This window comes from Ruegeria sp. E5 (assembly GCF_056534105.1).
Genome location: NZ_JBQFPA010000006.1, coordinates 56279 through 113230 on the forward strand (window position 1 = coordinate 56279; position 56952 = coordinate 113230).

Annotated in this window: 55 protein-coding genes, 1 tRNA gene, 1 pseudogene and 1 riboswitch (2 of these 58 only partly in view); of the genes and pseudogenes, 27 read left to right on the plus strand and 30 right to left on the minus strand. The window is 57.7% G+C overall.

Annotated features, from left to right (window positions below; translation table 11 throughout):
- Together ACR0BI_RS19590 and ACR0BI_RS19595 are read right to left on the minus strand one after the other, a co-directional pair.
- A protein-coding gene (locus ACR0BI_RS19590) for an FAD binding domain-containing protein (protein WP_480563089.1) crosses the window boundary here: on the minus strand, positions 1-355 show its 5' end (the start). It extends 512 nt beyond the left edge of the window; only the first 355 of its 867 coding nucleotides appear in the window; the start codon lies at positions 353-355; its stop codon lies off the left edge, out of view.
- Between the two features lie 129 nt (positions 356-484).
- Complete coding sequence (locus ACR0BI_RS19595) at positions 485-3697, minus strand: reductive dehalogenase (protein WP_480563091.1); 3213 nt, start codon at positions 3695-3697, stop codon at positions 485-487.
- Between the two features lie 77 nt (positions 3698-3774).
- Here ACR0BI_RS19595 and ACR0BI_RS19600 point away from each other — a divergent pair, with 77 nt between their 5' ends.
- Positions 3775-4677: a LysR family transcriptional regulator gene (locus ACR0BI_RS19600; protein WP_170566722.1), complete on the plus strand. Its 903-nt coding sequence runs from the start codon at positions 3775-3777 to the stop codon at positions 4675-4677.
- Here the strand turns inward: ACR0BI_RS19600 and ACR0BI_RS19605 are convergent.
- Positions 4668-5519, minus strand: coding sequence for a LysR substrate-binding domain-containing protein (locus tag ACR0BI_RS19605; RefSeq protein ID WP_480563092.1), 852 nt, complete (start codon positions 5517-5519; stop codon positions 4668-4670). The genes ACR0BI_RS19600 and ACR0BI_RS19605 overlap by 10 nt on opposite strands.
- A gap of 103 nt (positions 5520-5622) precedes the next feature.
- On the opposite strand from ACR0BI_RS19605, the gene ACR0BI_RS19610 reads away from it, so the two are divergent.
- A complete protein-coding gene (locus tag ACR0BI_RS19610) occupies positions 5623-6324 on the plus strand; it encodes an SDR family oxidoreductase (protein ID WP_480504100.1) in 702 nt (233 codons plus the stop codon).
- Positions 6325-6326: 2 nt separating this feature from the next.
- On the opposite strand, the gene ACR0BI_RS19615 is transcribed toward ACR0BI_RS19610, so the two are convergent.
- Genes ACR0BI_RS19615 through ACR0BI_RS19625 form a run of 3 tightly spaced genes read right to left on the minus strand, consistent with a single transcriptional unit; the run spans position 6327 to position 10863 of the window.
- Positions 6327-7598, minus strand: coding sequence for an NAD(P)/FAD-dependent oxidoreductase (locus tag ACR0BI_RS19615; protein WP_170566720.1), 1272 nt, complete (start codon positions 7596-7598; stop codon positions 6327-6329).
- Between the two features lie 41 nt (positions 7599-7639).
- Positions 7640-8674 carry an ACP S-malonyltransferase gene (locus ACR0BI_RS19620; RefSeq protein ID WP_480563093.1) on the minus strand — a complete coding sequence of 345 codons (1035 nt, stop codon included), beginning with the start codon at positions 8672-8674 and terminating at the stop codon, positions 7640-7642.
- Positions 8671-10863, minus strand: a complete 2193-nt coding sequence (locus ACR0BI_RS19625) for a dehydrogenase E1 component subunit alpha/beta (RefSeq protein ID WP_480563094.1) — start codon at positions 10861-10863, stop codon at positions 8671-8673. Before ACR0BI_RS19625 ends, ACR0BI_RS19620 begins: the two co-directional genes overlap by 4 nt.
- Positions 10864-11080: 217 nt before the next feature.
- Here ACR0BI_RS19625 and ACR0BI_RS19630 point away from each other — a divergent pair, with 217 nt between their 5' ends.
- The gene (locus ACR0BI_RS19630) at positions 11081-11980 is read left to right on the plus strand and encodes a LysR substrate-binding domain-containing protein (RefSeq protein WP_170664150.1); all 900 of its coding nucleotides are present in this window, start codon (positions 11081-11083) and stop codon (positions 11978-11980) included.
- A 7-nt stretch (positions 11981-11987) separates the two neighbouring features.
- Here the strand turns inward: ACR0BI_RS19630 and ACR0BI_RS19635 are convergent, their stop codons facing one another.
- A complete protein-coding gene (locus ACR0BI_RS19635) occupies positions 11988-12740 on the minus strand; it encodes a nuclear transport factor 2 family protein (protein WP_170737047.1) in 753 nt (250 codons plus the stop codon).
- Positions 12741-12956: 216 nt separating this feature from the next.
- Positions 12957-14114, minus strand: a complete 1158-nt coding sequence (locus ACR0BI_RS19640) for an acyl-CoA dehydrogenase family protein (protein ID WP_480562924.1) — start codon at positions 14112-14114, stop codon at positions 12957-12959.
- Between the two features lie 219 nt (positions 14115-14333).
- Between ACR0BI_RS19640 and ACR0BI_RS19645 the strand changes: the two genes are divergently transcribed.
- The 3 genes from ACR0BI_RS19645 to ACR0BI_RS19655 all read left to right on the plus strand — a co-directional run bounded on the left by ACR0BI_RS19645 (position 14334) and on the right by ACR0BI_RS19655 (position 19189).
- On the plus strand, positions 14334-14975 hold the full coding sequence (locus ACR0BI_RS19645) for a pyridoxamine 5'-phosphate oxidase family protein (protein WP_480562923.1): 642 nt from the start codon (positions 14334-14336) through the stop codon (positions 14973-14975).
- Positions 14976-15089: 114 nt separating this feature from the next.
- Positions 15090-16016 (plus strand): NAD(P)-dependent oxidoreductase, encoded by a 927-nt coding sequence (locus ACR0BI_RS19650; RefSeq protein WP_480459897.1) that lies wholly within the window; start codon positions 15090-15092, stop codon positions 16014-16016.
- Between the two features lie 107 nt (positions 16017-16123).
- On the plus strand, positions 16124-19189 hold the full coding sequence (locus ACR0BI_RS19655; protein WP_480562922.1) for an aminotransferase class III-fold pyridoxal phosphate-dependent enzyme: 3066 nt from the start codon (positions 16124-16126) through the stop codon (positions 19187-19189).
- A 46-nt stretch (positions 19190-19235) separates the two neighbouring features.
- On the opposite strand, the gene ACR0BI_RS19660 is transcribed toward ACR0BI_RS19655, so the two are convergent.
- Entirely contained in the window at positions 19236-19712 is a 477-nt protein-coding gene (locus ACR0BI_RS19660) for a hypothetical protein (RefSeq protein WP_170408198.1), read from the minus strand.
- Positions 19709-19876, minus strand: coding sequence for a hemin uptake protein HemP (gene hemP, locus ACR0BI_RS19665; protein ID WP_170408197.1), 168 nt, complete (start codon positions 19874-19876; stop codon positions 19709-19711). Before hemP ends, ACR0BI_RS19660 begins: the two co-directional genes overlap by 4 nt.
- A 225-nt stretch (positions 19877-20101) precedes the next feature.
- Here hemP and gph point away from each other — a divergent pair, with 225 nt between their 5' ends.
- The gene (gph, locus tag ACR0BI_RS19670; RefSeq protein ID WP_170408196.1) at positions 20102-20764 is read left to right on the plus strand and encodes a phosphoglycolate phosphatase; all 663 of its coding nucleotides are present in this window, start codon (positions 20102-20104) and stop codon (positions 20762-20764) included.
- 213 nt (positions 20765-20977) lie between these two features.
- Here the strand turns inward: gph and ACR0BI_RS19675 are convergent, their stop codons facing one another.
- From ACR0BI_RS19675 to ACR0BI_RS19685, 3 genes are all read right to left on the minus strand, one after another.
- Complete coding sequence (locus ACR0BI_RS19675) at positions 20978-22150, minus strand: acetate/propionate family kinase (protein WP_170408190.1); 1173 nt, start codon at positions 22148-22150, stop codon at positions 20978-20980.
- Positions 22150-23535: a bifunctional enoyl-CoA hydratase/phosphate acetyltransferase gene (locus ACR0BI_RS19680; RefSeq protein ID WP_480562921.1), complete on the minus strand. Its 1386-nt coding sequence runs from the start codon at positions 23533-23535 to the stop codon at positions 22150-22152. Before ACR0BI_RS19680 ends, ACR0BI_RS19675 begins: the two co-directional genes overlap by 1 nt.
- Positions 23536-23610: 75 nt before the next feature.
- Entirely contained in the window at positions 23611-24879 is a 1269-nt protein-coding gene (locus ACR0BI_RS19685; protein WP_480562920.1) for a cytochrome-c peroxidase, read from the minus strand.
- Between the two features lie 15 nt (positions 24880-24894).
- Here ACR0BI_RS19685 and ACR0BI_RS19690 point away from each other — a divergent pair, with 15 nt between their 5' ends.
- Positions 24895-25365 carry a tetratricopeptide repeat protein gene (locus tag ACR0BI_RS19690; protein WP_480562919.1) on the plus strand — a complete coding sequence of 157 codons (471 nt, stop codon included), beginning with the start codon at positions 24895-24897 and terminating at the stop codon, positions 25363-25365.
- A gap of 30 nt (positions 25366-25395) precedes the next feature.
- Here the strand turns inward: ACR0BI_RS19690 and ACR0BI_RS19695 are convergent, their stop codons facing one another.
- The 6 genes from ACR0BI_RS19695 to ACR0BI_RS19720 are packed head-to-tail and all read right to left on the minus strand — an operon-like array spanning position 25396 to position 30973.
- On the minus strand, positions 25396-26457 hold the full coding sequence (locus tag ACR0BI_RS19695; RefSeq protein WP_170408182.1) for a TRAP transporter substrate-binding protein: 1062 nt from the start codon (positions 26455-26457) through the stop codon (positions 25396-25398).
- A gap of 25 nt (positions 26458-26482) precedes the next feature.
- Entirely contained in the window at positions 26483-27772 is a 1290-nt protein-coding gene (locus ACR0BI_RS19700; RefSeq protein WP_170398321.1) for a TRAP transporter large permease, read from the minus strand.
- Positions 27773-28360 (minus strand): TRAP transporter small permease subunit, encoded by a 588-nt coding sequence (locus tag ACR0BI_RS19705; protein WP_170637027.1) that lies wholly within the window; start codon positions 28358-28360, stop codon positions 27773-27775.
- A gap of 53 nt (positions 28361-28413) precedes the next feature.
- Positions 28414-28929 (minus strand): flavin reductase family protein, encoded by a 516-nt coding sequence (locus ACR0BI_RS19710; RefSeq protein WP_170408253.1) that lies wholly within the window; start codon positions 28927-28929, stop codon positions 28414-28416.
- A complete protein-coding gene (locus ACR0BI_RS19715) occupies positions 28929-29819 on the minus strand; it encodes an aldo/keto reductase (protein WP_170648364.1) in 891 nt (296 codons plus the stop codon). The genes ACR0BI_RS19710 and ACR0BI_RS19715 overlap by 1 nt, the downstream gene beginning before the upstream one ends.
- Positions 29819-30973: an LLM class flavin-dependent oxidoreductase gene (locus ACR0BI_RS19720; protein WP_170513705.1), complete on the minus strand. Its 1155-nt coding sequence runs from the start codon at positions 30971-30973 to the stop codon at positions 29819-29821. The genes ACR0BI_RS19715 and ACR0BI_RS19720 overlap by 1 nt, the downstream gene beginning before the upstream one ends.
- 105 nt (positions 30974-31078) lie before the next feature.
- Between ACR0BI_RS19720 and ACR0BI_RS19725 the strand changes: the two genes are divergently transcribed.
- Together ACR0BI_RS19725 and ACR0BI_RS19730 are read left to right on the plus strand one after the other, a co-directional pair.
- Entirely contained in the window at positions 31079-31789 is a 711-nt protein-coding gene (locus tag ACR0BI_RS19725; protein WP_170398311.1) for a GntR family transcriptional regulator, read from the plus strand.
- Positions 31790-31801: 12 nt separating this feature from the next.
- Entirely contained in the window at positions 31802-32902 is a 1101-nt protein-coding gene (locus tag ACR0BI_RS19730) for a Gfo/Idh/MocA family protein (protein WP_223117378.1), read from the plus strand.
- 9 nt (positions 32903-32911) lie between these two features.
- On the opposite strand, the gene ACR0BI_RS19735 is transcribed toward ACR0BI_RS19730, so the two are convergent.
- From ACR0BI_RS19735 to ACR0BI_RS19745, 3 genes and pseudogenes are all read right to left on the minus strand, one after another.
- On the minus strand, positions 32912-34768 hold the full coding sequence (locus ACR0BI_RS19735; protein ID WP_170398548.1) for an SLC13 family permease: 1857 nt from the start codon (positions 34766-34768) through the stop codon (positions 32912-32914).
- 131 nt (positions 34769-34899) lie between these two features.
- Positions 34900-35367: pseudogene (locus tag ACR0BI_RS19740) on the minus strand (CmcI family methyltransferase); the annotation flags it as partial.
- A 460-nt stretch (positions 35368-35827) separates the two neighbouring features.
- Positions 35828-35903, minus strand: a tRNA-Lys gene (locus ACR0BI_RS19745).
- Positions 35904-36121: 218 nt separating this feature from the next.
- Between ACR0BI_RS19745 and dapF the strand changes: the two genes are divergently transcribed.
- Together dapF and mtaB are read left to right on the plus strand one after the other, a co-directional pair.
- Entirely contained in the window at positions 36122-36955 is an 834-nt protein-coding gene (gene dapF / locus ACR0BI_RS19750) for a diaminopimelate epimerase (RefSeq protein WP_170398305.1), read from the plus strand.
- Positions 36952-38208 (plus strand): tRNA (N(6)-L-threonylcarbamoyladenosine(37)-C(2))-methylthiotransferase MtaB, encoded by a 1257-nt coding sequence (gene mtaB, locus ACR0BI_RS19755; protein ID WP_170514474.1) that lies wholly within the window; start codon positions 36952-36954, stop codon positions 38206-38208. Before dapF ends, mtaB begins: the two co-directional genes overlap by 4 nt.
- A 143-nt stretch (positions 38209-38351) precedes the next feature.
- On the opposite strand, the gene ACR0BI_RS19760 is transcribed toward mtaB, so the two are convergent.
- Genes ACR0BI_RS19760 through petA form a run of 3 tightly spaced genes read right to left on the minus strand, consistent with a single transcriptional unit; the run spans position 38352 to position 41085 of the window.
- Complete coding sequence (locus tag ACR0BI_RS19760) at positions 38352-39137, minus strand: cytochrome c1 (protein ID WP_170514470.1); 786 nt, start codon at positions 39135-39137, stop codon at positions 38352-38354.
- Positions 39138-39154: 17 nt separating this feature from the next.
- Positions 39155-40486: a cytochrome b gene (petB, locus tag ACR0BI_RS19765; protein WP_170514468.1), complete on the minus strand. Its 1332-nt coding sequence runs from the start codon at positions 40484-40486 to the stop codon at positions 39155-39157.
- A gap of 14 nt (positions 40487-40500) precedes the next feature.
- Complete coding sequence (gene petA, locus ACR0BI_RS19770) at positions 40501-41085, minus strand: ubiquinol-cytochrome c reductase iron-sulfur subunit (RefSeq protein ID WP_170398293.1); 585 nt, start codon at positions 41083-41085, stop codon at positions 40501-40503.
- A 485-nt stretch (positions 41086-41570) separates the two neighbouring features.
- Between petA and ACR0BI_RS19775 the strand changes: the two genes are divergently transcribed.
- Complete coding sequence (locus ACR0BI_RS19775) at positions 41571-42017, plus strand: c-type cytochrome (protein WP_170425585.1); 447 nt, start codon at positions 41571-41573, stop codon at positions 42015-42017.
- 22 nt (positions 42018-42039) lie between these two features.
- On the opposite strand, the gene ACR0BI_RS19780 is transcribed toward ACR0BI_RS19775, so the two are convergent.
- Positions 42040-42654: an FMN-binding negative transcriptional regulator gene (locus ACR0BI_RS19780; protein WP_480562918.1), complete on the minus strand. Its 615-nt coding sequence runs from the start codon at positions 42652-42654 to the stop codon at positions 42040-42042.
- A 55-nt stretch (positions 42655-42709) separates the two neighbouring features.
- Positions 42710-42856: riboswitch (FMN riboswitch) on the plus strand.
- Between the two features lie 72 nt (positions 42857-42928).
- Here ACR0BI_RS19780 and ACR0BI_RS19785 point away from each other — a divergent pair.
- The 5 genes from ACR0BI_RS19785 to cobO all read left to right on the plus strand — a co-directional run bounded on the left by ACR0BI_RS19785 (position 42929) and on the right by cobO (position 46875).
- Positions 42929-43369, plus strand: a complete 441-nt coding sequence (locus tag ACR0BI_RS19785) for a 6,7-dimethyl-8-ribityllumazine synthase (RefSeq protein ID WP_170425579.1) — start codon at positions 42929-42931, stop codon at positions 43367-43369.
- Positions 43370-43480: 111 nt separating this feature from the next.
- Complete coding sequence (aroC, locus tag ACR0BI_RS19790) at positions 43481-44581, plus strand: chorismate synthase (RefSeq protein WP_223117374.1); 1101 nt, start codon at positions 43481-43483, stop codon at positions 44579-44581.
- Positions 44565-45227: an HD domain-containing protein gene (locus tag ACR0BI_RS19795; protein ID WP_480562917.1), complete on the plus strand. Its 663-nt coding sequence runs from the start codon at positions 44565-44567 to the stop codon at positions 45225-45227. Before aroC ends, ACR0BI_RS19795 begins: the two co-directional genes overlap by 17 nt.
- A 54-nt stretch (positions 45228-45281) precedes the next feature.
- Positions 45282-46217 (plus strand): DMT family transporter, encoded by a 936-nt coding sequence (locus ACR0BI_RS19800; RefSeq protein ID WP_170398226.1) that lies wholly within the window; start codon positions 45282-45284, stop codon positions 46215-46217.
- A gap of 58 nt (positions 46218-46275) precedes the next feature.
- A complete protein-coding gene (gene cobO, locus ACR0BI_RS19805; RefSeq protein ID WP_170398223.1) occupies positions 46276-46875 on the plus strand; it encodes a cob(I)yrinic acid a,c-diamide adenosyltransferase in 600 nt (199 codons plus the stop codon).
- Here the strand turns inward: cobO and ACR0BI_RS19810 are convergent.
- The 4 genes from ACR0BI_RS19810 to ACR0BI_RS19825 all read right to left on the minus strand — a co-directional run bounded on the left by ACR0BI_RS19810 (position 46872) and on the right by ACR0BI_RS19825 (position 49760).
- Positions 46872-47081, minus strand: a complete 210-nt coding sequence (locus ACR0BI_RS19810; protein WP_170398221.1) for a hypothetical protein — start codon at positions 47079-47081, stop codon at positions 46872-46874. The two genes, cobO and ACR0BI_RS19810, sit on opposite strands and share 4 nt — an antisense overlap.
- Before the next feature lie 268 nt (positions 47082-47349).
- The gene (locus tag ACR0BI_RS19815; RefSeq protein ID WP_170398218.1) at positions 47350-47715 is read right to left on the minus strand and encodes an SPW repeat domain-containing protein; all 366 of its coding nucleotides are present in this window, start codon (positions 47713-47715) and stop codon (positions 47350-47352) included.
- 111 nt (positions 47716-47826) lie between these two features.
- Positions 47827-48777 (minus strand): AraC family transcriptional regulator, encoded by a 951-nt coding sequence (locus ACR0BI_RS19820; RefSeq protein ID WP_170408132.1) that lies wholly within the window; start codon positions 48775-48777, stop codon positions 47827-47829.
- A gap of 116 nt (positions 48778-48893) precedes the next feature.
- The gene (locus ACR0BI_RS19825) at positions 48894-49760 is read right to left on the minus strand and encodes a branched-chain amino acid aminotransferase (RefSeq protein WP_170398212.1); all 867 of its coding nucleotides are present in this window, start codon (positions 49758-49760) and stop codon (positions 48894-48896) included.
- A 158-nt stretch (positions 49761-49918) separates the two neighbouring features.
- Here ACR0BI_RS19825 and ACR0BI_RS19830 point away from each other — a divergent pair, with 158 nt between their 5' ends.
- From ACR0BI_RS19830 to napA, 9 genes are all read left to right on the plus strand, one after another.
- A complete protein-coding gene (locus ACR0BI_RS19830) occupies positions 49919-50431 on the plus strand; it encodes a MarR family winged helix-turn-helix transcriptional regulator (protein WP_170398209.1) in 513 nt (170 codons plus the stop codon).
- Positions 50428-51129, plus strand: a complete 702-nt coding sequence (locus ACR0BI_RS19835; RefSeq protein WP_170513633.1) for a response regulator — start codon at positions 50428-50430, stop codon at positions 51127-51129. The genes ACR0BI_RS19830 and ACR0BI_RS19835 overlap by 4 nt, the downstream gene beginning before the upstream one ends.
- Before the next feature lie 69 nt (positions 51130-51198).
- Positions 51199-52125, plus strand: a complete 927-nt coding sequence (locus tag ACR0BI_RS19840) for a histone deacetylase family protein (RefSeq protein WP_170466531.1) — start codon at positions 51199-51201, stop codon at positions 52123-52125.
- Positions 52122-52364 carry an exodeoxyribonuclease VII small subunit gene (locus ACR0BI_RS19845; protein ID WP_170613140.1) on the plus strand — a complete coding sequence of 81 codons (243 nt, stop codon included), beginning with the start codon at positions 52122-52124 and terminating at the stop codon, positions 52362-52364. Before ACR0BI_RS19840 ends, ACR0BI_RS19845 begins: the two co-directional genes overlap by 4 nt.
- The gene (locus tag ACR0BI_RS19850) at positions 52365-53231 is read left to right on the plus strand and encodes a polyprenyl synthetase family protein (RefSeq protein ID WP_170625405.1); all 867 of its coding nucleotides are present in this window, start codon (positions 52365-52367) and stop codon (positions 53229-53231) included.
- 14 nt (positions 53232-53245) lie between these two features.
- Positions 53246-55174: a 1-deoxy-D-xylulose-5-phosphate synthase gene (dxs, locus tag ACR0BI_RS19855; RefSeq protein ID WP_480562916.1), complete on the plus strand. Its 1929-nt coding sequence runs from the start codon at positions 53246-53248 to the stop codon at positions 55172-55174.
- A 140-nt stretch (positions 55175-55314) separates the two neighbouring features.
- On the plus strand, positions 55315-55824 hold the full coding sequence (gene napF, locus ACR0BI_RS19860) for a ferredoxin-type protein NapF (RefSeq protein WP_170466521.1): 510 nt from the start codon (positions 55315-55317) through the stop codon (positions 55822-55824).
- The gene (locus ACR0BI_RS19865) at positions 55821-56093 is read left to right on the plus strand and encodes a chaperone NapD (protein WP_170425561.1); all 273 of its coding nucleotides are present in this window, start codon (positions 55821-55823) and stop codon (positions 56091-56093) included. The genes napF and ACR0BI_RS19865 overlap by 4 nt, the downstream gene beginning before the upstream one ends.
- A 17-nt stretch (positions 56094-56110) precedes the next feature.
- Positions 56111-56952: the beginning of a nitrate reductase catalytic subunit NapA gene (gene napA, locus ACR0BI_RS19870; RefSeq protein WP_480562915.1), read on the plus strand. 1651 nt of this gene lie beyond the right edge of the window; 842 of the gene's 2493 nt are visible here — the first part of the coding sequence; its start codon is at positions 56111-56113; its stop codon lies off the right edge, out of view.

Here is a 56952-nt window from a genome sequence, read left to right on the forward strand (position 1 = left end):
CCGCCGGAGAGCCATTGCACAGATTCCCGGTCAGCGTCGCACGCCCCTGTACCTGAGTCGATCCAATCAGATCCATCGCCTCGACCACACCCGGCCAATCGCGGCCCAACGCGGCGTGCTCGCTCATCTCGGCGCCGGTCGCGGCGACGCCCAGCGTCCAGCTGCCATCGGCATTGCGGGTAATTTCGCTAACGCCATCGATCTTCTTGATGTCGATCAGCGTATCGGGCGTCACCAATTCCGAGCGCAACTGCACCAGCACATCGGTGCCGCCTGCCAGAAACCGAGTGATGCCCGTTGCATTTGCGGCCAGAGCCGACGCCTCGGCAAAGCTGGCGGGGCTGTGATAATCCATGAAAGTACCTCGCACCTGTTGATCAGGATAGACTGGGGTTCGCCGGGGACGTTAGTGCAGCAAGTCGGCGGCGTCCATGGCTGGAACGACCAATTTTTGGGATTCAAAATGTCGTTTTATCGAGAGCAATCACAGATCGATCTCGATCACCCCGTCTGCCCGGGCCGCCCGGCTTTGGCACAGTATGATCGCACCTTCGCGTTGTTTGTTGGACAAAACGAAATCGCGGTGTTCGATCTCACCTGAAATCACGTCACATTTGCAGACCCCGCAGATCCCATCAGCGCATTTCACATCCACGTGAAAGCCCGCCTCATTAAGTACCTGCGCCGCATCTTTGTCAGCGGGTACAGTCAACTCCCGACCCGATTTCGCCAATTTCAGAGTGAACGGATGGTTCTCATATTCGGGCTGTTCCGGCACCGAGAAATATTCGAGATGCCGTGCACCTTCCGGAAACCCCTGCCGTTCGGCTGCGTGAATGACGCCATCCATATAGCGGTCGGGGCCGCAGGTATAAACGTGCCATCCGTCCTGATATCCTTCCAGAACAGCCTCCAGATCGGCCCGCGTGCCCTCGTCCGAGAAATGATAATGCACGCGATCGGCCCATGGCATAGCCGCCAGATCGTCCAGATATCCGGCACCTGCTCGTGTACTGGCGGAATAGTGTAACTCGAACGGTTTGCCCATCGCATGTAGTCGGTGGGCAAAAGCAATCATCGGCGTGATGCCAATACCACCGCCCATCAGGAAGGTTTTGGTTGCAGTCTCGTCCAGCTCAAAATGGTTTATCGGCTTTGAGATGAAGACCTTGCGCCCTTCGTTGAAGATGCGATGCAACAAGGCCGAGCCGCCGCGCCCTTCATCCTCGCGCAGCACGCCGATCTGATATGTGGTGCGGTCGGAGGGATCGCCCGACATCGAGTACTGCCGCAGGAATTCGGGCGAAACCAGCACATCCAGATGCGCGCCCGCCGTCCATTTCGGCAAGGGCGCACCGTCGAGGGTTGAGAATTCGTACTTGGTGACATCCGAGGTCATCTTGTCGACCTTGGTTAGTTCCACCCGCATCACCGGGGCGTCCCCTGCGACCTGATAACGGTGGATCACAGACATATCGCCTGCCGTTTGGCGCGCTTTGTAGTCTTCAGCTGTGACCATCGCCTCATAGGCGGCAATTCCGGCTTCCCGGTCCATGTTGAAGGGATAGGGCCATGGGTGCGGAGCGAGCGGAGCGGGGTAGACAGCAAGCGTCTGATCCTCGTACTTCAAATCGAGGTCTTTTTGTAGGTCCCGCCGGTTCAATGGGTGCTGCGACGGGCGATAGGCTCCGTCGGCTTCCAGTTCGATATCCCACCACCATTTCTTGGTGTCATTCAGACCACCATTACCGACGGCGTCATCCAGTTTGGCCAAGGCGGGCGCAGCCGAAGGGAGATTCATCGCGGCCCAGCGGAACGGGCGTTCTTTAAATATCCCTTCCAGATTCCATGGGCAGGTCTTCATGCATCGTCCGCACATCGCCCCCCCGGGCGTGGTGATACGGTAAGTGGCGCATTTCTGGCTGTCGGATTTCCAGATTTCATAGCCGTTGAACATCAGCTTTGGCCCGGCAGTGATTGCGCCCGAAGGGCATTCCCGAGCGCATTTGTTGCAGCTTTCGCAAAACGTCTGAAGGCCGAAATCGATGGGCTTGTCATGCGTCATCGGCATGTCGGTTGTCACGACACCGGATTTCAGGCGCGGGCCAAGATAGGGGTTCAGGATCACCTCACCGATCCGACTGACCTCGCCCAACCCCGACAACAGCAGCAGCGGCGGTTGCAGCACCTCGCCATCCATCACCGTATGCGCCTTGGCCTTGTAGCCGAGATTTCGGATTTGCTGCGCGATCACGCCCCCCAGCAGTGAAAACCGCAGATAGGCGCGCATGGATTGGGCCACGCTGATCCAGTCATCCCCGCTGGCGCCTTCCATCGTCTCATAGCCCTGGTCGATGATCATGCTGATCGCCTGATCATGGGGCGGAACGATTTCTTCTCCAGTGGCGTCATGGGAATACCAGCTCCACTCGGGGCACCGGCTGAGCCCGACCGCATCGACCCCAAGGAAATAGGTTGCAGCCTTGATATTCGCGGCATTTCTTTCGGTATCTGTGGGCTGTACAGCCTCGGCGCTGTCACCGTCCTGCAGCAAAACAAATGCGCCCAGCGCGCGGCGTTGGGCGAAGCTGGGGGCGGATTTGCGCACGTAATGCCCGCCCTTTGTCGCATCCTGCAGCGATTTTCCCATGTCGCCGAACTGAGCCCGCGCAAACATGTCTGCGCGTTTGGGCACCCGGGCTACGTTTTGCTCGTCGATATAGGTGGTCGGTGTGTCGACTCGTTTGAGGTTTTCAAAAGGATGTGCCCCGTCCACATAGCGCCGCTTGGCATAGGCATCCCGGTTCACAGCGTTCTTGGCGAAGCCTGCACCCAGCCACCATGCAGGTCCTTGCGTGCGGAACCACGGTTGTTCGGCCAGCGGTCGCAAGGGTCGGTCATGCGCGATCTCCATTTCGGTGGTCACAGCGGCCAATCCGAACCGCTTACCCAACCAAGGCACCACAACCGCACCATCCTCAACCGAGGCCAGACCCGCAGCAACTGCCAGCTTGCCCAGATCAACCTCAGAGGACATCGCCGTATGCGCCCGCGCATCGAAACCCAGGAGGCGGATGTAGTTGGCAATGACCACAGCATTCTCGGTGGCAAGCAAACAGGCGCGGTGATCCTGCGCATCCATGATCCAATCGGACCCGGGCTCCGCGGGGTCCGGATCGCGGTTGAACTCATACAGAAACACGAGCGTATGGCGATGGCGGTCCATCGGGCGTGGCGCGGCCTCCATGCTTTCTTTTAGATCCGCCATAATCACATCGATGCCCGAGGCCAGCGTTTTGGTTTGCCGTGTCCTAAGCGCATGAGCCAGCCGGTCGATATCCGGGTTGCGGCGAGGCTCAGCCAACATCGCCTCCGCGGGTAGCGGCCCGCAGCCCATCATCGACGCATCGTTGAAATAGCCAAACGCTTTCAGATGGTTGGCACGATCTGCTGGGTTGGCAGGGATTTCTGAAGCGACGGGGTTCACAAATCCATCCCGGATTGCGTCCATCATCGCCTGAAACTCGCCCATCGCATTCACGATGCTTTCGGGCTGCTCGGGCCTGCGAAAGCTAAGCGCACACATCGGTTCGACCTGCGCCAGATCAGGCATCCGATCCAGCCGCGCCAGCCGTTCCAGCGGGAACGGACCCATGTGAACAGGTCTGTTCTTGTCCGAGAAAAAGCGGATCCCCATCGCGTGCCTCCAGTTAGCTGCCCTTTCCCCTACCCCGGCATGGACACCAAATCCATTCATGAATAATCATAAATGGTATGAGCAGAATTGATTTCACAGATCTGGACGGCAAGGTCCTACGGGTGTTCCTGACGATACTCGAAGAAAGCTCGGTGTCGAAAGCTGCCGACCGGTTAGGGGTGACGCAATCGGCCATCAGCCATACGCTGGGCAAGTTGCGGCAAGTGCTGGGCGATCCACTATTTGTCCGATCCGGACAGGGGCTGACCCCGACCGAACGCGCTTTGTCGTTGAAAGAGCCGGTGCAACAGGTGCTGGACAACATGCGCGCCCTGACCGAAGGTCGCCCGTTTGATCCGCTGTCCGAACAGATGGACATTCAGATCGCCACCAACGACATGCCGCGTGAGTTGATCTTTCCCGAACTTCTGCGGGCGACGCGCGCCGAAGGCGTCAGGTTGCGGCTGGAGTTCATCCCGTCGGGTGTTCCCGACCCGGACTTGCTGCGCAGCGACCGGTGTCAATTGATGCTCACCCCGCTGCCACCGGACGGGCCGGATATCTTTCAGAAGCGGCTGATCACCAGCCCATTGTTGGTATTCTATGATGCCGCTCACCGTGATCCGCCTGAGGATTGGCGGTCCTATTGCAATAGCGATCATGTCGAGGTGCGATTTGCCGACGGGCGCAACGCCCGTGCCGTGATGCGTGGTGTGGATCAAAGCCAGATCAGACCGCCCGTCGTAACCCTGCCGCATTTCAACGCAATCCCGCCTTTCGTGAAAGGCAGCGACCTGATCTCGATCGACACGGCGCTGATGAAACGCGGGCCGCTTGCCACGCTGGACAGCGCACCACTGCCGTTCAAATGCGAAGCAGTGTCAATCTATATGGTCTGGCACCAACGCACGGCCAACGACCCGGCACATCGTTGGTTACGCGACCGGATCGACGCGATTGCGGCTTCGCTTCAGACCTGAGAAAGCAACCAGTCGCGCATTTGTTTCACCAGCTCCGGTTGGCGCGGTTTCTGCGGGGTGACAATGAAAAAGCTCAGTTCATCAACCAGCACCTCAGAGAGCGGCTGCACCAACCGACCCGAAGCCAGTTCCGCAGACACAAGTGGCGCATTGGCCAGCGCAAAGCCTTGCCCCGAGACAGCGGCGTCTATCGCCAGACTTGTCTGGCTGAAACTCATCATCCGCGGCTTCCCCTCGACCCCGGCGCGTTCAAGAAACAACGGCCACAGCCCATGGGAATCACTGAGCAAAACGTGTTGCATCAGGTCGTCTGGACCTGAAATTTGCGATGCGAGATCCGGACTGCCCACGACAACGAATTCGGTCGAGAACAAAGGTGTTGCTTGCAGATCTCGAGCAACCGGTGAACGGCTTTGGCGTACCGCGATATCAATTCCATCAGACTGGAAATCCGCCAACCGCTCGCGCGCGTCAACCTGCACCGAGATATCGGGATGGCGGGTCACAAAATCACTCAGACGCGGCACCAGCCATTTTGAGGCAAAGCTGGGCGTGATCGAGATCGTGATCTGCCGCTGATCAGCCAGCTCATCGACAGCCTCTTCAATCAGCCGAAACGCCCGACGCAGCGGCGCGTGGAACCGACGCCCCGCTTCGGTCAAGCGCAACCCACGTGGTAGTCGTTCAAAGAGTGCAGTGCCCAGCCGCGCCTCCAACCCCCGCACCTGCTGCGCAACGGCCCCTTGGGTTACGCCGATTTCTTCCGCAGCCAAGCGAAAGTTCAAGTGGCGTGCCGAGGCCTCAAAGGCGCGCATCGCATTGAGAGGTGGAAGAGCGGGCATAACTAGACTGTAGATTTTCTACAGCCTATGCGCAATAGAACTGATTGGTCAAAGTGAACGCTGCCAGCCATCTTTATACCAAACATCGCAAAGGAGCGTGAAGATGGAAAAAGTAGCTTTGATCACGGCAGGCGGCAGCGGTATGGGCGCGGATTCCGCGCGCAGATTGGCGGCGGATGGTTTCAAAGTCGGCATCCTGTCCTCGTCAGGCAAGGGTGAGGCGCTGGCGCATGAGTTGGGTGGCGTGGGCATCACGGGCTCGAACCAGTCGAATGATGACCTGCAGAAACTGGTCGATGCTGCAATGTCCCATTGGGGGCGGATCGATGTGCTGGTGAACTCAGCCGGGCACGGACCCCGCGCAGCGGTGCTGGAGCTGACCGATGAGGACTGGCACACCGGAATGGATGTCTATTTCATGAATGCCGTCCGACCGACCCGACTGGTGACCCCGATCATGCAAACGCAGGGCGGTGGATCGATCATCAACATCTCAACCTTTGCTGCGTTTGAACCGGACCCGGTTTTTCCTACCTCGGGCGTATTCCGCGCCGGGCTGGCGGCGTTTACCAAGCTGTTCTCGGACAAATACGCCGCCGACAACATCCGCATGAACAACGTCTTGCCCGGGTTCATCGACAGCCTTCCGGAAAAAGAAGAGTTCCGCACACGCATCCCGATGGGCCGCTACGGGCGCAGCTATGATGAGATCGCCTCGGTCGTGGCTATGCTCGCCTCCGAAGGCGGAGGCTACATAACCGGGCAGAACATCCGCGTCGATGGCGGCATCACCCGGTCTGTCTGAATTCAGAACCGCGCCTTAACAAAATGCGTCAGCGCCGCGCCGGTTTCGAAGAAAGCGCGGCGTAGGCCAGTCCAGTTTTCGCTATACTCAGCCACTGACGGAACCGGCAGCAAGGACGGATCGTCCTTGAGCAGACTTTTGGCCATCAAACGCCCGAACACGGTGCCCGGCCCGATCCCACGCCCCGAGAACCCATGCGCGGCTAACGCATTTGGACCGATCAGAGTGATTTTGGGAATATGATCCGAAGTCATGGCAATCCGCCCATGCCAGCCCTCAATCAACGGCTGATCCGCCAATTGCGGATAAAGTGCAGCCATTTTGCGCTTGATCCAGGATTTGTGTGCAAATCCTCCGGCGCTGTTTAGGTCGCCCATACCGCCAATGATAAACCGTCCTGCCTGGTCCAAACGGAAGGATGTCATGATCAGGCCGGTATCCCAGCATCCCTCTGCTTTAGGCAATATGCTGGCCCGCAGGTTATGGGACAGCGGCGCGGTGGCGTATTGGAAGTAGTAGACCGGCACATAGTCTGGTGCCGTATCAGCAATGCCCTGATGATAAGCGTTGGTCGCCTGAATAACCGATCTTGCGCGTACGGTTCCACCATCCCCCTGCAGCACCCAAACCCCGGCTTCCTGCCGCAAAGATCGAATCGGGCTTTGCGTATATATCTGCGCTCCCGCATTCTGTGCGGCGCGGGCCAGTCCCACCGCATAGCCCAGCGGCTGAATTGTACCCGCGCGGGGGTCAAACAATGCGCCGTGGACTGCCGGGCTGCCCGTCCGCTGGCGCGACGCATCAGGATCGAGCAATTCGACCGGCGCACCAGAAGCGCTCAGCTGTGCGTGGCGTGTACGCAAATCACCAAAGCCCGAGGCCGAATGAGCACAATGCAACGTGCCTTGCCGCTCAGGCTCGCAGTCAATCCCGTGCGCTTCAATCAACTCGAACACGTCTGACGGCGCGTTAGCCAGCAGATCGATCAACCGATCCCCCGCCATTTGCCCCAGATGCGACCGAATTTGATCGGGTGGCAGCCAAAGCCCTGCGTTGACGAGACCGACATTCCGCCCCGATCCACCATGGCCGATCTGATGCGCTTCGAGCAGGCACACCGAAGCCCCCGCTTTTGCTGCGGTCAAGGCCGCAGAACACCCGGTGTAACCACCGCCGATCACGGCAAGATCAACGCTTACGTCATCAGACAGCTTTTGCGTGTCGATACGCTCGCGACAGGTCTGCCGCCATAACGATTGATCATAGTCGCGCATGCCCGGGCCTCGCCAAAGTTTCGCCGATCATCAGGCTGGTCTCAGTTGGTTGCAAGGGCGCGCTGGTCAGCCCGCCCCATGGCGATGAGGAATGGATCCGCCTCCTGATGCGACTGGAATGACGCCTTGTCGGTCATGCCCCGCCAGCGCCCCAGTGTTAGTGACTGCGCCACCGCGCCGCTCAGCGTTGCACCTGGGCCGGTGACGATGAACAGATCGGGCGCGAACTCGCGTGCGGCCGTCTGGATCGCATGGGTGAAGTCATAGGTCTCGGTCACCTGATGGCCCAGCGTGTAGTCCCACAACTCACTCGTGTCAGTTGCGCCGGGCCACCAGATTTTGCCACGCCCGTCAATCATCGGGAACTTGGGCTGAGCAAAAAGATCAGAACTCAATTGCGCCCGACCTTCCGCCGCCACCGGGGCCTGCAGCGCCGTATGAAAGGCGGCGTGATTGGCCAGCCGCAATGGGAACCGATCCTGCACGGTGGGGTGTGCCGCCTCAAACGCCGTCAGACCCGCCTCATTGCCTGCCAATACCAGCATCCCGCCCAGATCGATGGAAAGCGCCAGAGTGTGATCGTGCAACGCATTGATCCTCGCCACCTCATCCAGCAATGCGGCTTTGCGGGCAGGATCATTCGCCCATGTCTCATCGACGAATGGGTAAACCAGTTGACCGCCGATCAGGTGCTTCTGCATCAGCGTGCCCATCGTATTGACCACGCGAAACCCGTTCCCAGGGGTCAATGCCCCTGCGGTGGCCAGCGCAATATACCAGCCCATCGAGTTACCAGTGACGGCGACGACTTCAATATCGTTGGCCAATGCCTGCGCATCGGCCAACGCGGCAGCATAGATCAGGGGTGAGGCCACATCGCCGCGCGAGTACTTCCCGACGCTAAAGCGATCAGCCCCATCCAAGGCAGTAATCGCATCCTGTCCGGTTCCGGCGCGAATGGCGTCGAAGCTGCGGAACAAGTCCATACGATCCGAATGATGTTGGTGCAGATAGCCCAGCTCAGGCTTGTTATAAGTGCCCCGGCCCGGGCAGATCACAGCGGCGGTGCGGGTCATGAGGCTGCTCCTGTCAAAGCCAGCGCTGCGGCAACGATACCGTCTTTCGAAGGAAGAGGTGCGGCATAGGCGGGGCCAGTTGCAATAAAGCAATCCTCGGCCACAACGCGGGCAGTTCGGGTAGAAGAACTTTGTTCGGCGAAGAAAGTCATCAGCGCTTCGGACTGACTGCCGGTCTTGCGGCATTCGTCGACGATCAAAACATGCGCGCATGTTTTGGTGGCTTCGCGCAAAGCCTCAACCGGCAGAGGAGCTAGCCAACGCATATCGATAATCCGGGTTTTCAGACCCGCCGCCTCAATTTCGGGCAGGGCCTGTTGCGACAGGTAATGCCCGTTGCCATAGGTCACGATGGCGAGATCGGTGCCGTCCCCCTGTACTCCCACATCGCCCAGCGCAATTTTCTGATCCCGCGCAGGATAGATGGTCATCCACCCGCCATCCTGCGCCGCATGCAGATCGCGCATCGGGTAGAGTGCGATCGGTTCAAGAAACACCACGACCCGCTGCTCTTCGCGCGCCAACCGCACGCATTCGCGCAGCATCAGTGCTGCATCGGCCCCGGTCGACGGGCAGGCGATGATGACACCAGGGATATCCCGCAAGACGGCCAGAGAGTTGTCGTTATGGAAATGTCCGCCAAAGCCCTTCTGATATCCGAGCCCAGCAATCCTCAGCACCATCGGGTTGGTGAACTGCCCGTTCGAGAAGAACGGCAGGGTTGCCGCCTCCCCCCTGATCTGATCCTCGGCATTGTGCAGATATGCCAGAAACTGGATCTCGGGGATCGGGATGAAACCGTTATGGCCCATACCGATCGCGAGACCCAGAATGGACTGTTCATCCAGCAGCGTATCAATCACGCGGTCCGGACCAAAGCGTTGCTGCAGCTTTTGTGTGACGCCATAGACGCCACCTTTGCGGCCCACATCTTCGCCCATGCAAACGATCTCGGCATGTTCCAACATCAGATCGGTCAGCGCCCAGTTGATCAGGCGGCTGAGCGGCTGCGGCTCATCCATCGCGCGCATATCTGCGCCAAAGGTCTTCGCACGCGCCTCAGCGCTCGGGCCGTTGGTCGCTTTACAAGGGCGCTTAGGCGGGATCAGGCTTGCCATCACTTCGGCCGCATTGGCCAGATGGGGACGGCTGGCAGCCTCTGTAGCCACACGATCCGTTCGGGTGCAGGTATCGCTGTAGATTTTTAACGCCTGATCCGGCGACAATGCACCCGCCTGATCCAGCAGTCGTACGGTGTGCAAAAGCGGATCATTGGCCTCATCCGCCTCAACCTCAGTTTTCGGCAGATAGGTCGTGGGCACATCCGCCCCGGCATGGCCATAAAGCCGCACGGTTCTGAGATGCAGGAAGGCCGGTTTCCTGCGCTTGCGGACATAATCTGCAGCCTCTTTCGCGACCGCATGGGTTTCATAAATGTCCAACCCATTGGCCTGAAAATACTTGATCCCCGGACGATGCTCCATCGACGCCTGAATCCAGCCCTTGGGCGTTTTGACCGAAATCCCGATCCCGTTGTCTTCACACACGAACAGCAGCGGCAGCGGCGTCGATTGCACACTGGTCCAGCCTGCCGTGTTGATCGCCCCCTGCGCGGTTGAGTGATTGGCCGAGGCATCCCCAAATGAACACATCGCAATCCCGTCTTCCGGCAACACGCGATGTTCGGGCGCATGTCGCCGGGCTGCCCCCAGCGCATAAGCCGCACCAACGGCTTTGGGCAAATGGCTGGCGATGGTCGAGGTCTGCGGCGGGATCATCAGCGCCCTTGATCCCAACACCTTGTGCCGCCCGCCCGAGGTCGGGTCCTCACTCGAGCACGCAAAGCTGAGCAGCATATCCCACGCGATCTGCTGACCGGGCACCTGTTCGGCACGCGCGATCTGAAACGCAGCATCCCGGTAATGCAGAAAGGCAATATCGCTTGGGCGCAATGCGTGCGCGACGGCGGCCATCCCTTCGTGGCCAGATGAGCCGATGGTGTAGAACCCCTGCCCCGCCTTCTGCATCGCCCGGCTGGTCCGATCCAGCGCGCGACTGAGAACTTGCGACCGGAAAAGCGAAACGGCTTCAGCATCGCCCAGACCGACGCGCGGCGGGGCTCCGTCGGGAAAATCACGATTTGCGACACGGGTCAGGAAATTCTCATGTACGATCTTTGCGCGGTCCATGTCTCTCGCTTTTGTCTTGTTGGTGTCATCGGCCTTGGGGAACCTCTGCGCGGGCGCGACCCGCTTGCTGATTTGTCCCGCGCTCCGACGTGAATTTCAAGATCGCGGATGGCGCGGCACCCTCTCGGCCACAAAGGTGATGTGGCGCACCAGTCATCGCTCTGGCGGCAGGAAAAAACCAGTGCTATTGCGTTCAATAGGTATGAGGAATTGTCATATGATTGCACCCCGCCGTTTCTTGCCTTCAATCTCGTCCTTGCTTGCGCTTGAAGCCGTAGACCGGCTGGGCAGCGCATCTGCTGCTGCGGCTGAGCTGTCCTTGACACAAAGCGCAATCAGTCGGCAGTTGAAGACGATGGAGGATCAGCTGGGCGTGCAATTGATCGAGCGTAGCCAGATGCGACTGCACCTGACGCCAGCAGCCAAAGACTATGTGCAAACCGCAAGGTCTGCTGTTCAGGATCTGGCGCAGGCCGCACTGAAACTCAAAGCCAATCCGGCGGGCGGGTCACTTGACCTGTCGATCCTTCCCGCGTTCGGCATGCACTGGCTGGCACCCCGCCTGCAGGATTTTGCGCGACGTCATCCCGAGGTTACTGTCAATCTGGGGACCCGCCTCAAACCGTTTGATTTTACGACTGAGCCATTTGATGCCGCGATCCATTTCGGTCAGCAGGATTGGGCGGGCGTTCAGTATCTGCCGATCATGCGGGAAGAAGTCCTGCCCGTCTGCGCCCCTGCCCTTACCGCCGTCAATTTCAATAGCTTGGATGCTCTCCGCGCCGCGCCACTGCTGCATCTGGAGTCGCGTCCGGATGCCTGGGAGCGCTGGTTTGAGATACAGGGCCAGCCCGTCACCGGCCTACGGGGAATGCTGTTCGATCAGTTTTCGACCATGATTCAGGCCACGATTCATGGGTTGGGCGTGGCTCTGTTGCCGTCATATCTGGTGCAGGATGATTTGCGCACCGGGCGGCTTGTCCAGGCATGGGACGGGCCGCGCGTGAGCCTTGGCAGCTATTATCTGGTCTGGCCGAATGACCGCTCGATGCCCGAGCCTCTACGGTCTTTCCAAGCCTGGATCAGTGAACAGATTGGGGCAGACGCCCACGCCTAACGCGGCCTTAGAACTTGCCGTTGTCATTTTTCCATTCGCTGCGTGGTGCAATGGACTCAACCGTATCCCAGTGTTCGACGATCTTGCCATCTGCAACGCGGTACAGATCATAAAATGCGCTGTGAGTGCCCTGATATTCACCTTCGCACACGGTCAGTACAAAATCCCCTTCCGCCAATACCCGATGCAGATGCTGATAGTTTAGGGCGTTCCTATCGGCCAATGCGGTCCTCAAGGCAGTCAAGTCATCCGAGAGCTGCGGGCTGTGTTCTACGTAAGCGGAAGTATTGATACAGGCCTCTATCTGGTCGAGATCCCCGGCAATCAACGCGGTTTCGACGAAGGCGCGAACAAAGGCCCGGTTTTCCTCGGTTTGCTCGACATCCCGAACTTCGGTCGGACCATCCACCATACTGTGATCCGAGCCGTTTGGCCCCATCCGTTTCTGGATATTGTCCCAATGCTCTACCGCTTGCCCGTCTTCGAACCGGAACACTTCGAAGCCGATATTCCGCCGTGAGAAATCATATTCCGTATGCGCGAAGACAAAATCGCCGTCTTCAAAGGCGCGTACGATATTCACGCGCGGTGAGGTCTGGGACAGCCGTTTGAACAGGGATGCAAGCCCTTCGCTGCCTTCATGGGTTTGCGGATTGTGCTGGATGTATCGTGCTTCATTTACCACCGAAACCGGACCCGGATCGCCCGTTTCGATGCTTTTGAGCAGGGCAGATATGCGATCTTTGTTGGACTTCTCCATACCGGGTTCCCTTCAGCTCTGACTACTCCGTGATCACAATGGCAGGCGACGTGTCAGGCATCAACGCCAGCAACAGCCAAACCCAGCGCGGCCTTCGGCCTTGCGTCCTGCGGACGGCAGGGGGCCAGGCAGGCGCGGGCTGCGTCCGCGCCTGCCTGGCCCAACGGGAGGAGACGTTCCGTAAGGAATGTGGACGACGGGCGGGAGTGTTTTGGTTCAGACGTCCAGCGAACGGGCGATGAGCTCTTTCATGACTTCATTCGTCCCGCCATAGATCATTTGGACCCGCGCATCCGCATAGAGCCGCGCGATTGGGTATTCCATCATGAACCCATAGCCGCCGAACAGTTGCAGGCATTCGTGCATCACTTCGTTCTGCACCTCAGAGCCCCAGTATTTCACCATCGAGGCCGTCGCAGCATCCAATTCACCGGCCTCCAGTTTACCAATGCAGTCATTGACGAAACTGCGCAGCACCTCGGCCTTGGTTTTACACTCGGCCAACTTGAAACGGGTGTTCTGGAAATCCATCACCCGCTGTCCGAACGCCTTGCGCTCCTGCACGTATTCCACCGTCTGCGATATGGCGAAATCGATCGCGCCCAGCGCCATGATCCCGATGGTCAGCCGCTCCCACGGCAACTGCTTCATTAGTTGATAGAACCCCTGCCCCTCTTCCGGGCCCAGCAGGTTGGTCATTGGCACCTTTACGTCTTCAAAGAACAGCTCAGCCGTATCGTTGCCCTTCATTCCCAGTTTCTTGAGGTTCCGCCCCCTCCGGAATCCATCAGCCCCGTCGGTTTCGACCACAATCAGAGAGACACCCTTCGCCCCTAACGACTTGTCAGTTTTGGCAGCCACGATAACCAGATCAGCCGATTGCCCGTTGGTAATAAATATCTTGGACCCGTTGAGCCGATAAGAATTGCCATCCTTCTCAGCGGTCGTCTTCACCGCTTGCACATCCGATCCCGTGCCCGGTTCGGTCATGGCCAGCGCGCCGATCATCTCACCCGAGGCCAGTTTCGGCAGCCACTTCTGTTTCTGATCCTCACTGCCATAAGCGGTGATGTAGTGGGTCACGATAGACTGGATGCCATATCCCCATCCTGCGTCCCCGCGCGCAGTCTGCTCATACAAAGTAACGGAATCGAAACCCATCCCGCCGCCGACGCCACCATATTCCTCAGCAATCGAACCGGCCATCAGACCCGTCTCTCCCGCCTGCAACCAAAAGGTACGATCAACCGCCCCGTTCTCGGCCCATTTCTCGGTATTGGGTACCAAGGCATCATCCATGAACCGGCCCGCAATTTCAGCAAACATTCGGTGTTCGTCAGTAACCCAGGCGGCGGTGCTGGTAAAAAGCGACATCAAATAGCTCTCCAGATCAGGTGTTTGCCCAAAACTAGCCGGGTGTGTGATTCCTTCCAATCCATGTGACGTGGCGTCCAGGACAGATACTACGCAACGTCCTTGGCACCGTTGCCGAATTTGGGGCCAAACGTTCACATCTGTGTTCCCACGCCTGACAGAGCAGGCCATCATCGACCATATTGCGCATACGCCCCGGACGACCCAGGAGACAGCATAATGCCCCGCGCCTTTTCTGAACTGACCTTCACACCTGCCGTTCGCGCCCATCAAGAACGCATGGGATCCGCCGTGACCTATGCGAAATTCCTGAGCCGAGGACCAAAACAGGGCCATCAAATCGGACCGACCGAACAGGCGTTCATTCGCGCCCGCGATGGGTTCTATCAGGCCACCGTCTCCGAAACCGGCTGGCCTTATGTGCAGTTTCGCGGTGGGCCGATAGGGTTTCTGAAAGTGCTGGACCCGCACACCATCGGCTATGCGGACCTGTCTGGTAACAAACAATATATCTCGCGCGGCAACCTGGATGGAAACGACCATGTGGCGTTGATCTTGATGGATTACGCGAACCAGCGCCGTCTCAAGATTCTTGGGCGGATGACATTCAAGGAAGGTGCCGCGGCAGCAACTGATCTTTACACCAAAGGCTCCGAGACCGAGGCAGAACGGGCCGCGATCATCAAAGTTGAAGCGCTTGACTGGAATTGCCCCCGCCACATCACGCCGCGCTTTACCGAGGCCGAGCTTCGGCCACATCTGAATGATCTGGGTCAGCAACTGGCTGTTCTGCAATCAGAAAACCAGCGTTTACAGAGGGAATTGGCTGAGCTCAAAGCTGCGGCCGTTTTTCGAAGATGAAATCCGCGCCGGTTCAGATGTGAAACGAATGGCGCGCGATCGCTATGGATCTGAGCGGCAAATTGTGACGCAGGGTTGCCCTTTGGTCCAAGCTTTGCTTTGTCCTTTCTAAACATCACGACCTGCCGTCCGCTTGAGGCAGGAGCGGATAACAGAGAGGATCATCACATGGCAAAAGTTGCGTTCCTTGGCCTAGGCGTCATGGGCTACCCGATGGCCGGGCATCTTCAGGCTGCCGGCCACGAAGTCACCGTCTACAACCGCACCGCATCCAAGGCCGAGGCTTGGGTCGCCCAGCATGGCGGCGCGATGGCCCTGACACCGCGGCAAGCCGCGGAAGGGGCAGAGTTCGTGATGGCCTGCGTTGGCAATGACGACGATCTGCGTATGGTTTGCACAGGTGAAGATGGCGCCTTTCACGGAATGGCCAAGGGTGCGGTATTTGTTGATCACACCACCGTCTCGGCCAAGGTCACGCGCGAGTTGTACGAGGCTGGCAAGACACAGGGGGTTGCTTTTGTGGACGCCCCGATCTCGGGCGGTCAGGCGGGAGCCGAAAATGGTGTGCTATCGATCATGTGCGGCGGTGACATGGACGCTTATCGTGCTGCTGAGCCGGTGATGCAGGTCTATTCCAAAATCTGCCGCCGCATTGGAGACAGCGGCGCGGGTCAAATGACCAAAATGTGCAACCAGATCGCGATTGCAGGGCTGGTGCAGGGCCTGAGCGAAGCATTACATTTTGCCGAAAAGGCTGGGCTGGATGGTCGGGCTGTGGTCGAGGTGATTAGCCAAGGCGCGGCAGGCAGCTGGCAGATGGCGAACCGGTATGAGACCATGCTGGATGACCATTTTGAGCATGGCTTTGCAGTCGACTGGATGCGCAAGGATCTGGGAATCTGTCTGGATACCGCCAATGAGACCGGGGCTTCACTACCAGTGACGGCGCTGGTCGACCAGTTCTACAAAGACGTGCAGAAACTTGGCGGGGGCCGGTGGGATACGTCCTCGTTGTTCAAACGGTTGCGAGCACTGGACTGAGCAAAGGGGGGGGGGCTGTCTGCCCCATCGCGCCAGGGCGCGACTCCGCCCGAAGATATTTTTGGCCAGATGAAGAGGATCACCGTGGCAGTTGCAAGAGATAGCGCATGAGCGACTTGAACACTTTCTGGGCTGGTCGCCTGCGTGAACACTGGGGTTTGGACGCCCGTCTGACGCGTCTGGATGGGGAGTACGACCTCAACTTTCTGGTCAAAGCCACCAACGGGCAGGATTATGTGCTCAAGGTGATGCGCGCGGGGTGCGATGCGGCATTGGTCGATCTGCAGGTCAAGGCGCTGGGACATCTCAGCGCAGCAGCGCCCGGATTGCCCTTTCCTGCCGTTTATCCCGATTTGAACGGGATGATGTTGCCTGAGATTGCCGACGCGCATGGGCAACCGCGACAGGTCTGGCTGCAGGAACGACTGCCGGGGGCATGCTATGCAAGCAGCGCGCCCAAGACCGAAGACCTGATACTAAAACTGGGCCGTATTCTGGGCGCAACCGACCGGGCGCTGGAGGGGTTCACCCACGAGGGCTTGCATCGCGCGGATTTCAAATGGGATTTGACGCGGGCGAGTTGGATCGTCGACCAACTAGAGGCCATCTCTGATCCGGCAAGACGCGCGCGCGTTCAACAAATCGCTGAGGATTTTGAGGCAATCTCTGATCAACTGGGTGCATTGCCAAAGCAGGCGATTCACAATGATGCCAATGATTACAATATCCTTGTCGAAGGCAATCTGGGCGAACGACGCAGCATCTCGGGTCTGATCGATCTTGGCGACATGTGCGCGGCGCCGCGCGTTTGCGATCTGGCTATTGCCGGGGCCTATGTCGTTCTGGACCACCCTAAACCCGAGCGCGCATTGGCTGCGCTGGTACGCGGGTATCACGCCGCCAATCGGTTACGCCCGGATGAGATCGACCTGATCTGGCCTTTGTTGCAAGCACGGTTGGCGGTGTCCGTGGTGAATTCGACGCTGATGGCGATTGAGAACCCGGATGATCCGTATGTCACGATCAGCCAGGCCCCAGCGTGGCGATTGATTGAAAATGAGGCAATCAATGGCGCACTCATGCCCGCCCGATTGCGCGCAGCGTGTGGCTTGCCGGTTGTGAACGGAGCCGAGCGCATTCACGCCTACCTGTCCGGCCATCGCGGACAATTCGCGCAGATGTTCGGGCAGAATCTGAGCGACGCACCGATGGGCTCACTGTCGGTGGAAAACTCAACCTGGCCTCAAAACCCGTTCCACATGCCGCTGGACGAGGCGGCGCGGGTTGGTGAGGAGTTTGGGGATGGTCCCTGGCTTGGGTATTACAGCGAGCCACGCCTGATCTATGCTGAGCCGGGGTTTCGCAAGGGACCGTGGAAAGCGTCGGATCGGCGCACAGTGCATCTGGCCGTGGATGTGTTTGCACCCGCCGGAACAGTGCTGCATGCACCTCTCAGCGGTCGGGTCGAAGCGGTTGAAAACAGGGACGCGCATCTCGACTATGGCGGGGTTGTGATCCTGCACCACGAAACGCCCGAAGGGGATGCATTCTACACGCTTTATGGCCATCTGGACCCTGAGGTGAGTGAGCGTTTGAAACCAGGTGACCCGGTGGCTCAGGGTGCAGCTTTTGCCCGTCTGGGCGATGCCAGTCAGAATGGCGGATGGGCCCCGCATGTGCATTTCCAACTGGCGCTGACGACCGACGGTATGCAGGCCGACTGGCCGGGCGTAGCGGATCCTGATGAGCTCGAGCTTTGGCACGCGGTCTGCCCCAACCCTGCAGCACTGTTGAACTTGCCTGATGAAAAGGTTTTCTATCGACCAACCGACAAGCAGGCGATCCTACAGGACAGGCGCGAACACTTCGGCGGCAATCTCAGCCTGACATACGACGACCCGGTCATGCTGGTGCGTGGCTGGAGGCATCACCTGTTCGATGAATGGGGGCGACCCTATCTGGATGCCTACAACAACGTTCCGCATGTAGGCCATGCGCATCCGCGTATTCAGGCGGTTGCAGCGGATCAGCTGAAGCGCATGAATTCGAACACACGCTATCTGCACCCGGCGCAAACCGCTTTTGCCGACAAGGTATTGTCGAAACTGCCGGATCACCTTGAAGTCTGTTTCTTCGTCAACTCAGGGACAGAGGCCAACGAATTGGCTCTGCGTCTGGCGCGCGCGCACACCGGGGCAAAAGGGATCGTGACGCCCGATCACGGCTATCACGGCAACACAAACGCTGCGGTGGCGATCTCGGCCTACAAATTCAACAAACCTGGCGGTATTGGGCAGGCAGATTGGGTGGAACTGATTGAGGTCGCGGATGACTACCGCGGCTCGTTCCGGCGTGATGACCCCGAGCGCGCACGGAAGTTTGCTGACCTGATTGATCCGGCGATTTCGGCATTACAGGCAAAAGGGCAAGGCCTAGCTGGGTTCATCGCTGAAACATTCCCCTCGGTCGGGGGACAGATCATTCCACCAAAAGGCTATCTGTCTGCGGTCTATGAAAAAATCCGCGCCGCCGGAGGGGTCTGCATTGCCGATGAAGTTCAGACCGGCCTCGGGCGCCTGGGCGACTATTACTTCGGCTTTGAACATCAGGGCGCGCTGCCTGATATAGTGGTAATGGGGAAGCCCATCGGCAACGGCCACCCGCTGGGTGTGCTGGTCACTACCAAAGAGATCGCCGAAAGCTTCGACAACGGGATCGAGTTTTTCTCGACCTTCGGCGGCTCAACCCTGTCCTGCAGAATCGGGAAAGAGGTGTTGGACATCGTCGATGATGAAGGCTTGCAAGAGAACGCCCGTGTGATGGGGGCTCACCTGCTGGATGGCCTCAAACAGATCGAAGCTGACTTTGGCTGTGTCGGCGATGTGCGCGGTATCGGCCTCTTCTTGGGTGTGGAACTGATTAACCCGGATGGCTCGGAAAGCGGTGAGATTTGCAGCTACGTCAAGAATCGGATGCGCGATCATCGCATTCTGATCGGTAGCGAGGGACCCAAGGACAATATCCTGAAAATCCGGCCACCGCTAACCATCGAAGCAGAGGACGTCGACATGATTCTTTGGACGCTGCGGGAGGTTCTTGGCGAAGTGGGTGACTACAGCCCTGCCCCCATGTGCGATCACGATCATCATCATGCGGGCTGCGGCTGCTGCTAAGAAACACAAAACCCCAGCGAAATTGCTGGGGTTTTGTCGCCGTCGATCAGTGGAGCACTGAATGTGGGGGGTGGTGCCCGGTCGTCGGCAAAGGGATCGAAACGGTCATCCGGCGTAACGCCAAGCCCAGTTCCTCGGACAACGAGGCCAGTGCCGGGGCGAAATCGGGCCGTACGATCAGCGAGGCCATCATCATTGCATCTTCACGCGCCCCTTCAGAGGCGGCACCGATCATCTGGGCAAAACAATTCTCATCTGCGCCCAGACATGCACATCCCAGCCCATGACGCACCAGCGGACGGCGACCGTGATGTGCACAAAGTGAACACAGCCGGTCCAGCGTCAGCATCGTGGCGCGTCCCTGATCTGCACCCAGCGCGATGTCAAAATCGCTTGCGGCATTTGCCCGGCCTTCGACCCCATCACCCCAAAGCCGCAGATACATGACGGCTCCGGCCTCAATGGGGTTCAGGTCAGCCAGACGGCCAACAGCCGCCCCGCCACGCGAAGAAGGTGCGCTCATTTTGTCAGGATCAGTTTGCCTGCGCGGGTGATACGCAGTGTATAAAGCTGATCGCCCAGCTCGATATGGGCCAAATTGCCGCCATTGGTGAGGTCTTCCGCCTTGTGGGCCGGAAGCATCGAAACAGCGTAGCTAAGGGTCGAGGAAGGGGTTTGCGCGTTCATTGGGGCATCTCCAGAGCATCTGTGGCACTTGGCCTTGTCTGTCTTCGTTTCGCTTGATCTGGCTGACCCTGTTTTGGGCTGGCTATCTGTTCGTGTGATTAATCTGATAAAAATAGTAAGGTTTGTCAAGCTGCTGTTTTTTCAATCGCTCCCACGGGTCTCTATTGCGCCGTCGCACAGCACGACCTAGGCATTGGACATCAACAAACAAAGGCGGATTCGCAGATGGCAGCAGTTGTCGTATTTGATCTGGATGGCACCCTGATAGACAGCCTTGCCGACCTTGCAGCTGCGGTAAACCGAATGCTGCACGATCAGGGGCACCCCGCCTTGCCTCAGGATACGATCCGGGGATTCGTCGGGAACGGACTACCCAAGCTGGTCGAGCGCGCGATGACGCATTGCGGGCTGGAGCCAACGCTTCACAAGGACCTGACACAGCTTACCCTGAAGCACTACAATGCAGGCGCCTGCGATCAGACCGTAGTTTATCCCGGCGTGATCCAGGCGCTGGATGAGCTTCGCGATATGGGCTGTGCGCTTGGGGTCTGCACCAACAAACCCGAAGCCCCTGCCCGGCATGTGCTGGGCGAACTTGGCCTGCTACCCTATTTCAACACGGTCTTTGGTGGAGACACGCTGGATATACGCAAACCCGATCCAGAGCACTTGCACGCCTGTTTCAAGACCCTTCAAGCCGCAGGCCCACTGATCTTCGTTGGCGACAGTGAGGTTGATGCCGAAACTGCGCAACGGGCTCAGGTCCCGTTTTTGCTGTTTGAACAGGGATATCGAAAGTCGCCGGTTTCGGACATGCCGCACACGCTCAGCTATGATAACAGTACCGCACTGCCTGCACTTGTTCGGAAAATCCTGACGCAGGCATAGACCCCAAAAAAGGTCGAGGGGCCGGCCAAGGGGGTAAGAAGCCAGCCCCTCATCGGGGGAAATTAGTGAAAGTGGATTGGGCGCACTGGCCCGGTAGTTAATGAAAAGTTAACGCACCTGCGCGGATCGCGAAATTGGGGGATTCCCGTAGTGCTGCGATTTTTTTCCCAATCCCCCAATTTATTTAGCGCGCAGAAGCCTAAAAACTGGGATTTATACGGCTTTCTCAGCCGCGGCACGCGCGATAACCAGTTCCTCGTTCGTCGGAATGACCATCAGTTTAACACGTGACAGGTCGGTCGAGATGACGCGCAGATTGTCCGCGTTTGCATCGTGGTCCAGTTCAAGACCCAACCACCCCATGTCAGTGCAGATACGATCGCGGATATAGGTCGAGTTCTCACCGATCCCGCCGGTAAACACGACGGCGTCCAGACCTCCCAACACAGCGGCCAAAGCGCCCAGCTCACGGCGTATCCGGAACGTGTAGTAGTTGATGGCATTGCGTGCACCCGGCGTATTCGACGCCTCAAGCGTACGCATATCATTGGTCATCCCGGAAAGGCCAAGCAGCCCGGATTTACGGTACAGAAGGTCCGAGATCTCATCCGCATTCATGCCTTGCTGATCCATCAGATACAGCACAACGCCCGGATCCAGCTGGCCACAACGCGTTCCCATCGGCAAACCATCCATGGCCGAGAACCCCATGCTTGAACCGACCGACCGACCTCCGATCATGGCGCACATTGAGGCACCGTTGCCAAGATGCGCCACAACCACCCGTCCACCATGTATCAGCGGAGCAGTCTTGGCCAGATGGTCCGAGATGTAATCATAGCTCAGACCGTGGAAGCCATAGCGGCGAACGCCCATATCGTAATACTCGGTCGGCAATGCGAAGGTGTCATTGACCCAAGGGTGGTGGCGGTGAAAAGCGGTATCGAAACAGGCAACCTGCTTGGCATTGGGGAACCTGTCCATCGCAGTACGTGCGCCCTGCAGATTGTAAGGTTGGTGCAGAGGCGCAAAAGGCTCGAGTTTTTCCAGCATCTGCAAGCTTTCGGGGGTCAGCAGAATGGGCCTGTCATTATCCGGGCCGCCATGCACGATGCGGTGTCCAACCGCGGTCACGCCCGCCGACGGGAACTGCCGTTCCAGCAAATCCAAAATATAGTCCAAGGCGCTGGCCTGATCGCACAGCGCTTCAGAAGCGGTATCGGCAAGCACGCGGCCATCCGTGGTCTCTGCTTTGATGCGCGCCGCGCGGCTGCCGATGCGTTCCACCTCTCCCGAACAGACAAGGATCGGATCTGCTTCGCCCGCGGAGAACAACCCAAACTTCAGCGAGGACGAGCCTGAATTCAGTGTGATGATATGGTCCATCAGATCTTACCCGACATCCGCGCCGCATGCAGGGCCGCGACGGCACAGGAAACCAGCCGCGCCTTTTCGCCATCTGCGCGACTGGTCAGAATAATCGGTACGCGCGCGCCCAGCACCACCCCGGCAGCCTCGGCGTGCGCGATATACGTCAGTTGCTTGGCTAGCATGTTGCCTGCGTCCAGATTGGGTACGACAAGAATGTCTGCCCGTCCGGCCACCTCGGACACGATCCCTTTGGTGCGCGCCGCGGCCAGGCTGACCGCGTTGTCCATGGCAAGCGGCCCATCGACCAAGCCACCCCTGATCTGTCCCCGCTCGGCCATCTTCGACAGCAATGCGGCATCAATCGACGACCGGATTGCTGGATTCACCGTCTCGACCGCCGACAGAACACCCACTTTCGGAGCGCCAATTCCGATTGAGATTGCCAGATCGATCGCGTTCTGCGTGATGTCGATCTTGGTTTCCAGATCCGGCTCGATATTGATGGCCGCATCGGTCACCAGCAAGGGATGCGGCTGGCCGGGTATATCCATGACGAAGACATGCGTAAATCGGCGCCCTGCGCGAAGTCCACGATCCCGCCGCAACGCCGCCCGTAGCAGTTCGTCCGTATGAAGATGCCCCTTCATCAATGCTTCAGCATGTCCTTCGACAACCAGATCAACCGCTTTGTTGGCGGCGTCCAGATGGTCCTTAACAGGAACGATCTCAACGTCACCCAAGGGCAACTCAATCTCACGCGCTGCTGCAGCAATCTTGTCGGGGTCACCTATCAGGACCGGCTTGATGATGGTTTCACGCGCCGCCGATAAGGCCCCCCCCAGCGAGTTGGGCTCTTCTGGGGCGACAACTGCCGTGGGGATCGGAGGCAGCGGGCGCGAGCGATCGAGCAGTGCATCAAAATGCCGGTGCCGCTCGACGACCAGACCAGGCACTTCAATCTCATTGAATGACAGTTCTTTCTCCGGAGCGATCACGACCGCGATGCCGGACACGATCAGCGCCTCATCACTAGGGCGCATCACCTGAGTTTCCAGAACTACCTCGCGGTTATCGCGTTTTTCGATCACCGTAACTATGGCCAGCAGTTCTTCGCCCGCATATGCCCGGGCGCTAAAATCCAAGCTTTGCGACTTATACAGCGTACCCGCGCCCGGCAGGATATTCCCCAAAACGGCCGAGATCAGAGCCCCAAGAAACATCTCGGGCGCGATCGCCTCGTTTACGTTATCACCGTCCCCATCTTCGTCGGCCAGGTTCAAAGGGTTATGGTTGCCGGAATTCGATGCGAAAACATAAAAATCATCCTCTGTGCAGAACCGGGTCAACTCGGCGGTGTCACCGATCTGAAGCTGATCAAAGGGCTTGTTGTGATACTGCATTGAAACTCTCGGCGGCTGTTTTGCACCGATCATTATGAGATTTCAGGTAAATTTCCAATGACGTTCGATGGGTTTCTAGGGCTCAAAGCCATCTGGCACACCGAACAGTGGCGCATCCAGTGTGGTCCCGGTCAATGCACCCATGAACGCCACCAGATCTGCGACCTGGGCATCGGTCAGTTCCAGCGGTTCGATGTCAATTTTCTGGCGATGACGCTCCATCTCGAACCGGTCCTGCCAGACGATGAAATCAACATTCTCAAGCCACGGCACGTTGGGCAGCCCGGCCAAATCAGGGGTCCAGGCAGCGAGGCTCTGAGATGGGTTCAAGTGGTGGCGAATAATGCCTTCCAGATCGGGAAAGGCACCGTTGTGACCATAGGGCGCCGTCTCTGTCACATTGCGCAGCATCGGTGTGCGGAAACGATAGGCGTCCTCAAGACGGTTGCTTTCACCCATATGACCCACGTCGCGGGCATAGGGGTCCCATTGGCGGGTCTTGCCCGGTCCAAATGGCGGCAAGCTCAGCGCGTGGAATTTTTGATCCGATAGCAACGGGCCGGAATGGCAGTTTGCGCAACCTGCCTCACCATAGAACAAGGTCATACCATCGTATTGCTCTGGCGTCAGAGCGGCATGGTCTCCGGCCAGATATTGATCAAACGGGCTGTTGGTGCTGCGCCACTCCAGTGCCATGAATGCGGCCAGCGCGTTGGTGATCTGAGTTATCGTGATGTCCTCGGTCGTGTCGATGTCATCGAACGCCTTGACCATGGCGGGCCCATAGCGCGGATCGGTGCGTACCCGTTTGGCGAGGATCGGCCAGCCCTTGTCGATGCGGTCATGCACCGCGCCGGTGACCTGATTTTCGGCCACATTCCCGGCCATTTCAAACTGCGAAGTCAGCGGGAAAAGCGCCTGCGCGGCCAGCAGCGAATTCAAGCCGTCCGGCAACCACTCCTGCGCGGGTGAGTTGAAACCGTTACCGTAGACGTCAGAGATACTCAGACGGCCATCATGGAAAACCGTGTGAAGTTCCTTTGCACCAAGGTTCCAAAGCCCCGGCGAATTGCGGGGAATTCGCTTGCGGATTTTGTCCGTTCCGATGCCCGGCGTCCGGTCTGGCCCCAAGCCCATCCCGCCTTCTCCGATGCCAAGCGACAAGCCGTCCGAGGTGCCGAAATCCGGGTGATGGCAATGGGCGCAGCTTATGTTCCGGTTTCCCGATAAAATGGGATCGTAAAACAGTTGATGACCGATAGCGGCCTGTTCCATATCAAAGGGGATGAAATCGTCATCCGTCAGCGGGCGTGGCAGATCCTGAGCAGCCACAGTCCCTGCCAAAAGGAAAGAAATCCCATGCGCCAGTTTGTATTTGCCCTTTGCCTTCTCGCGACCCAAGCGCTGGCTGAACTGGAACAAGCACGCGATCTGATGGAGGCTGGAGAGTTTGAGGCTGCGCGCGAAGAGTTGATGCCAGCAGCGCGATCCGGCAATGCCGAAGCCGAGGAGTTGATCGGTGTGATGTACGGGTTGGGACTTGGAGTCGAACAGGACTATGAACGCGCGTTTGAATGGTACTTGCGCGCCTCGATGAAAGGTCATCCCGGAGCGCAATCTGGTATCGGTTGGTACTACGAGTTGGGTCTGGGCATGCCCGCGCCTGATCTGGTTCGAGCGTACATGTGGTATACGCTCAGCGCCATCGGCGGCGACCCCGATGCGGCGATCAGCCTTGAAGAAGTGGTCAAAAAAATGTCGCCGGAGCAGATCGAGAAGGCGCATGTTCTGGTCAACGACTACAAAGGGTGGATGTACCCGTTTCGGTGAGGGCCGGTCCCCAGAGCCCGGCCCAGCAATTCAGTTCAGATCCGCATCACGTGAGGCATTAACATCCGCCTCGGCTGCTGCCACAGCGTCAGTCAACGCTACAAAGATCTCATCACCACGTGCCACATTGGACTGGAACCAGTCATAGACCGGGGTTGCGGCTTCTTTGAACGCAGCTTTCTGGTCGGGTGTAAGGACATAAAGGTCACCACCGCCGGCAACGAAATCCTCATACGCCTGGATCGACTTGCGCTTGGGTGAGGCAAAGGTCGCCTGCTGCAGCGCATAAAACCCGTCGACTACCACGCGGCGCATATCTTCTGGCATCTCCTGGAACTTGGCGTTGTTCATCCACCACAGCGCACCCATGTAGGCATGCCCATCCAGCGTGACATATTGCAGGCCTGCATCAGGGAACTTCATACCCATGATGTCAGTGATGCCGTTTTTCGAGCCCTCAACCACGCCGGTCTGGAAGCTGGTGAACAGTTCTGGCCACGGGATCGGGGTCGGTGATGCACCCAGTGCTTTGACCAGCTCCTGCGGCAGGTCGGCAACCACGGTGCGGATTTTCAGACCTTCCATGTCAGCCGGCTCGGCGACACGGCGTTGTGTATTGGCGAAGTTGCGCCAGCCACCTGTATTGCCGATTGTCATCAGACGGATCGCACCGCCGGAATCCTCCAGCGCCATGTCGCGCATCTGCCGGGTGAAATCACCAGATAGGACATGTTCGGCAATGCGGTCATCGGCCATCAGGTAAGGCAGGTCCAGAACCTGCACGTAAGGGAAGATGCCCGAGGCCCCTCCAGAGGTTGAGATGTAGATGTCGATCGTACCGTCTGCCACGCCCTGCAGACACTCAGCACCGTTCGAGCAGAGCTGCGTACCGATGAACAGCTCAACCTCAATGGCTCCGTTCGAGGCCGCCTCAACGTAGTTCTTGAAAACGACCAGACCGTCATAGTCTTCGTCGTTTTCATTCGAGTTTGCTGTGGCGCGTAGCGTGTAGTCGGCGGCTGCCGCGGCAATCGCAGACGCGGCCACTAGCGACGTGGCCACCGCTGCGGTTTTGATAAATCTTCTGAGCATGCGTTTCCTCCCTGTGATACTCAGTTCAGTTTGCAAATCCCGTTATCCTCGGGATCGTCATGGATAGTGCGGGGATGTATGTGATCAAGAAGATCACGATGATTTCGACCGCCAGAAACGGCAGGATTGCCTTGGCGATGGTTTCAACCCGTTCCCGAGACACGGCGGCGGCTACGAACAGCACCAGCCCCATGGGCGGGGTGGCCAGACCGACAGTCAGGTTGACGCTCATGATAATGGCAAAATGGATCGGGTCTACACCGAGGCTGGTGAAGATCGGACCGAGGATCGGGCCAAGGATGATAATAGCGGGGCCTGCATCCAGGAACATTCCGACGATGAACAGCAGCAGGTTGATCAGGAACAGCAGGATCAGCGGGTTTTCCGACAGGCTGAGGATTAGCGAGGCCAGCTGCTCCGGCGCATGGCTAAGACTAACGACCGTCTTGAAGGCCATTGCCGCCCCGACCAACAACAGGACGACAGCTGAGGTCATGCCTGCGTTGCTGAGCACTTCGGGGACTTCTTTCCACGTCAATGTGCGCAGGACGAAGAAACCGATGATGAAGGCATACCCTACGGCGACAGCGGCAGCCTCGGTCGGGGTAAAGATGCCACCCAGTATTCCGCCCAGGATGATCACAGGGGTCATCAGTGGGAAGAACGCCTTTAGGCTGGCCTGACGGCGTTCCGGCCAAGTGTATTTACGGCTGGCGACCGGGAAGTCGTAGCGATCCGCCATCAGCTTGATCATGAGCATCAAACCGACACCGACCATGACCCCAGGCACGATGCCAGCGAGAAAGAGCGCAGCCACACTTTCACCCATGACATAGGCATAGATGATCATGATGCCCGAGGGCGGGATGATCGGCCCGATCACCGAACTGGCTGCCGTGATCGCGGCGGCAAATTTGCGGGTATAGCCTTGCTTCTCCATCGCCGGGATCAGCATTGACCCAAGCGCCGAAGTATCAGCGACAGCGGACCCTGAAAGGCCCGCGAACAGGATCGAGCTGAGGACGTTCACATGCGCAAGGCCGCCCCGCAGGTGGCCCATCAGGGCCTGGCTGAACTCCACAAGTCGGATGGTAATGCCGCCCCGGTTCATCAGTTCTCCGGCCAGCATGAAGAAAGGGATCGCCATCAGCGGGAAGCTATCCATACCGTTATAGACATTGCGATAGAGCAGCGTAATGTCGTTGGTCTGACCGCTAAGCCATAGCAGAATGCCGGGCGCTGCCAGCAGTGCGAAAAAGACCGGCAGGCCGATCAGCAGGAAAATCAGGAAGGTGGGCAGGAACCAAATCAGCATTTATTCAGCCCCCACCGCAGCTTCGGGAATTTCAGGCAAAAGATGTGCTCCGCCCAACATGGTTACTATCGACCGCAAGATCAGTTCGATATTGACCGAGATCAGCAAGATGATCCCAACCAGCAGCGAGGCCATCATCCAACTGCGCGGAATACGGTACCATTCATCGAACCCGAAAGAGGTAGGCAGGTACAACGCCGCAGTGGCGAACCGGCCACCAAAGCCAGTAACCTCAGACCAGCCGATATTGACCGCAACCAGCAGCACGGCCAGCGAGATCAGCAGCAGGAACAAATTGAGCGATTGACCAAGCACGCGCGGCAGGAAGCGCGCAAGCATATCGATGGCGACGAACCCTCCGCGACGGAAAGCTGTGGGGGCCATCAGGCCCGTCATCCAGAGCATGCAGAACCGGGCAGCCTCATCCGGCCATGGCAGGGCGTTACCCAAGACATATCGGAAGAACACCTGAATCAGGATCGCGATAACCATAACTGCAATCGCAACAACACCGACCGCGCGGCCCAGACGCAGCACGGTTTCGTTCACGAATGCAATCGGCGTCAACACCGATGCCAGTCCGCCCATGCGGATCCTCCCACTGTCAGCTGCGGGTTTGACCCGCAGTCTTCATATCGCGCTTAGCTCTGCGCGAATTGGCCGAGTTTTCCGGCAAAGAACGTCAGCGCGTCTCCATCCGCCATGCTGACTTTCAGAACTTTGCCCACCACGATCACATGATCGCCTGCATCGTGATAAGCGTGCTGCTCGCATTCGAACCGGGCAAGACTACCCGGCAACAACGGGGTGCCGTTTTCACAACGGTCATGTTCGATATCACGCAGCGCATGGGCGTCTTTTGAACAGCCAAAGCACAGCTCGGCCTGTTCAGCAGACAGAACATGCACACTGAAATGACGCGCCGCGTGAAAATAACGAAACCTGCGCGAATTGCGGTCGCCCGCCCACATCACCAGCGGCGGATCCAGCGACAGGGACGAAAAGCTGTTGGCGGTAATGCAGATTGGTCCATCCTCACTGTCGCAGGTCACGACAGTAACTCCGGTGGCAAAACGGCCAAAAGCATCGCGCAGGGTTCGCGTGTCGTCCTTATGCGGGACGAATGTGTGGTTCATATCGCGCGAGATTGCGTTCATCATGGCACCTCATGCCCCAGCGCCGCCTCATACAGGCGGTACCAGCTTTCACGATCCAGCTTGACCTTCAACGCATCCGAGGCGCGTTTGATACGGCCCAGATTATTTGTGCCCAGAACAGGCAGTATGCTTGCTGGATGCGCGAGCAGGAAGGCAACGGCCACAGCGGCGCGATCCACCCCGAATTCTGCGGCGATCTCATCCGCTACAACGCCGACCGGTGGATTCCCGGCCATCAAAAGGCCTCCACCCAGTGGAGACCACGCCATAAGCGGGTGACCATGCTGTTGATGGAACGCCAGATCACCGTTGGTGAACGGGCTGATCTCGCCCAGAGATATCTCGACCTGATTGGTGACCAATTGGGTTTTCATCGCCGACTGCAGCAAAGACCAGTCCCAAGGGCGGAAGTTGGACACACCAACCGCGCCGACCTTGCCACTGGCAACCACCTCATCCAGCGCCGCACCGGTTTCATGGTGATCCATCATTGGATCCGGGCGGTGGATCAGAAGCAAGTCGATGTGGTCGATCGCCATTTCCGACAGAGATGTATCGACCGATTTCAGAATATGCGCACGCGACGTGTCGTAATATTTGACCTTGGCCTCGGCATAACGCCCCATCGGCGCGACGATGTCACATTTGGTGACGATCTCCATTTTCTGGCGCAGGCTGGGATTGGTGCGCAAGGCATTGCCCAGAACGGCTTCGGCCGCGTATCCGCCATAAATGTCGGCCTGATCGAAGGTGGTGATGCCCTGATCCAGACAGGCCTGAATCTTGGCCTCAACATGCGCAGTCGAGGTGTCACTGTCATCACCCAAGCGCCACATGCCATAGACAAGACGGCTCATTTCCAGCGTGTCAGATAGTTTCACACGTTGCATCAGCGACGAACTCCGTTGCCCAGCGGGGTTGCCGGGGTGGTTGCTGGCACGCGCCCGTAGGCTTCGGGAAGCGAGCAGGTTTTCAGGTTGGGCATCACACGGGCGCCAAAATGCTTGGCCTCGTCCATGTGCGGGTAGCCCGAGAAGATGAAGGCGCGGATGCCCATCTTCTGATACTCTTCGATTTTAGACATAACTTGATCGGTCGAACCGACCAGCGCAGCACCACAGCCCGACCGTGCGCGTCCGACGCCGGTCCAAAGGCCGGGTTCGACATAGCCATATTCGTCGGCCAGATCGCGGTTCTTGGATTGATGCGCCACGCCCAAGGATGTCGCGTCCAGTGCCCGCTCGCGGATCGCACGACCATATTCGTCATCCAGTTTCGAGACGATGTAGTCGGCGTATTCCTGTGCCTCAGCCTCGGTATCGCGAACAATCATGTGTACGCGCAGGCCGTAATCCAGAGTACGATTGTAATTCTCGGCAACCGCATGAACGGCTTTCATCCGCTCGGCCAACTGATCCTTTGTTTCCGGCCACATCAGGTAGACATCGCAGTGCTCGCCGCACAGGTCCAAAGCAGACGGCGAGTAGCCGCCGAAATACAGCAGTGGGCCACCGGTCTGGTAAGGCCGAGCCGGGTCAGTGGTCAGGCCTGAAAAGTTATAGACCTCGCCCGCATGGTTGATTTCGTCCTGCGTCCAGGCCTGTTTCAGGATCTCGACCACTTCGCGCGAACGCTGATAGCGGTACGCACTGTCGGCTTTCTCGCCCGGGAAATCGGACGAGATGATGTTAACCGTCAGCCGCCCCTTTAGCATGTGGTCCAGCGTCGCGATGGTACGGGCCAGCATGATGGGCTGCATTTCGCCACAGCGCACGGCGGCCAGCAGGTTGATCTTTTCAGTGATCGGGGCGCAGCCTGCAACAAAGCTCAACGTATCCTGACCGACCTGGTACGATGACGGACACAGGATGTTGCGAAAGCCTTGCGCCTCGGCCTCTTTCACGATGCCTGAACAATGCTCCCAACTGGATCGCAGATCACCATCGGGCACACCCAGAAACTGGTAGTCATCCGAGCAAAGCGCTGCAAACCACGAAACCTCGGCCGCATCCAGGTCGGGGGATGTGATGGGGACGATGGTCATTTGATTCACGCTCCGTACATCTTTGACTTTCCTCTTGCGTAGCAAGCGCATTGATGTAGATCAATAGTGTATCAATTTTTCCTGCGACCGAGTGAAGCGCCCTCAATGTCCGCCAACAGCCGCAATCCAAATGCCCTGCCGATCTATGTCCAGATCTCAGAGCTTCTGATCCGCGATATTGCTGCGGGCCGTCTGATTGATGGTGAGCGTCTTCCACCTGAACGGGACATGGCTTCGAACCTAAATGTCTCGGTCGGGACCTTGCGAAAATCCCTCGCCGAGCTTGAGAAAAAAGGCATGTTGGAGCGTATTCAGGGTTCGGGCAACTACATCCGCGAGACCGGAACGCAGAACAGCGTCTATGCTATGTTCCGGCTGGAACTGCCCGAAGGCGGCGGGTTGCCGCGTGCCGACATCCTGTCGGTTGATCATCTCAAGAAGCCTGCGAAACTGCCGAAGTTCGGCCTGTCTGATAGCGGTTCGCGTGTACGTCGGATGCGTTATCTGAATGACACAATCATCGCGGTCGAAGAAATCTGGCTGGACGAATCAGCCGGGACCATCGACCAGAACCTGCTGTCCGACTCGCTTTATCGCTATTACCAGCAACAACTTGGCTTCTGGATCACACGGGCAGAGGATCGCGTTTCTGTCAGTGCCCTGCCCGACTGGACACCTGAAGGCTTCACCAAACCTGCGGGCCAAGCCGCAGGGTATATCGAACGGTTCAGTTGGTCTGAGAAAGCTGAACCTATCGAGTTTTCAAAAACATGGTTTGATCCAGATCGAGCCACATACGTTCAACGCCTGAAATAAAAGGAACTGCGCATGACCCGGACCACCAATTACGGGCTGATCGGATGCGGCATGATGGGGCAGGAACACCTGCACAACATTGCTCTGCTTGAGGGCACACGAGTCGCCGCAATCTTCGAACCCGACCCGGAGATGGCGCATAAGGCGCAGGCGATTGCACCCGACGCGCAGATGGTGTCTTCCCTTCAGGACCTTCTGACGGTCAATGATCTGGACTGTCTGGTCATCGCCAGCCCCAACCACCTGCATGTTGATCAACTGGCCGAGATTGCGGAAACCCGCCCACTGCCACTGTTAATCGAGAAACCGTTGTTCACTGATCCCGCCGATCTTGCACGGCTTGAAGAGTTAGAGCGCAATTTTCCGCACCCGATCTGGGTCGCGATGGAATATCGCTATATGCCCCCGATCACGGCGCTGATCGATGAAGCAGCGACCGCAGGTGGTGAGATCAAGATGCTCACGATCCGCGAACACCGCTTTCCGTTTCTCGAAAAGGTCGGCAATTGGAACCGGTTCAACCGTAACACTGGCGGTACATTCGTCGAAAAATGTTGCCACTTCTTCGACCTCATGCGCCTGATCCTGCAATCAGACCCGGTTCGCGTTTCCGCAAGCGGTGGCCAAGCCGTCAATCATTTGGACGAAGTTTATGACGGCGATACTCCAGATATTCTGGACCACGGCTATGTCATTGTCGATTTTGCTTCGGGCACTCGCGCGATGCTCGAGCTTTGCATGTTTGCCGAGGGTTCGCGGTATCAAGAAGAAATCTCGGCCATTGGGCGCGATGCCAAGATTGAAGCGCTTGTGCCCGGCCCGGGCCGCTTCTGGCCCGAACATTTGGGCGACGCGCCTGTACCACAGCTGATCATCAGCCCTCGTGCACCGAAAGGCCCAATCCAGCGCGACATCCCCGTTGATCCCGAGTTGCTGGCGGCTGGCGACCACAATGGCTCGACTTATTACCAGCACAAAGGCTTTCTGGAGCTGGTCAGGGGCGAGCGCGCCAAACCCGAGGTCTCACTGCGTGATGGGATTTGGGCCGTGCGTATCGGCCTTGCCGCACAACAGGCGTCAGAGCAGGGCCAAACGATCAGCCTAGCTGGGTGATTAACAGGGTCAGAAAATCACATTCAGCATCAACAGTGAGACGATCAAGAAAATGATCGTCATGATCCCGCCCGAACGGACGAAATCGGTCACTTTGTACCCAGCTGGCCCCATGATCAGCGCATTCACCTGATGGGTCGGGATAATGAAACTGTTCGAGGTCGAAATCGCGACGGTTAATGCAAAGACCGCCGGGTTGGCACCCGCCGCAACCGCAATTGAAACCGCAAGGGGCACCAACAGAACCGTCGCGCCGACGTTTGACATGACCAGAGAAAATGCCGTCGCCAGAATGGCGACGCCCGCCTGTAGCGCCCAATTCGGCCATCCATCCAAGATGATCATGATCTGTTGCGCAATCCATGCCGCAGTCCCGGTATTCTGCACCGCCTGACCCAACGGGATCAGACACGCCAGCAGAAAGACCGTGTTCCATCCAACTGCTCGATACGCCTCGTCAACACTGAGCACCCGGGTCAACATCATTCCTGCGGCTCCGGTCAGCAAGCAGAGCGACAACCGCACATCCGTGAACAGGATCAGCGACAATGAGATCAAGAAGAACAAGAGCGCCCAGCCTACCTTTTGCGGGCGCAATTCATCCTGCGGGAAGTCCGAGGTGACCACAACAAAATCCGGATCACGCTTTATCCGCATCAGGTTGTCCCAGCGGGTATGAGCAACCAACATGTCGCCAGCCTTGAACTTCTCAAGCCCGATCTGGGTGGATTCATGCGTCTCAGTCTCGACATGACTCAGCGTCTCTTCACCCCTGTGGATGGCGAGCAAAGACATTCCGTAGGTTTTGCGGAATAGCAATTCGCGAGGGCATTTGCCGATCAGTTTGCTGTCAGGCGTCACGACCACCTCTGCGACCCCAGCATTCGTGGGTGCGAACTCTTCGACAAACACATCCAGATCAGGCAGCACCGTCAGCCCGTACTTTTCGGCAAACTCTTCGACAACCCAGCGCCGACCCACAATCGCTAATCGACAGGGTGCGGCAATCTCGGCTGTTAACACCTGAACCATCGAGGTCTTGCCACGATAAAAGGTCGAGATGATATAGAGGTGATTTTCAAAGTTGATATCTGCCAGAATCTGCCCAACCAGCGGGCTGTCGGCCGGAACCACAACCTCGAACACATCGGCCTTCAGCCCGTAGACCCGCTGAAGATATTCCTGAGTCCCGCGCCCGGTACCCGTACTCTCCGACCCTGAATCACCCGGCAGCACCCAACGTCCCAGCAGCAGGAAATATGCGATCCCCGTTAAGATCAGCACCGCACCGATGGGGGTAACGGAAAACAATCCAAAGGGTTCCATCTTCTGAGCTTCGGGCAGTCCTTCGTTTGCAGTTTGGATCAGGTCATTCAACAGAATAAGGGGCGAGGACCCGACCATCGTCATTGTCCCCCCCAGAATGGCACAAAACCCCATGGGCATAAGCAAACGTGACAACGGAATACCCGATCGCGATGAGATACGGCTAACCACCGGTAGGAACAACGCCGCCGCCCCGACATTTTGCATGAATGATGAGATAACACCGACTGTGCCCGAAACGATCGGCAGCACTCGGTTTTCAGACTTACCACCATATTTCAAAATGACGGACGCGACCTTGTTCATCAGCCCCGTTTTATCCAAACCCGCCCCTACGATCATGACCGCAATGATCGAAATCACGGCATTGGACGCAAACCCGTCAAACAGATGAGGAACATTTGCCAGATTTTCGAGACCCGGTGCATAACTCAGCAGACCCACAATGACCAACACCAGGATGGCCGAAAGATCGATCCTTACAATCTCGGACACAAACAAGAACACCGTGAAGGCCAAAAGCGCCGAGACCACACCCATTTCGTATGTAAACGCCAATTGCTCCACTGGGATCACCTGGTTCCAAAAGCAAATCTAATAGGCATTTCTAGGCAATCAGCGCGGGCCTGTCATGGACTTTGTCTGTTTGGTCGAAATCCACCGTGACAAAACTACCGGCGTCGTAAGAAGCCGTCCGGTGCCACCGAAATTTGCAGCTTGTGATCGATACTCTTGTCGATCTCGAAATCAGGATTGACTTTCAACCAATCATGAACTGCAGTCTTTGGGTTGTCTCCAGGTCCCCATGGACGATCAGTGAACTTAGTGGGAGGCATTTCCTCAACGATTGTATCGAACACAATGCAATAGCTACCCGAAGGAACAAGCGGGGCATACGCATATAACTCAGCAAGCACATGATCGGGTGTATGATTGCTGTCGAGACAAACAAGTACCTTATGGTAATCTTCAGCAGCAGTTCGATCCTGGTCCACAATGTCTTCGTCGATAGATGAGCCTTGAATCATCTCGATTCTGGAGGCCATCGGATGCTCTTCTATGGCTGCACGATTGTGGGCGAGAGTACCAATGTCAACGCCAAGAACCCTGCATTTGGGACGAGCGAGATCAAGCGTCGTGCTCGCATAAGCGGCGTGAACATGTCATGGACTTGTACCACACCCCGCCGCGTGTGGTCAGGAAGACAGGCTGGAACCACTGCCTGAACTGTACGAAACCGTTATGGAGCTTGGTTGCAATAGGGATTCGCATCCGCGATAACTGCAAGACGCCGACCCGATTGCAAAGTCATTCACGATAGCCGTTGCCGCAGGAGATGGCAGAGTAACGGCAAGCTGTTTCGCCAGCCGCGCAAGGCATTGGAGACCGTCCCTCGTAAATCCAACAGAGCAAACCTCGGCAGTGTCTCCTTGCTGCCTGCATCGGTGAAGCGCCTCGGGGGCATGAGTTCCGTGGCGCTTTTACTGAGCGAGTCACCACAGCAAGCCGCATTGCTTGTATTGTACTGGTTTGGGCAAACACACCACCCCGCAGGGCGGGCACCACCTACTCTAAGCTTTTGTATTTGCTTGGCTTAAGTGGTGAGCCGTGCAGGATTCGAACCTGCGACCCACTGATTAAAAGTCAGTTGCTCTACCAACTGAGCTAACGGCCCACTCTTTTTAGGATCTCTTCGATCCGCAGCACTCTGTAAGGTAAATACCCGACCGGGTTCAAGACCTTATTTCGTACTTCAGTTCGCCGTCATTCGTATGAGTTCGGCGCCCCGATAGGCGGCCTAATTAGGCAGGTGGAACTGGGGGGTCAACCCCTTTTTTCAGGAATCTACGCGACAGGGTGGATTCATGTCCGGACCGGCGTTATACGCCCGCCATGCAACAGATACTCGACACCGGTTTGGCCTTTATGAAGATGCACGGGTTGGGCAACGACTTTGTCGTTGTCGATGCGCGCGCGCATGCCGTGCCGGTCACCCCGGCCCTTGCCAGGGGAATCGGGCACCGGCAGTTCGGCGTGGGATTCGATCAGTTGGCGGTTATCGAACGCGGTGAAGCGGATGCGCATCTGGTGTTCTACAATGCCGACGGGTCGACTTCGGCTGCGTGCGGCAACGCCACGCGCTGTATCGCCCGGTTTTTGATGAACGAAACAGGCAAATCCGAACTCACGCTCACAACTGAACGCGGCACACTGCAGGCCCGCGACGCTGGCGATGGACTGACGTCGGTGAATATGGGGCACCCCCAACTTCTTTGGAACGAGATTCCCCTGGCGGAAGAGATGGACACGCTGGAACTGCCGATAGAAGGTGGTCCAACAGCGACCGGCATGGGCAACCCGCACTGCACTTTCTTTGTCGACAACGCCGAGGCCATTCCGATGGAAGAGTTCGGCGCGCGTTACGAATACCATCCACTCTATCCCGAACGCACCAATGTTCAGGTCGCACAGATAGTCACACCCGACCACATCCGCATGCGGGTGTGGGAGCGAGGAGTGGGGATCACTCTGGCCTCGGGGTCATCGTCTTGTGCCACGGCCGTCGCTGCAGCACGCAGAGGTCTCACTGGGCGCAAAGTACAAGTTGACCTGGATGGCGGCACAATCTGGATCGACTGGCGCGAGGATGGGGTCTGGATGACGGGACCCACAGCCCATGTGTTTTCGGGCACGCTGACGCCTGAATACCTGAGGTCACTGGAATGAACCCGCCTAAGTTCAGCACTCTGGGCTGCCGCCTAAACGCCTATGAGACCGAAGCGATGAAAGAACTGTCGCAGCAGGCTGGCCTAACGGATGCTGTGATCGTCAACACCTGCGCGGTTACGGCCGAGGCCGTCCGCAAGGCGCGGCAGGAGATTCGCAAGCTGCGCCGCGAAAACCCCTCGGCACGTCTGATCGTCACCGGGTGCGCGGCGCAAACCGAGCCGCAGACCTTTGCTGCCATGGACGAAGTAGACGCAGTCATCGGCAACACCGAAAAGATGAAACCGGATACCTGGAAAGGCATGGCCGCCGATTTCATCGGTCAGACCGAGGCGGTTCAGGTTGACGACATCATGTCTGTCACGGAAACCGCCGGGCATCTGATTGATGGCTTCGGAACCCGCTCACGCGCCTATGTACAGGTTCAGAATGGCTGCGATCATCGCTGCACCTTCTGTATTATCCCTTACGGCCGGGGCAATTCTCGCAGCGTCCCTGCGGGCGTTGTGGTGGATCAGATCAAACGATTGGTCGATAGGGGCTACAACGAAGTTGTTCTGACCGGGGTCGATCTGACCTCATGGGGCGCGGATCTGCCCGCTCAGCCGAAACTGGGCGATCTCGTGATGCGCATCCTTAAACTGGTGCCCGATCTGTCTCGCCTGCGCATCAGCTCAATCGACTCGATCGAAGTCGACGAGAACCTGATGCATGCCATCGCGACCGAGCCGCGCCTGATGCCCCATTTACATCTGTCCTTGCAGCATGGCGACGATCTGATCCTGAAGCGCATGAAACGCCGCCACCTGCGCGAAGATGCGATTCGTTTCACTGAAGACGCCATCAAACTACGACCCGACATGACTTTTGGCGCGGACATCATCGCTGGCTTCCCGACCGAGTCCGAGACTCATTTCGAGAATTCCCTCAAGCTCGTCACCGAGTGCAACCTGACCTGGCTGCATGTATTCCCCTATTCCAAACGCGAAGGCACTCCGGCAGCCCGCATACCGCAACAGATCAACGGCAATGTCATCAAACAACGCGCCGCGCGCCTACGCGCCGCCGGCGATGCACAAGTCATCAAGCATCTGACGGCACAGATCGGCAAAACCCACAATATCCTGATGGAAAATCCCACAATGGGCCGCACCGAACAATTCACCGAAGTAACCTTCGGCAACGCCCAACCCGAAGGCGAGATCGTAATCGCGACGATCCGGGGGCACAGCAAAGCTCAATTACAAGTGTGATCCGTTCTTCATCTGGCCCAAAATACCTCGGGGATGAATTGGCCGCAGGCCAAGAAGGGGCTGGCCCCTTCCACACCATCGCAACAAAAAAACCCCCGTCACCGTGATGGCGCGGGGGTTTAGTTTTTAGTTATACGTCGACCTTAGTCCAGACGTTTGCCCTTTATCGGTGCCCACAGGCGCTTGTTCACAAGGTACAGCAGGACAGACAGAACTGTTAGGAACAGAACGCCGACAAAACCGGCATTCTTGCGCTCCATCATCTTTGGTTCGGCGGTCCACATCAGGAACGCTGAAACGTCTTCAGACATTGCCTCAACCGTAGCTGGATGTCCGTCTGCAAATTCAACCTGATCTTCCGACAGCGGTGGAGCCATGGAAATCCAACCGCCGGGGAAGGCCTTGTTCTCATAGAGAATAGTACCGGCCTCTTCTTTTTCTTCACCGGTATAGCCATCCAGAAGCGAGGCAATGTACTCCGCGCCACCCATGCCTTTGACCAGCTGGTTGATGCCCAGACCGTAAGGACCATGGAAACCGGCGCGGGCCTTCGCCATCAGGCTCAGGTCAGGCGCACCGACACCGGTATTGGCCGGGAAGTGGTCGGTCGGGATTGCCGGGCGGAAATCGTCCAGCTCGGGATCGAACACCTCGAAGTTGTCGGCCGCGTAGGTGATGACCTGCTCTTCCGAGTACCCCAGATCTTCAAGGGTCCGAAGTGGCACATATTGCAGACCATGGCAGGCCGCGCAGACCTCGGTATAGATCTGCAGGCCGCGCTGGAGCTGGTTCTGATCCCAGGTTCCGAAGGGGCCTTCAAACGAGAAGTGGAAGTCTTCGATGTGCTGCTCACCGCCACCTGCCGCAAAGGTCGAGGCGGGCGCAAGGGCCAGAGCGAACGCGGCACCGATTGCAAGTTTCTTGAACATGTTTCCGGTCCCTCTTCTTACTCGGCCGGCGTGGCTTCGGCGTCAGCCTTGCCATAATGCGCGTTGAAGTCTTCTTCGATGGTTTCCGGCTGCGCCTCAGGCTTTTCAATGACACCCAGGATCGGCAGGATTACGAAGAAATAGGCGAACCAGTAGGCGGACGCGATCAGCGAGAAGGTCGCATAGGGCTCTTCCGCAGGCATCGCACCCAGCCACATCAGGGCAAAGAAGTCGATGACCAGCAGATAGAACCACCATTTGAACATCGGGCGATACTTGCCCGAACGCACGGTCGAGGTGTCCAGCCAGGGCGCCAGTGCCATCGCCAGGATCGCACCGAACATCGCCAGAACACCAAAGAACTTGGCGTCGATGATGCCACCGGTGATGAAGCTGGCGAATTGCACAACCCAGACCTCACCGGTGAAAGCCCGCAGGATCGCGTAGAACGGCAGGAAGTACCATTCAGGAACGATATGCGCAGGTGTAACCAGCGGGTTGGCTTCGATGTAGTTATCCGGGTGGCCCAGATAGTTCGGCATGTAGCCCACGATGGCCCAGAACACGACCAGAATGACTGCCAGAGCGAACAGATCCTTGATCACGAAGTAGGGCCAGAACGGCAGAGTGTCTTTCTCGGCCTCGGCTTTAGAACCGCGACGAACCTCAACACCCGTGGGGTTGTTGTTGCCGGTGGTGTGGAAGGCCCAGATATGCACGATCACCAGCGCTGCAATGACAAACGGCAGCAGGTAGTGCAGCGAGAAGAAGCGGTTCAGCGTGGCGTTATCCACCGCAGGTCCGCCCAGCAGCCAGGTCTGGATCGCCTCACCCACAAACGGGATCGCGCCAAACAGGCCGGTGATCACGGTCGCACCCCAGAAAGACATCTGACCCCAGGGCAGAACGTAGCCCATGAAGGCGGTGCCCATCATCATCAGGTAAATCAGCATCCCGATGATCCACGTGATCTCACGCGGGGCTTTGTACGAGCCGTAGAACAGGCCGCGGAAGATGTGGATGTAGACCGCGACAAAGAACAGCGACGCGCCATTCATGTGCAGATACCGCAGCATATAGCCGCCGTTCACGTTGCGCATGATGTGTTCGATGCTGGCAAAGGCCAGATCAACATGCGGGGTGTAGTGCATCACCAGAACGATACCGGTGACAATCTGCAGCGCCAGGCAGAACGCCAGGACGATGCCCCAGATCCACCACCAGTTCAGGTTCTTGGGGGTTGGGATCATCAGGGTGTCATAAAGCAGGCCGACGATGGGCAGACGGCTGTTCAGCCACTTCTCGCCATTTGTCTTCGGCTCGTAATGATCGTGGGGAATTCCGGACATAAGTTGGGTCTCCCTTAGCCGAGCTTGATGGTGGTGGCGTCTACCCATTCAACGGGCGGAATGGGCAGGTTTTCAGGCGCGGGGCCTTTGCGGATACGACCGGCAAGATCGTAGTGCGAGCCGTGGCAGGGGCAGAACCAACCGCCAAAATCGCCAGCATCGCCAAGCGGCACACAACCCAGGTGTGTACAAACACCCATCTGAACGATCCACGCCCCTTCTCCTTCGCCTTCGGGCGAAGGCATGACGCGATTGGCATCGGTCGCTGGTGCGTCGGCGTTCAAATTGAAGTTGCGAGCCAGCGGGTCAGGCAGCGCGTCGACACCTTCAGCGTCTTGCTCCTGAGCTTCCTGAATCTCGGCACCTGTGCGGTGACGGATGAAAACAGGCTTACCCAACCACTTTGCAGTCAGCTGCGTACCCGGCTCTACCCCGCTCACATCCACACGGATCGAGGACAGCGCCTGGACGTCTGCCGATGGGTTCATTTGATTTACCAGGGGCCAAACGGCAGCCCCGGTGGCAACGACACCTGCGCCGCCAGCGACGTAGTAGAGGAAATCTCTGCGGGTGCCTTCGTGGTCTTCAGCTTGGGACACGAGGTTATCTCCGATTATCTGGCGCCCGCGAACGGGCATAAAGCTCGCGCACCGCACAAGTGCGGCGTCTTAAACGGGGTATCTATCGGGGAGAATAGAGTTCGTCCAGCGCTCTTAAACGCGCAATACGCCGCATCTAAGCATTCATGTCACGGTGAAAGGGCAAAATTTCAATCTCAAATGCAGATTTTAACCCTCAGAGCGGCGAATTGGCGCCAGGCAGGCGGGACGTGATTCGGCATCGACCCGCGCTGGTAGATCCCCAAATTGAAATCTCCTCACCCTATGCGAACGCCGCCGATTTCACGTGCATCTCTACCTTAGGAACACTGTATTCCTTCTATTTTAGCGCGATACGATTCCTCTTAAATTATTAATATAAAATAGATATTTCAAACACGTGATTATCTACCAGAATTCGATTGCACTCTAAACGGGAATGCGTGAAAGGCCACAGGCGCAATAATCCCAGCCGGAGATGTTCAATGCTCAAGATAGCAGCAACCGTAGTTTTTGTTTCGTTTCTGACTTCAGTACAGGCGATCGCGGCCGGCGATCCGGCGAAAGGCGAACAGCTCTATAACAGATGCTCTTCGTGCCATGCGATCATCAAAAATGGCGAGGTTCTGGTCAAAGGCGGCATCACCGGGCCGAATCTCTTTGGCGTAGTTGGCCGCACCGCCGGAACTGAGAACGATTATCTTTATGGAAGTGAACGTTTGCCCATCGGGATGTTCACCGACGACATGATCCGCGCCGGGCAAGAAGGGCTTGTGTGGACTGAAGAAAACATCGCCGCCTATTCTCGGGATCCGATCGGGTTCATCAAGGAATATCTGGATGATGACACCGCCCGCCCGAACATGAGCGTCAAGCTGAAAAAAGGCGCAGATGACATCGCTGCTTATCTCGCCACATTCAGCGCTCAATGAATGGAAGGCGAGAACGCGTGCCTCAGGCCTTGCGCATCAACGAGGCCAAGCGCGCCACCTCGCTGCCAAGTCCTGCTGAGTGCACGTGATCAGCCGCGCGATGTCGCGCCTCTTCGGGTTTGTTCTGATTCAGCTTCCAAGTGCCGTCGATATCCGAGATCATGAGTCGGCAGGGAACGATCATGCGCATCATTCTATCCAGCGCGTCTGGTGTCATCTTAGACGCCAACCATGGCGGCTTTGGCAGCAGGCGATTTTCAAAGCCTGCCGCCTGCCGGTCGAGCAGATTTCGCAGGTCGTCCGTTGGCCGCATCTCAAGCACACCATTCAGATGCACCGCTACATAGTTCCAGGTCGGCACTTGATCATCGACTTCGTACCAGTCAGGCGAGATATACCCATCCGGCCCTATCACAGCGATCTTCGCAGGTTGCGGCTTTTTCAGCGCCCTAACAATCGGATTTGACCGGACCAGATGCAGGTCAGCCGATGAAGCATCCTCGTTCAGAAGAAAGGGAACGTGGCTTAACAACGGTGCATCCGATGTCGACACCGCCAGAACACCAAAGGCGCGGTCACGCGCAAACTCGATGTGACGCTCGCGCGTCTCGGCGCGAAAGGTGGGATTGGGATGCATATTCGTCCTCCTGCCAATTTCTCTTGCAGAAGCGATATCTCCTTGGCAAGGTCCCACTCGTTCTCAGGGCGGGGCGAAATTCCCCACCGGCGGTATGCGGGCATGACCCGTAAGCCCGCGAGCGGCCCCGGTCTCCGGGGTGTCAGCAGATCTGGTGAGAAGCCAGAGCCGACGGTTACAGTCCGGATGAAAGAGAACGTGCAGCACGCCGGTAATGCGGTGTGCCTGCTCGTGATCGCCTTGGGTGACGTGTCTGTTACGAAAGGAGATCATGATGACACACACCCGCTATGCTTTTGTCAAAGCCAACTGGCATTCAGATATCGTGGATCGCGCGCTGGATGGGTTTCTCGAACTAATTCCAGCCGATCAGGTTGATGTCTTCGACGTTCCGGGCGCTTTCGAGATGCCCCTGCTGGCCCGTGACCTGGCGCAAACGGGGCGCTACGCCGCCGTAGCCTGCGCTGCCTTTGTAGTGGATGGCGGCATCTACCGGCATGACTTCGTCGCACAAGCGGTTGTCGATGGCTTGATGCGGGCCGGGCTCGATTCAGGTGTTCCGGTCCTGTCGGTCTCGCTGACACCGCATCAGTATCAGGAAACGGATCACCACAACGCCATCTATCGCGCGCATTTCATCGAAAAAGGGCGCGAGGCAGCTCATGCAGCGCTCAAGATCAACGCAACCCGCGCCACGGTGGCTCAAGCCGCCTGACTTATTCCAATCGCGCCGCCCACAGGGCGGCGCTTGCTTCTCTGCAAATGCAAATCCACTTGAGGACCAAGGCACTCCCCGCTAATCACGTCGCTCAAAGGAGCATGCCCCATGTCGATGAACAGTTTTGGCCACCTCTTCCGCGTTACCACCTGGGGTGAAAGCCACGGACCCGCTTTGGGTGCGACCATCGATGGCTGCCCTCCGGGCGTCACAATCGATGAGGGCATGATCCAGCATTGGCTGGACAAGCGCAAACCAGGTCAGAATAAATTCACCACACAGCGGCGCGAACCCGATCAGGTTAAAATCCTGTCCGGTGTGTTCGAAGGCCAGACCACGGGCACACCGGTGCAGTTGATGATCGAGAACACCGATCAGCGCTCGAAAGACTACGGCGACATCATGGACAAGTTTCGTCCGGGACACGCCGACATCACATATTGGCAGAAGTACGGGATCCGTGACTATCGCGGCGGCGGGCGCAGTTCGGCGAGGGAAACGGCATCACGTGTGGCGGCCGGAGGACTCGCGCGTGAGGCTATCCAACAGATCGCTCCGAATGTTCAAATCACCGGTTATATGACCCAGATCGGTCCGCACAAGATCGACCGTGCCAATTTCGACTGGTCGCAGATCGAACAGAATCCATTCTGGGCGCCCGACGCCAAAGCAGCCGAAGATTGGGCCGCTTATCTGGACGACCTGCGCAAATCCGGCAACTCGGTCGGCGCAGTGGTCGAAGTGGTCGCGCGCGGCGTTCCGGCGGGGCTCGGCGCGCCGATTTATGCCAAGTTAGACACTGATCTGGCTGCAGCCATGATGTCGATAAACGCCGTTAAAGGGGTCGAAATCGGTGAAGGCATGGCCGCCGCCGAACTGACCGGCGAGGCCAATGCCGACGAGATTTTCATGGGGCAGGACGGCCCTCAATACAGCTCGAACCACGCAGGCGGTATTCTGGGCGGCATTTCGACCGGCCAGGATGTTGTGGTGCGCTTTGCGGTCAAGCCAACCTCGTCCATTCTGACCACCCGCAAGACCATCACCAAATCCGGCGAAGAGACCGAGATCATTACCAAAGGCCGCCACGACCCCTGCGTCGGCATCCGCGCCGTTCCGGTAGGTGAGGCAATGATGGCTTGCGTGATCCTCGATCACCTGCTCCTGCATCGTGGTCAAATCGGCGAGAACCGTGGACGGATTGGCTGATCTGCGCGCTTCGCTGCGCGCTGTCGTCAGGCAACGGATGCAGACGGATCCGGCGCATGATCTGGCGCACCTGGATCGGGTTTGGGTTAATGCGCAGGCGATTGCGGATGATGAAACCAACCCGCGTGTCTTGCTGGCGGCGTGTTATCTGCATGATCTGATCAACCTGTCAAAAGATGATCCGGATCGGCATCTGGCCTCGATGCGATCCGCCACTGAATCAGAGCCTATTCTTGAAGAATTCGGCTATTCCACCACTGAAATTGGAGCCGTGCAACACGCGATTGCCGCCCATAGCTTTTCGGCTAACATCCCGCCCGAAACACCCGAGGCGCGAATATTACGGGATGCCGATCGTCTGGATGCGTTGGGTGCTATCGGTATCGCCCGCAACTTTTCAGTATCGGGCGCCCTGGGACGCACCCTTTATGACCCGTCAGATCCGTTTGCCGAAAACCGTTTGCCGAATGACCTGATTTTTTCAATCGATCACTGGCAAATAAAACTGCTGCGCTTACCCAATGATATGCTGACCGAAAAAGGCAGGGCCATCGCGCAGGACCGAGCCGCGCGGATGATGAGGTTTCTAAAGGACCTGTCAGAGGAAATTGGAGCTCAGCTTCCACTAGACTGGTCCAATCTCTGATACGGCAACTTTGGCCAGTTGATCTTTCCGCCTCAAAGGCGCAGGTTCGCGACCATGGCGAAATCCTTAACATCGCATCGTCCGGCATTGGCCGTGGCGCTCAAGCTCAGTGCGCTCGTGCTGTTCACGACGATGTCTGCATTGGTCAAGGCTTTGTCAGATGATTTCCCGCCGGGAGAGATGGTGTTTTTCCGCTCGCTTTTCGCGATTCCGGTTATCATCGCCTGGCTGGTCTGGCGAGGAGAGCTGGTGCATGGCTTTGTTGTCAAGAAGCCGATGGGCCATTTCTGGCGCGGGGTTCTGGGAACCTCGGCCATGGGGCTGACCTTTACTGGTCTTAGCCTGTTGCCGCTGCCCGAGGTAACCGCCATCGGATATGCAACCCCTATCTTCACGCTGATTCTGGCAGCAATCATGTTGGGCGAGCGGATACGAATGATTCGTATCGGGGCCGTCGCGCTTGGCCTTGTCGGCGTTCTGATCATGATCTGGCCCCGGCTGGGTTCAGGCACTGCCGAAACCGCCGCAACAATAGGTGCGCTTTGCGTGCTGGCTGCAACCGTTGCCCGTGCCTTTGTGCAGATACATATTCGCCAACTGGTACAGGTGGATCATCCCGCCGCAATCGTGTTCTATTTCTCTCTCACTGCGACCTTGCTTTCGGGTCTCACAGTGTTTTGGGGCTGGGTTATCCCGACATGGGAGCAAGCCGCATTGCTGGTGACAATCGGCCTGATCGGCGGAGTGGCGCAGATTCTGGTGACCTCGTCCTACAAGTTTGGACAAGCGTCAATGCTGGCACCTTATGACTACACCACAATGCTGTTCGCCATTGTCATTGGTTATTTCTGGTTCGATGAGTTGCCAACCCTGGTGATGCTGGGCGGCGCGGCGTTGGTGATTGCAGGCAACGTCGTGGTGATCCTGCGTGAACGACAACTTGGCCTTGATCGGACCAAAGCGCGATCAGCAACGGATCCCAAAGCCTGACTTTACCTTTCGCAATCTTTCCCTAGGTTGGGTCGCGATACACCTATGAGGTTTCCCGATGAGCGACGCACAGAACCACAAAGAAAAGATGCAAGAGGTGCAAGCCAAGCACCGCAAGAAAGTCTCGGAAGCGGTCGATCCCGGCCGGGGACTGGTGCTGATCAATACAGGTAAGGGCAAGGGAAAATCCTCGGCTGCGTTTGGCGTGGTGATCCGGGCATTGGGCTGGGGCCAGAAAGTGGCTGTGGTTCAGTTCATCAAGGGCAAGTGGAAAACCGGTGAGCGCAGGTTCTTTGAGGAACGCGACCTGGTCACCTGGCACACGATGGGCGAAGGGTTTACCTGGGATACACAAGACCGCGAGCGCGACATCGCGGCTGCGACTTCGGCCTTCAACAAGGCCTGTGATCTGATGAAAAGCGGCGACTACGATCTGGTTGTTCTCGACGAGATCAATATCGCCCTGCGCTACGAATACCTTTCAGTAGACACTGTTATTGAGGGGCTTCAGACCCGATCAGACAAAACCAGCGTGTTCCTGACTGGCCGGGATGCCCCGCAAGCCCTCAGGGACTATGCGGATCTGGTAACCGAGATGACCGAAGAAAAACACCCGTTCCAAGCCGGCATCAAAGCTCAACGTGGTGTGGATTTCTAGGCCCGCGCACCACCCTCATTCAGCGCGCGCATCGAATCGCGCCTGACTGCGTACATCGTTGCGGCTGAGCGTTCTTCGAGCGCCCGGCAGCGCTCGGCGTTGCAGGTCTTGTGATCGAGATAGGCCGCGACTTCTGAGGTTAGCGCGTCGCAATCACACGATGCACAGCAGGGATCGGCCATCAATTCTTCAAATCGATCACGCAATCGCGGGCTCCTTTGGTCGTTCCCGGGGCGATGGCGGGCTTTCACATCTGCTTTTGCTGAGCCCACAGATCGCCCCGGAACCAGTTGCTTGATGGTGTCATCTGGCGTTGCCCTATATCTGATGGTTTTTGTCGGAAAATTCAAGCCTGAAAATCTGATGCAACAGGGGCGACCCATTGGGCAAATTTGGCCTTATTAGTGTCTAAAACAAAAAAAGGCCATCCGGATGCCCGCATGGCCCAGCTGATCGCTACGGTTCTGACTCACTTCAAACAATAGCGCTCTGTTCGGGCGCGCTGAGCGAGATCACCACAACGACTGCGGCCCCGTTCACCCAGTAGAACAACGCATCAAGCCCAGAAAATCCAAACAGGCTGGGCGCAAACAGGAACGTGACGCCGACAAGCAGATCAACAGCCAAGTGGAACTTGTATGGCAGAACCCGCCAAATCCCAAGGTGATGGTCTGTCAGAACGGTCAGTACGAATGCTGCAATGCCGGTCACAACGGACAGCCAGAGTGCCAGCGGGTTGGACTGGCCCAGCCCCAGTACAAAAGGCAAAACCATCAGCGCAATCGCAACCGGGTAGTCAAGATAGGCATGGACAGAGCGGGTGACAAAACGCAGGGACATGTGAACTTCCTTTCTTCAATCAGTGATGATCAAAGATTAGGGGCGCGCGATTGAACGCAACATCTCAGTTCGTTTTGCATTTATTGCAGATCGTTCAATTGATCAGTACGATTAGTGCATCGCACGGTACGCGGCGGGCGACAGTCCGACCTGCTTCTTGAACACGCGTGAAAACGCAGCCTCGGACGCGTATCCCACTTCTGCTGCGGCATCCGCAACGTTCCAGCGATTTTCGGTCAACCCATGGCACGCGATCTGCATCCGCCAGTCCGTCAGGTACTGCATCGGGGTAGTCCCCATCTTTTGTGAGAAAAGCTGCGCAAATGCGGTGCGTGACATTGCTGCTTCTCGCGCGAGCATCGCAACGCTCCACTCCTGCGCCGGAGACTGGTGAAATGCTGTCAGCGCCCGCGAGATGCGCGGATCGGCAAATCCGGCAAGCGCGGCATCATGAGGACTTTGATGTTCAAGGTATGCCCGGATCGCTTGCGCAAACAGCACTTCGGACAGTTTCAGCGCGATCAGGTCACCGCCGATACGAGCACCGGACACTTCAGATCCGATCATACGCAATGTCGCCTCGATCCAGGCCCCCGCTTCTTCACCGTAATTCTCGATCAGTATAAAAGGTGGCAACCGGTCGATCAGCATATGACCGGTTCCGTTTCGCCCGGCTGGCCCGGTGAATGAGAAATGTCCGCAAATCAGTTGCGTATCGCGCTCGTCTTCCTCACCGCCATAAACCAGGACACCATCGCCTTTGTAGCCTGACAGCTCTAACACCCGCTCAAGGGGCAAGGCATCATAGGGTTTGACTTCATTACACAGCAGCGCATGCGGCGCACCGTGGGGAATAAGAATCAGATCACCCTGCCGCAACCGCAAGGTCTCGCCGGTTGTTGGCAGGTGCACCTTCAATTCGCCGCGTTGCACAAAGTGAAACCGGGCCACGTTCTCGAAGCCCGGCACCTGTATCCCAAACGGCGGAGTAAAGGATGTGCGGAAATAAAATGTGCCACGCAGAGACAGGCGTGTAAGGATATCGCTGAGAAGATCTAACATGAGCCAACGATACGGCTTGGCCCGGCAGCGTCCATACCTTCGAACGATCTGCATGCATATTTGCATGATCTGCAATCAAAACCCCCGCCTGAGCGGGGGTTCAATACGGTGTTAACTTACGCGCGGACCAATTTCTCGTAATCTTCGGCGATTTCGCGGGTCAGATCGCCAACCTCGAAGGTATAATCGCCGATCTGCCCGACAGGTGTAACCTCGGCTGCAGTGCCAGTCAGCCAGCATTGCTCGAAATCGGCCATCTCCTCGGGACGGATCCGACGTTCATGAACAGTGATGCCCTTGTCTTTCAGCATCTGGATCACCGTCTGACGAGTGATGCCGTTGAGGAAGCAATCGGCCAGCGGGGTGTGCACTTCGCCATCCTTAACGAAGAAGACATTTGCCCCCGTCGCCTCGGCGACATTGCCATTATAATCCATGAACAAAGCGTCCGAGCAGCCTTTGGCCTCAGCTTTGTGTTTGGAAATGGTGCAGATCATGTAAAGACCTGCTGCCTTGGCATGGACTGGAATGGTTTCCGGACTGGGTCGTTTCCACTCGGCGATGTCCAACTTGGCGCCTTGCATCTTAGCGTCACCGTAATAGGCACCCCAAGGCCAAACAGCGATGGCCATCCGAACCGGATTCTTGGCGGACGCCACACCCATATCCTCGCCCGAGCCACGCCAGACCAGCGCACGTACATACGCATCTTGAAGACCACTGGCTTTGAGCGCTTCTTCCTTGGCGGCCTCGATCTCATCGACCGAGTATGGCATCGGCATATCCAGCGCCTCTGCCGACGCGATCAGGCGTTCGGAATGCTCGCGGCTTTTGAAGATCTTGCCGTTGTAAGCGCGCTCACCCTCGAACACCGAAGACGCATAATGCATCGCGTGGGACAGGATGTGCACATTGGCCTCACGCCAGGGCACCAATTCGCCATCCATCCAGATGACACCGTCGCGATCGTCATATCCAGCCATGCGAAACCTCCTGAACCGGTCGATATTTCCGAATGTTGCGCCGCTTAGGTCCGTATCGGACACAATGTTGCGCAAAAACTGCGATTCGATACCTGCGCGCTCTTGGAATGTCAATAAGGCTGACATAAAGTCAGGTTATATTGCGAATGAGGCCCAACATGACCGACATCCGTCCCGCCCCGGTCTTTGGCGGAGAAAGCCTGTTGTTTCTGACAGATGAACAACTGAGGCAGGGCATCGAGGCCATGTTTTTTGCCTATCGAGGTTTTACCGCTGATCCTGATCGCATCCTGACTGAATTGGCCTATGGTCGGGCGCATCACCGGGCCATCCACTTTATCAACCGAGCGCCGGGAACGACGGTGAACAATCTGCTGGCCATATTGGGTGTCACGAAGCAATCGCTGAATCGCGTCTTGCGCAGCCTGATTGAAGATGGGTTGGTCGAAAGCCGGGTCGGAACAGTGGACAAACGCGAACGCCACCTATTTCTGACGGATAAAGGAAAGGCACTCGAGGCCAAACTATCTGACGCCCAGCGCGCCCGGATGCGTGCGGCCTACAAAGATGCGGGCCCCGAAGCGGTGGCCGGGTTTCGCAAAGTGCTTGAAGCGATGATGGATGCTGATATGCGTCGTGCATATACGAAACTGCGGGATACGACTTCATGAGCGAAATGGACGCCCATCTTCTGATCGTCGACGATGACGAGCGTATTCGTGATTTGCTCAAGAAATTCCTGATGCGCAGCGGTTTTCTTGTAACCGCGGCGCGGGATGCAGCGCACGCACGGCGGGTTTTGTCGGGGCTCGATTTCGACTTGATTGTACTGGATGTGATGATGCCCGGCGAAGACGGCGTTAGCCTGACCCGATCCCTGCGCGACACCCATTCCACCCCGATCCTGCTTTTGACGGCCAAGGGCGAGACCGAGCATCGGATTGCCGGGCTTGAGGCGGGCGCGGATGACTATCTGGCCAAGCCATTCGAGCCGAAAGAGTTGCTGCTGAGGATCAACGCCATTCTGCGTCGGATGCCAGAGACACCTGCACAGGACACGGCGGCGAAGATTCTACATCTTGGGCCCATTCGCTATGATATCGAACGCGGTGAGATGTGGCAGGGCGAAGACCCGGTGCGCCTAACCGCGACCGAAAGCCAGTTGATGAAAATATTCTCGGCTCAACCCGGCGAACCGATCAGCCGGGCCAAGCTGGTCGAAGATCTGGGGCGTGACAAAGGTCAGGCACAGGAGCGCGCTGTGGACGTACAGATCACCCGCTTGCGTCGGAAGCTTGAGCAAGATCCGAAGCAACCCCGGTATCTGCAGACCGTACGGGGTGCAGGGTATATGTTGGCACCGGATTGATTTTGCCGCTGCGCGGCGATCTTAAGCCTTCGGCGAAGGTATTTTTAGCCAGATGAAGATGGGATCCTGATGAAAACCGCCCTATTGACCCATGCAGATTGTTTGCACCATGTGACACCTGAGGGACATCCGGAACGGGTTGCGCGGTTGGAGCATATCCTGCATGCGCTTGAGGGGCTGGATGTTCAGCGTGTGACGGCGCCGTTGGCGGCGGATGATGATCTGCTAAGGGTGCATCCGCAGAACCATATCAGCGATATTCTCGACCATAGGCCCCCGGATGGGTTCAAGCAGATTGATGGGGATACGTTCATGTCTCCGGGATCTGTTGATGCGGCCTATCGTGCGGCGGGCGCGGTGGTGCGGGCCGTTGATTTGGTACTGACCGGCGAAGCGCCGAACGCGTTTTGCGCTATTCGGCCTCCGGGGCATCATGCCGAGACCGAGACGGCAATGGGGTTCTGCCTGTTTGGGAATGCCGCGCTGGCTGCAAAGCACGCGTTGGATCATCACGGGTTGAACCGCGTGGCAGTGGTGGATTTCGACGTGCATCATGGCAATGGCACGCAAGACCTGCTTTGGGATGAGAAACGCGCTTTGGTGATCACCAGCCAGCAGATGCCCTTATGGCCCGGCTCGGGCCGCCCGGATGAGACCGGTGCTTATGAAACCGTTTTGAACATACCACTGGCTCCGGGCACGGGTGGGGCCGAGATGCGGGGAGCCTATGAGGCGCAAGCCTTTCCGCGTCTGCGGGCGTTTAGGCCGGAACTGATCATTATTTCCGCTGGGTTTGATGCGCATCAGGATGATCCGTTGGCCAATCTCAATTGGTCCACGGGCGATTTCGCCTGGATCACGGCGGAGCTGTGCAAGATTGCCGATGACGTGTGTGATGGCCGTATCGTCTCGACTCTGGAAGGCGGTTATGATCTGAACGCATTGGCCGAGGCGACACGCGCCCATGTGGAAGAACTGATAAAGGCAGCACGATGACCGATACCCCAGTTGAACAGATGACGTTCGAACAAGCGATGAAAGAGCTTGAGGCCGTGGTTGGCCAGTTGGAACGTGGTGATGTGGCGCTGGATCAATCGATTGCGCTGTACGAACGTGGCGCCGCATTGAAGAAGCGCTGCGAGGATGAGCTGAAGCGTGCTGAGGAAAAAGTGGCCGCGATCACTCTGGACGCAGGTGGTCAGCCAACCGGGACGACGCCTGTCGAAGGTCAGTAAATGTTTCGTGAAAAGCTGGCACAGGATGCCGCGCTGATTCAGAGCCATTTCGATTTGGTTCTGAGCGCGCTGGATGATCTGGATGTGACACGGGCCATGGCCTATGCCACCGAGGGCGGCAAGCGTCTGCGAGGGTTTATGGTATTGGAAAGCGCGCGGTTGCTTGGCGTCGATACAGCTCGGGCAATCTGGCCAGCGACGGGTATCGAAGCGCTGCATGCATACTCTCTGGTCCATGACGACCTGCCTTGCATGGATGATGACGACCTGAGGCGTGGACGCCCAACGGTGCACGTGAAATGGGATGAGGGCACCGCCGTTCTGGCCGGGGATGCGCTGCAGACACTTGCGTTTGAGCTTTGCACGCGGCCAGAGGTCGGAAATGCTGAAATACGCGCTGAACTGGCTCTAACACTGGCAAAAGCGAGCGGCGCACAGGGTATGGTTCTGGGTCAGGCGCTGGATATCGCCGCTGAGACGGCAGCGGAGCCGCTGACACTGGATGAGATTACACATCTGCAAGCGGGCAAGACCGGTGCGTTGATCGAATGGTCCGCCTGTGCGGGTGCGCGATTGGCGCAGGCCGATCCCACCCCCTTGCGCCAATATGCCCAGGCGCTTGGGCTTGCCTTTCAGATCGCGGATGACATTTTGGATGTCGAAGGAGATGCCGAAAAGGCCGGAAAGCGGCTGCAGAAAGACGCCGAGGCGGGCAAAGCGACCTTTGTCTCGCTACTGGGTCTGGACGCCGCCAGATCCCGTGCAATTGAGCTTGTGGATCAGGCTTGTGCTGCGCTGGACGAACATGGCCCCGCTGCAGAAACCTTGAAGCAGGCTGCCCGCTTCGTTATTGCCCGGGACAGCTAAGCCAGGAACGCCAAATGTCTGACCGCCCGAATACGCCCTTGTTGGACCTTGTGAGCCGCCCAGCGGATCTGAAGCAGTTTTCAGATGCGCAGTTGCATCAGGTCGCACATGAGTTGCGGGCCGAGACGATTTCAGCAGTTTCGGTGACCGGAGGGCATCTGGGCGCGGGTCTGGGTGTCGTCGAGCTGACCACGGCGCTGCACGCGGTATTCGACACGCCACGAGACAAGATCATCTGGGACGTAGGTCACCAGTGTTATCCGCACAAGATTCTGACAGAACGCCGGGGCCGAATTCGCACCCTTCGCACAAAAGGCGGCCTAAGCGGATTCACCAAGCGCAGTGAAAGCGCCTATGATCCATTCGGCGCTGCACATTCCAGTACCTCGATCAGTGCCGCGTTAGGCTTTGCTGTCGCGCGTGATCTGGGCGGCGTTACGCCTGAAGGGCTGGGCGATGCGATCGCTGTGATCGGCGATGGCTCTATGTCCGCCGGCATGGCCTTTGAGGCGATGAACAACGCAGGCCACCTGAAGAAACGCTTGATCGTAGTTCTCAATGACAATGAGATGAGCATTGCACCGCCGGTGGGTGCCCTATCGAACTATCTATCGCGCATCTATGCCGAAGAACCGTTTCACGATCTGAAAGCTGCTGCCAAAGGTGCGGTGTCGTTGCTGCCGGAACCCTTCCGCGAAGGGGCAAAGCGCGCCAAGGATATGCTGAAAGGCATGGCTATGGGTGGGACGCTATTTGAAGAGCTCGGCTTTTCCTATCTTGGCCCGATCTACGGGCATGATCTGGACCAGTTGCTGCCGGTTCTGCGTGCGGTCAAGGCGAAGGCAAGCGGACCGATCCTGATCCATGTGCTGACCAAGAAAGGCAAGGGGTATGCCCCCGCCGAACAGGCCCGCGACAAGGGTCACGCGACCGCCAAGTTCGATGTGGTGACGGGCGAGCAGAAAAAGGCGCCTTCGAACGCGCCTTCCTATACCTCGGTCTTTGGCAAGACGCTGGTCGATGAAGCAGCGCGGGATGACAAGATCGTCGCGGTTACAGCCGCGATGCCGGACGGTACCGGGCTGAACCTGTTTGCCGAGCGCTATCCGTCGCGCTGTTTCGACGTTGCGATTGCCGAACAGCATGGCGTGACCTTCTCGGCTGCGCTGGCCGCCGGGGGCATGAAACCATTCTGTGCGATGTATTCGACATTCCTGCAGCGTGGCTATGATCAGGTTGTGCATGATGTGGCGATCCAACGCCTGCCGGTGCGATTTGCCATCGACCGTGCGGGTCTGGTTGGGGCAGACGGTGCGACCCATGCGGGGTCGTTTGATATTGCTTACATGGCCAACCTTCCGGGTATGGTTGTCATGGCGGCTGCAGATGAGGCCGAATTGATGCACATGGTCGCCACTGCGGTGGCACATGACGATGGCCCGATCGCTTTCCGGTATCCTCGCGGCGAAGGAGCGGGCGTTGATCTGCCCGAGCGCGGAGAAGTATTGGAGATCGGCAAGGGCCGGTTGATCCAGAAAGGTGCCCGAGTGGCGCTGCTGTCTTTCGGTACGCGGCTGGCCGAGGTGCAGAAAGCGGCAGAGGCGCTGTCGGCGCGCGGGATCAAGCCCACCATCGCCGATGCACGCTTTGCCAAACCGCTGGATCGGGACCTGATCCTTGATCTGGCTGCCAATCACGAGGCACTGATCACCATCGAGGAAGGGGCCATCGGCGGCTTTGGCAGCCATGTTGCGCAATTGCTTGCGGATGAGGGCGTGTTTGACGAAGGGTTGAAGTATCGCTCGATGGTGCTGCCGGATATCTTCATCGATCAGGCGAGCCCGGCGGATATGTACGCCGTCGCAGGAATGAACGCAGAACAGATCGAGGCAAAGGTGCTTTCGGTTCTTGGCGTTGCTACAATCGGTGAGAAACGCGCCTGATATTCGGGTGTTGCCGCCCCTGGATGCTGAAAAAATAAGCAGTTCAAAAATGATCTAGGTCAATTCCTTACACGCTGTGCTACGCTAACACCCGAGTCAGGCAGGCCAACCCCTGTCGATCACTCAAAGGTCGCGAGCGAATGAACAAGCTAGCCAGCCGACGCGCATTCCTGAAAGGGAAAGTGCTGCGCGAGGATACATCAGCCATCCACCCACCGGGTGCGGTGAACGAGTTTCTTGAGCTTTGCACCCAATGCGACGAATGCCGCGAGGCCTGCCCTGAAGATATCATCCGTTTCGACACGCAAGGCTGGCCTGTTGTGCAATTGGATGCAGGCCCCTGCACTTTTTGCGGTGATTGCGCCAACGCTTGCCCGACCGGGGCGCTGAATCCTGAACACGTGGCCGATTGGCCTTGGCGCGCTGCGGTGTCGGCCTCTTGCCTGTCGATGAATGGTGTCAGCTGTCGGGTCTGTCAGGATGTCTGCGACCACAATGCGATCCGCTTTCGGCTGCAAACCGGTGGTCGTGCTGAACCCCAACTCGACACCGATATTTGTACCGGCTGTGGCGCTTGTGCCAGCGCCTGCCCTGCCGGTTCTGTCAGCTTTGAACGCCACACCCCGCCCACTCAGGAGGTAGCCTTATGAATATCTGTGGATGCCTCGTCCATGTAACCCCCGAAACCACGCAGAGTGCACAGGCCGCGATTGCAGGTACAAACGGGGCAGAAGTTCACGCGGCATCCGAGGATGGCCGCATTGTTGTTGTGGTCGAGGATACGCCGGAAAAAATGGCTTCTGAGACGATCATGGATCTGCATCAGATCCCGGGTGTGATCTCTCTGACCCTGACCTACCACCATTTCGAAGACCTCGCGGAGACCCGTCCGCACCTTAATGCTTCTCGCCAGATCTAAAGCCGGAGACCCATGTCATGACCATCTCTGAATCCCGCCGGACCTTCTTGAAATCAACCGCCGCTGCTGCGACAGCATCAGCCGCAGGACTTCCCCTTGCGACCGGACAAGCCAGCGCTCAGGTCGGCAACCCTGATATCCGTTGGGACAAAGCCGCCTGCCGGTTCTGCGGCACCGGATGCTCGGTTCTGGTTGGCACCAAAGACGGGCGCGTGGTCGCCACGCAAGGCGACCCGGATGCGCCGGTGAACCGCGGTCTGAACTGTATCAAGGGCTATTTCCTGTCCAAGATCATGTACGGCAAAGACCGCCTGACCACGCCGATGCTGCGCAAAACCAACGGCGAATATGACAAGAATGGTGAGTTCGAACCCGTCAGCTGGGACGAAGCCTTCGACGTCATGGCTGCCAAGTGGAAAGAGGCCCTTGCCAAGAAAGGCCCGACCAGTGTCGGCATGTTCGGTTCGGGCCAGTGGACCGTTTGGGAAGGCTACGCCGCTGCCAAACTGATGAAGGCTGGTTTCCGGTCCAACAACATCGACCCGAACGCGCGCCACTGTATGGCCTCGGCGGTTGTCGGCTTCATGCGCACCTTCGGCATTGATGAACCAATGGGCTGCTATGACGATTTCGAGCACGCAGACACATTCGTGCTCTGGGGCTCGAACATGGCCGAGATGCACCCGATTCTGTGGTCACGCCTGACCGACACACGTCTGACCAAACCGGGATCCGAAGTGCATGTACTGTCGACCTATGAACACCGCTCGTTCGAGTTGGCCGACAATGGAATGGTCTTTGCGCCGCAGACCGATCTGGCGATCCTGAACTATATCGCCAACTACATTATCCAGAACGG

Excerpts from the sequence above, each read along its gene's own strand:
- ACR0BI_RS19595 (WP_480563091.1), bottom strand. The coding sequence starts at position 3,697 with ATGGGGATCCGCTTTTTCTCGGACAAGAACAGACCTGTTCACATGGGT.
- ACR0BI_RS19600 (WP_170566722.1), top strand. The coding sequence starts at position 3,775 with ATGAGCAGAATTGATTTCACAGATCTGGACGGCAAGGTCCTACGGGTG.
- ACR0BI_RS19605 (WP_480563092.1), bottom strand. The coding sequence starts at position 5,519 with ATGCCCGCTCTTCCACCTCTCAATGCGATGCGCGCCTTTGAGGCCTCG.
- ACR0BI_RS19610 (WP_480504100.1), top strand. The coding sequence starts at position 5,623 with ATGGAAAAAGTAGCTTTGATCACGGCAGGCGGCAGCGGTATGGGCGCG.
- ACR0BI_RS19615 (WP_170566720.1), bottom strand. The coding sequence starts at position 7,598 with ATGCGCGACTATGATCAATCGTTATGGCGGCAGACCTGTCGCGAGCGT.
- ACR0BI_RS19620 (WP_480563093.1), bottom strand. The coding sequence starts at position 8,674 with ATGACCCGCACCGCCGCTGTGATCTGCCCGGGCCGGGGCACTTATAAC.
- ACR0BI_RS19625 (WP_480563094.1), bottom strand. The coding sequence starts at position 10,863 with ATGGACCGCGCAAAGATCGTACATGAGAATTTCCTGACCCGTGTCGCA.
- ACR0BI_RS19630 (WP_170664150.1), top strand. The coding sequence starts at position 11,081 with ATGATTGCACCCCGCCGTTTCTTGCCTTCAATCTCGTCCTTGCTTGCG.
- ACR0BI_RS19635 (WP_170737047.1), bottom strand. The coding sequence starts at position 12,740 with ATGGAGAAGTCCAACAAAGATCGCATATCTGCCCTGCTCAAAAGCATC.
- ACR0BI_RS19640 (WP_480562924.1), bottom strand. The coding sequence starts at position 14,114 with ATGTCGCTTTTTACCAGCACCGCCGCCTGGGTTACTGACGAACACCGA.
- ACR0BI_RS19645 (WP_480562923.1), top strand. The coding sequence starts at position 14,334 with ATGCCCCGCGCCTTTTCTGAACTGACCTTCACACCTGCCGTTCGCGCC.
- ACR0BI_RS19655 (WP_480562922.1), top strand. The coding sequence starts at position 16,124 with ATGAGCGACTTGAACACTTTCTGGGCTGGTCGCCTGCGTGAACACTGG.
- ACR0BI_RS19660 (WP_170408198.1), bottom strand. The coding sequence starts at position 19,712 with ATGAGCGCACCTTCTTCGCGTGGCGGGGCGGCTGTTGGCCGTCTGGCT.
- hemP (WP_170408197.1), bottom strand. The coding sequence starts at position 19,876 with ATGAACGCGCAAACCCCTTCCTCGACCCTTAGCTACGCTGTTTCGATG.
- gph (WP_170408196.1), top strand. The coding sequence starts at position 20,102 with ATGGCAGCAGTTGTCGTATTTGATCTGGATGGCACCCTGATAGACAGC.
- ACR0BI_RS19675 (WP_170408190.1), bottom strand. The coding sequence starts at position 22,150 with ATGGACCATATCATCACACTGAATTCAGGCTCGTCCTCGCTGAAGTTT.
- ACR0BI_RS19680 (WP_480562921.1), bottom strand. The coding sequence starts at position 23,535 with ATGCAGTATCACAACAAGCCCTTTGATCAGCTTCAGATCGGTGACACC.
- ACR0BI_RS19690 (WP_480562919.1), top strand. The coding sequence starts at position 24,895 with ATGCGCCAGTTTGTATTTGCCCTTTGCCTTCTCGCGACCCAAGCGCTG.
- ACR0BI_RS19695 (WP_170408182.1), bottom strand. The coding sequence starts at position 26,457 with ATGCTCAGAAGATTTATCAAAACCGCAGCGGTGGCCACGTCGCTAGTG.
- ACR0BI_RS19700 (WP_170398321.1), bottom strand. The coding sequence starts at position 27,772 with ATGCTGATTTGGTTCCTGCCCACCTTCCTGATTTTCCTGCTGATCGGC.
- ACR0BI_RS19705 (WP_170637027.1), bottom strand. The coding sequence starts at position 28,360 with ATGGGCGGACTGGCATCGGTGTTGACGCCGATTGCATTCGTGAACGAA.
- ACR0BI_RS19710 (WP_170408253.1), bottom strand. The coding sequence starts at position 28,929 with ATGAACGCAATCTCGCGCGATATGAACCACACATTCGTCCCGCATAAG.
- ACR0BI_RS19715 (WP_170648364.1), bottom strand. The coding sequence starts at position 29,819 with ATGCAACGTGTGAAACTATCTGACACGCTGGAAATGAGCCGTCTTGTC.
- ACR0BI_RS19720 (WP_170513705.1), bottom strand. The coding sequence starts at position 30,973 with ATGACCATCGTCCCCATCACATCCCCCGACCTGGATGCGGCCGAGGTT.
- ACR0BI_RS19725 (WP_170398311.1), top strand. The coding sequence starts at position 31,079 with ATGTCCGCCAACAGCCGCAATCCAAATGCCCTGCCGATCTATGTCCAG.
- ACR0BI_RS19730 (WP_223117378.1), top strand. The coding sequence starts at position 31,802 with ATGACCCGGACCACCAATTACGGGCTGATCGGATGCGGCATGATGGGG.
- ACR0BI_RS19735 (WP_170398548.1), bottom strand. The coding sequence starts at position 34,768 with ATGGGTGTGGTCTCGGCGCTTTTGGCCTTCACGGTGTTCTTGTTTGTG.
- dapF (WP_170398305.1), top strand. The coding sequence starts at position 36,122 with ATGCAACAGATACTCGACACCGGTTTGGCCTTTATGAAGATGCACGGG.
- mtaB (WP_170514474.1), top strand. The coding sequence starts at position 36,952 with ATGAACCCGCCTAAGTTCAGCACTCTGGGCTGCCGCCTAAACGCCTAT.
- ACR0BI_RS19760 (WP_170514470.1), bottom strand. The coding sequence starts at position 39,137 with ATGTTCAAGAAACTTGCAATCGGTGCCGCGTTCGCTCTGGCCCTTGCG.
- petB (WP_170514468.1), bottom strand. The coding sequence starts at position 40,486 with ATGTCCGGAATTCCCCACGATCATTACGAGCCGAAGACAAATGGCGAG.
- ACR0BI_RS19775 (WP_170425585.1), top strand. The coding sequence starts at position 41,571 with ATGCTCAAGATAGCAGCAACCGTAGTTTTTGTTTCGTTTCTGACTTCA.
- ACR0BI_RS19780 (WP_480562918.1), bottom strand. The coding sequence starts at position 42,654 with ATGCATCCCAATCCCACCTTTCGCGCCGAGACGCGCGAGCGTCACATC.
- ACR0BI_RS19785 (WP_170425579.1), top strand. The coding sequence starts at position 42,929 with ATGACACACACCCGCTATGCTTTTGTCAAAGCCAACTGGCATTCAGAT.
- aroC (WP_223117374.1), top strand. The coding sequence starts at position 43,481 with ATGTCGATGAACAGTTTTGGCCACCTCTTCCGCGTTACCACCTGGGGT.
- ACR0BI_RS19800 (WP_170398226.1), top strand. The coding sequence starts at position 45,282 with ATGGCGAAATCCTTAACATCGCATCGTCCGGCATTGGCCGTGGCGCTC.
- cobO (WP_170398223.1), top strand. The coding sequence starts at position 46,276 with ATGAGCGACGCACAGAACCACAAAGAAAAGATGCAAGAGGTGCAAGCC.
- ACR0BI_RS19815 (WP_170398218.1), bottom strand. The coding sequence starts at position 47,715 with ATGTCCCTGCGTTTTGTCACCCGCTCTGTCCATGCCTATCTTGACTAC.
- ACR0BI_RS19820 (WP_170408132.1), bottom strand. The coding sequence starts at position 48,777 with ATGTTAGATCTTCTCAGCGATATCCTTACACGCCTGTCTCTGCGTGGC.
- ACR0BI_RS19825 (WP_170398212.1), bottom strand. The coding sequence starts at position 49,760 with ATGGCTGGATATGACGATCGCGACGGTGTCATCTGGATGGATGGCGAA.
- ACR0BI_RS19830 (WP_170398209.1), top strand. The coding sequence starts at position 49,919 with ATGACCGACATCCGTCCCGCCCCGGTCTTTGGCGGAGAAAGCCTGTTG.
- ACR0BI_RS19835 (WP_170513633.1), top strand. The coding sequence starts at position 50,428 with ATGAGCGAAATGGACGCCCATCTTCTGATCGTCGACGATGACGAGCGT.
- ACR0BI_RS19840 (WP_170466531.1), top strand. The coding sequence starts at position 51,199 with ATGAAAACCGCCCTATTGACCCATGCAGATTGTTTGCACCATGTGACA.
- ACR0BI_RS19845 (WP_170613140.1), top strand. The coding sequence starts at position 52,122 with ATGACCGATACCCCAGTTGAACAGATGACGTTCGAACAAGCGATGAAA.
- ACR0BI_RS19850 (WP_170625405.1), top strand. The coding sequence starts at position 52,365 with ATGTTTCGTGAAAAGCTGGCACAGGATGCCGCGCTGATTCAGAGCCAT.
- dxs (WP_480562916.1), top strand. The coding sequence starts at position 53,246 with ATGTCTGACCGCCCGAATACGCCCTTGTTGGACCTTGTGAGCCGCCCA.
- napF (WP_170466521.1), top strand. The coding sequence starts at position 55,315 with ATGAACAAGCTAGCCAGCCGACGCGCATTCCTGAAAGGGAAAGTGCTG.
- ACR0BI_RS19865 (WP_170425561.1), top strand. The coding sequence starts at position 55,821 with ATGAATATCTGTGGATGCCTCGTCCATGTAACCCCCGAAACCACGCAG.